Source organism: Cupriavidus yeoncheonensis (assembly GCF_905397275.1).
Taxonomy (GTDB): Bacteria; Pseudomonadota; Gammaproteobacteria; order Burkholderiales; family Burkholderiaceae; genus Cupriavidus; species Cupriavidus yeoncheonensis.
Genome location: NZ_CAJPUY010000020.1, coordinates 1 through 56,245, shown reverse-complemented (window position 1 = coordinate 56,245; position 56,245 = coordinate 1). Strand labels below are relative to the sequence as shown.

General features: G+C 63.0%; 55 protein-coding genes and 1 pseudogene (1 of these 56 cut by a window edge). 26 read left to right on the top strand and 30 right to left on the bottom strand.

Features of this window, described 5'->3' with window-relative positions:
* From KHO22_RS24345 to KHO22_RS24335, 3 genes are all read right to left on the bottom strand, one after another.
* Nucleotides 1–1,418 carry the 5' portion of an aldehyde dehydrogenase family protein gene (locus KHO22_RS24345; RefSeq protein ID WP_211949748.1) on the bottom strand. It extends 4 nt beyond the left edge of the window, so only the first 1,418 of its 1,422 coding nucleotides appear in the window; it begins with the start codon at nucleotides 1,416–1,418; its stop codon lies off the left edge, out of view.
* 144 nt (nucleotides 1,419–1,562) lie between these two features.
* Entirely contained in the window at nucleotides 1,563–3,185 is a 1,623-nt protein-coding gene (locus KHO22_RS24340) for a GMC family oxidoreductase (RefSeq protein ID WP_211949747.1), read from the bottom strand.
* Nucleotides 3,186–3,194: 9 nt separating this feature from the next.
* The gene (locus KHO22_RS24335; protein WP_211949746.1) at nucleotides 3,195–4,178 is read right to left on the bottom strand and encodes a Bug family tripartite tricarboxylate transporter substrate binding protein; all 984 of its coding nucleotides are present in this window, start codon (nucleotides 4,176–4,178) and stop codon (nucleotides 3,195–3,197) included.
* A gap of 441 nt (nucleotides 4,179–4,619) precedes the next feature.
* On the opposite strand from KHO22_RS24335, the gene KHO22_RS24330 reads away from it, so the two are divergent.
* Entirely contained in the window at nucleotides 4,620–5,477 is an 858-nt protein-coding gene (locus KHO22_RS24330; RefSeq protein ID WP_211949745.1) for a LysR family transcriptional regulator, read from the top strand.
* An 81-nt stretch (nucleotides 5,478–5,558) separates the two neighbouring features.
* Here the strand turns inward: KHO22_RS24330 and KHO22_RS24325 are convergent, their stop codons facing one another.
* Entirely contained in the window at nucleotides 5,559–6,473 is a 915-nt protein-coding gene (locus KHO22_RS24325; RefSeq protein WP_211949744.1) for a LysR family transcriptional regulator, read from the bottom strand.
* A 193-nt stretch (nucleotides 6,474–6,666) separates the two neighbouring features.
* On the opposite strand from KHO22_RS24325, the gene KHO22_RS24320 reads away from it, so the two are divergent.
* Nucleotides 6,667–7,797 carry an MFS transporter gene (locus tag KHO22_RS24320; RefSeq protein WP_211949816.1) on the top strand — a complete coding sequence of 377 codons (1,131 nt, stop codon included), beginning with the start codon at nucleotides 6,667–6,669 and terminating at the stop codon, nucleotides 7,795–7,797.
* Between the two features lie 22 nt (nucleotides 7,798–7,819).
* Complete coding sequence (locus KHO22_RS32615) at nucleotides 7,820–8,383, top strand: cyclophilin-like fold protein (protein ID WP_230426995.1); 564 nt, start codon at nucleotides 7,820–7,822, stop codon at nucleotides 8,381–8,383.
* Between the two features lie 519 nt (nucleotides 8,384–8,902).
* Here KHO22_RS32615 and KHO22_RS24310 read toward each other — a convergent pair.
* Nucleotides 8,903–10,078, bottom strand: a complete 1,176-nt coding sequence (locus KHO22_RS24310) for an SAM-dependent methyltransferase (protein ID WP_211949743.1) — start codon at nucleotides 10,076–10,078, stop codon at nucleotides 8,903–8,905.
* Nucleotides 10,079–10,240: 162 nt separating this feature from the next.
* Here KHO22_RS24310 and KHO22_RS32905 point away from each other — a divergent pair, with 162 nt between their 5' ends.
* From KHO22_RS32905 to KHO22_RS24280, 6 genes are all read left to right on the top strand, one after another.
* On the top strand, nucleotides 10,241–10,642 hold the full coding sequence (locus KHO22_RS32905) for a transposase (protein WP_211949742.1): 402 nt from the start codon (nucleotides 10,241–10,243) through the stop codon (nucleotides 10,640–10,642).
* A 918-nt stretch (nucleotides 10,643–11,560) separates the two neighbouring features.
* A complete protein-coding gene (locus KHO22_RS32900) occupies nucleotides 11,561–12,946 on the top strand; it encodes a radical SAM/SPASM domain-containing protein (protein WP_211949741.1) in 1,386 nt (461 codons plus the stop codon).
* A gap of 250 nt (nucleotides 12,947–13,196) precedes the next feature.
* Nucleotides 13,197–14,018 (top strand): aKG-HExxH-type peptide beta-hydroxylase, encoded by an 822-nt coding sequence (locus tag KHO22_RS24295; protein ID WP_211949740.1) that lies wholly within the window; start codon nucleotides 13,197–13,199, stop codon nucleotides 14,016–14,018.
* Between the two features lie 5 nt (nucleotides 14,019–14,023).
* Nucleotides 14,024–15,226: a JmjC domain-containing protein gene (locus KHO22_RS24290; RefSeq protein WP_211949739.1), complete on the top strand. Its 1,203-nt coding sequence runs from the start codon at nucleotides 14,024–14,026 to the stop codon at nucleotides 15,224–15,226.
* Between the two features lie 20 nt (nucleotides 15,227–15,246).
* A complete protein-coding gene (locus KHO22_RS24285; protein ID WP_211949738.1) occupies nucleotides 15,247–16,182 on the top strand; it encodes a hypothetical protein in 936 nt (311 codons plus the stop codon).
* A 38-nt stretch (nucleotides 16,183–16,220) separates the two neighbouring features.
* A complete protein-coding gene (locus KHO22_RS24280) occupies nucleotides 16,221–16,712 on the top strand; it encodes a GNAT family N-acetyltransferase (protein WP_211949737.1) in 492 nt (163 codons plus the stop codon).
* A 453-nt stretch (nucleotides 16,713–17,165) separates the two neighbouring features.
* Here KHO22_RS24280 and KHO22_RS24275 read toward each other — a convergent pair whose 3' ends face one another.
* From KHO22_RS24275 to KHO22_RS24250, 6 genes are all read right to left on the bottom strand, one after another.
* Entirely contained in the window at nucleotides 17,166–17,411 is a 246-nt protein-coding gene (locus tag KHO22_RS24275) for a hypothetical protein (protein WP_211949736.1), read from the bottom strand.
* Nucleotides 17,408–17,842 (bottom strand): hypothetical protein, encoded by a 435-nt coding sequence (locus tag KHO22_RS24270; protein WP_211949735.1) that lies wholly within the window; start codon nucleotides 17,840–17,842, stop codon nucleotides 17,408–17,410. The genes KHO22_RS24275 and KHO22_RS24270 overlap by 4 nt, the downstream gene beginning before the upstream one ends.
* Before the next feature lie 370 nt (nucleotides 17,843–18,212).
* Nucleotides 18,213–18,548, bottom strand: coding sequence for a hypothetical protein (locus KHO22_RS24265; RefSeq protein WP_211949734.1), 336 nt, complete (start codon nucleotides 18,546–18,548; stop codon nucleotides 18,213–18,215).
* A complete protein-coding gene (locus tag KHO22_RS24260) occupies nucleotides 18,529–19,014 on the bottom strand; it encodes a hypothetical protein (RefSeq protein WP_338031366.1) in 486 nt (161 codons plus the stop codon). Before KHO22_RS24260 ends, KHO22_RS24265 begins: the two co-directional genes overlap by 20 nt.
* 5 nt (nucleotides 19,015–19,019) lie before the next feature.
* A complete protein-coding gene (locus KHO22_RS24255; protein ID WP_211949733.1) occupies nucleotides 19,020–19,379 on the bottom strand; it encodes a hypothetical protein in 360 nt (119 codons plus the stop codon).
* A gap of 56 nt (nucleotides 19,380–19,435) precedes the next feature.
* Nucleotides 19,436–19,855: a hypothetical protein gene (locus KHO22_RS24250; RefSeq protein WP_211949732.1), complete on the bottom strand. Its 420-nt coding sequence runs from the start codon at nucleotides 19,853–19,855 to the stop codon at nucleotides 19,436–19,438.
* 224 nt (nucleotides 19,856–20,079) lie between these two features.
* On the opposite strand from KHO22_RS24250, the gene KHO22_RS32895 reads away from it, so the two are divergent.
* From KHO22_RS32895 to KHO22_RS24230, 4 genes are all read left to right on the top strand, one after another.
* Nucleotides 20,080–20,313 carry a helix-turn-helix domain-containing protein gene (locus KHO22_RS32895; protein ID WP_211949731.1) on the top strand — a complete coding sequence of 78 codons (234 nt, stop codon included), beginning with the start codon at nucleotides 20,080–20,082 and terminating at the stop codon, nucleotides 20,311–20,313.
* 74 nt (nucleotides 20,314–20,387) lie between these two features.
* A complete protein-coding gene (locus KHO22_RS24240; RefSeq protein WP_211949730.1) occupies nucleotides 20,388–20,726 on the top strand; it encodes an H-NS histone family protein in 339 nt (112 codons plus the stop codon).
* 1,073 nt (nucleotides 20,727–21,799) lie between these two features.
* Complete coding sequence (locus KHO22_RS24235) at nucleotides 21,800–22,489, top strand: ArsR/SmtB family transcription factor (RefSeq protein WP_211949729.1); 690 nt, start codon at nucleotides 21,800–21,802, stop codon at nucleotides 22,487–22,489.
* A 29-nt stretch (nucleotides 22,490–22,518) separates the two neighbouring features.
* On the top strand, nucleotides 22,519–23,025 hold the full coding sequence (locus KHO22_RS24230) for a DUF6630 family protein (RefSeq protein ID WP_211949728.1): 507 nt from the start codon (nucleotides 22,519–22,521) through the stop codon (nucleotides 23,023–23,025).
* Here KHO22_RS24230 and KHO22_RS24225 read toward each other — a convergent pair.
* From KHO22_RS24225 to KHO22_RS24215, 3 genes are read right to left on the bottom strand one after another with little or no spacing between them, the layout of a single operon-like run.
* Nucleotides 23,019–23,597: a hypothetical protein gene (locus KHO22_RS24225; RefSeq protein ID WP_230426994.1), complete on the bottom strand. Its 579-nt coding sequence runs from the start codon at nucleotides 23,595–23,597 to the stop codon at nucleotides 23,019–23,021. The two genes, KHO22_RS24230 and KHO22_RS24225, sit on opposite strands and share 7 nt — an antisense overlap.
* A gap of 31 nt (nucleotides 23,598–23,628) precedes the next feature.
* Nucleotides 23,629–25,029, bottom strand: a complete 1,401-nt coding sequence (locus tag KHO22_RS24220; protein WP_211949727.1) for a carotenoid oxygenase family protein — start codon at nucleotides 25,027–25,029, stop codon at nucleotides 23,629–23,631.
* Nucleotides 25,026–25,676: a TetR/AcrR family transcriptional regulator gene (locus KHO22_RS24215; protein WP_211949726.1), complete on the bottom strand. Its 651-nt coding sequence runs from the start codon at nucleotides 25,674–25,676 to the stop codon at nucleotides 25,026–25,028. The genes KHO22_RS24220 and KHO22_RS24215 overlap by 4 nt, the downstream gene beginning before the upstream one ends.
* 364 nt (nucleotides 25,677–26,040) lie before the next feature.
* Between KHO22_RS24215 and KHO22_RS24210 the strand changes: the two genes are divergently transcribed.
* Nucleotides 26,041–26,451 carry an EF-hand domain-containing protein gene (locus tag KHO22_RS24210; protein ID WP_211949725.1) on the top strand — a complete coding sequence of 137 codons (411 nt, stop codon included), beginning with the start codon at nucleotides 26,041–26,043 and terminating at the stop codon, nucleotides 26,449–26,451.
* A gap of 199 nt (nucleotides 26,452–26,650) precedes the next feature.
* A complete protein-coding gene (locus KHO22_RS24205; RefSeq protein WP_211949724.1) occupies nucleotides 26,651–27,589 on the top strand; it encodes a LysR family transcriptional regulator in 939 nt (312 codons plus the stop codon).
* Nucleotides 27,590–27,622: 33 nt separating this feature from the next.
* Here the strand turns inward: KHO22_RS24205 and KHO22_RS24200 are convergent, their stop codons facing one another.
* A complete protein-coding gene (locus KHO22_RS24200; RefSeq protein ID WP_420839649.1) occupies nucleotides 27,623–29,284 on the bottom strand; it encodes a phospholipase D family protein in 1,662 nt (553 codons plus the stop codon).
* A 246-nt stretch (nucleotides 29,285–29,530) separates the two neighbouring features.
* On the opposite strand from KHO22_RS24200, the gene KHO22_RS24195 reads away from it, so the two are divergent.
* The 8 genes and pseudogenes from KHO22_RS24195 (at nucleotide 29,531) to KHO22_RS24160 (ending at nucleotide 39,907) form a co-directional block, all read left to right on the top strand.
* A complete protein-coding gene (locus tag KHO22_RS24195) occupies nucleotides 29,531–31,660 on the top strand; it encodes an acetate--CoA ligase family protein (protein WP_211949723.1) in 2,130 nt (709 codons plus the stop codon).
* Nucleotides 31,661–31,676: 16 nt separating this feature from the next.
* Nucleotides 31,677–32,684, top strand: a complete 1,008-nt coding sequence (locus KHO22_RS24190) for a tripartite tricarboxylate transporter substrate binding protein (RefSeq protein WP_211949722.1) — start codon at nucleotides 31,677–31,679, stop codon at nucleotides 32,682–32,684.
* Between the two features lie 14 nt (nucleotides 32,685–32,698).
* Nucleotides 32,699–33,595 carry an SDR family oxidoreductase gene (locus tag KHO22_RS24185; RefSeq protein WP_211949721.1) on the top strand — a complete coding sequence of 299 codons (897 nt, stop codon included), beginning with the start codon at nucleotides 32,699–32,701 and terminating at the stop codon, nucleotides 33,593–33,595.
* A 19-nt stretch (nucleotides 33,596–33,614) separates the two neighbouring features.
* A complete protein-coding gene (locus KHO22_RS24180) occupies nucleotides 33,615–34,766 on the top strand; it encodes an acyl-CoA dehydrogenase family protein (protein ID WP_211949720.1) in 1,152 nt (383 codons plus the stop codon).
* Nucleotides 34,767–34,954: 188 nt separating this feature from the next.
* Nucleotides 34,955–36,447: pseudogene (locus tag KHO22_RS24175) on the top strand (amino acid permease).
* Nucleotides 36,448–36,778: 331 nt separating this feature from the next.
* Nucleotides 36,779–38,908 carry a TonB-dependent siderophore receptor gene (locus KHO22_RS24170; RefSeq protein WP_211949719.1) on the top strand — a complete coding sequence of 710 codons (2,130 nt, stop codon included), beginning with the start codon at nucleotides 36,779–36,781 and terminating at the stop codon, nucleotides 38,906–38,908.
* A 214-nt stretch (nucleotides 38,909–39,122) separates the two neighbouring features.
* Entirely contained in the window at nucleotides 39,123–39,539 is a 417-nt protein-coding gene (locus KHO22_RS24165; RefSeq protein ID WP_211949718.1) for a cupin domain-containing protein, read from the top strand.
* Nucleotides 39,540–39,550: 11 nt separating this feature from the next.
* Complete coding sequence (locus KHO22_RS24160; RefSeq protein ID WP_211949717.1) at nucleotides 39,551–39,907, top strand: hypothetical protein; 357 nt, start codon at nucleotides 39,551–39,553, stop codon at nucleotides 39,905–39,907.
* Nucleotides 39,908–39,934: 27 nt separating this feature from the next.
* Here KHO22_RS24160 and KHO22_RS24155 read toward each other — a convergent pair whose 3' ends face one another.
* Nucleotides 39,935–40,756, bottom strand: coding sequence for an alpha/beta fold hydrolase (locus KHO22_RS24155; RefSeq protein ID WP_211949716.1), 822 nt, complete (start codon nucleotides 40,754–40,756; stop codon nucleotides 39,935–39,937).
* 450 nt (nucleotides 40,757–41,206) lie between these two features.
* Here KHO22_RS24155 and trhA point away from each other — a divergent pair, with 450 nt between their 5' ends.
* Both trhA and KHO22_RS24145 read left to right on the top strand, forming a co-directional pair.
* A complete protein-coding gene (trhA, locus tag KHO22_RS24150; RefSeq protein ID WP_211949715.1) occupies nucleotides 41,207–41,824 on the top strand; it encodes a PAQR family membrane homeostasis protein TrhA in 618 nt (205 codons plus the stop codon).
* A gap of 897 nt (nucleotides 41,825–42,721) precedes the next feature.
* A complete protein-coding gene (locus tag KHO22_RS24145; protein WP_211949714.1) occupies nucleotides 42,722–43,135 on the top strand; it encodes a glycine zipper family protein in 414 nt (137 codons plus the stop codon).
* Between the two features lie 45 nt (nucleotides 43,136–43,180).
* On the opposite strand, the gene KHO22_RS24140 is transcribed toward KHO22_RS24145, so the two are convergent.
* From KHO22_RS24140 to KHO22_RS24115, 6 genes are all read right to left on the bottom strand, one after another.
* Complete coding sequence (locus KHO22_RS24140; RefSeq protein ID WP_211949713.1) at nucleotides 43,181–44,779, bottom strand: sulfite reductase subunit alpha; 1,599 nt, start codon at nucleotides 44,777–44,779, stop codon at nucleotides 43,181–43,183.
* A complete protein-coding gene (locus KHO22_RS24135) occupies nucleotides 44,776–45,783 on the bottom strand; it encodes an FAD:protein FMN transferase (RefSeq protein ID WP_211949712.1) in 1,008 nt (335 codons plus the stop codon). Before KHO22_RS24135 ends, KHO22_RS24140 begins: the two co-directional genes overlap by 4 nt.
* A 33-nt stretch (nucleotides 45,784–45,816) precedes the next feature.
* Nucleotides 45,817–46,641, bottom strand: a complete 825-nt coding sequence (locus KHO22_RS24130) for a DUF4198 domain-containing protein (protein ID WP_211949711.1) — start codon at nucleotides 46,639–46,641, stop codon at nucleotides 45,817–45,819.
* Nucleotides 46,642–46,668: 27 nt separating this feature from the next.
* A complete protein-coding gene (locus tag KHO22_RS24125; RefSeq protein ID WP_211949710.1) occupies nucleotides 46,669–47,187 on the bottom strand; it encodes a DUF2271 domain-containing protein in 519 nt (172 codons plus the stop codon).
* A 57-nt stretch (nucleotides 47,188–47,244) separates the two neighbouring features.
* Nucleotides 47,245–47,901 (bottom strand): PepSY-associated TM helix domain-containing protein, encoded by a 657-nt coding sequence (locus tag KHO22_RS24120; RefSeq protein ID WP_211949709.1) that lies wholly within the window; start codon nucleotides 47,899–47,901, stop codon nucleotides 47,245–47,247.
* Nucleotides 47,902–48,098: 197 nt separating this feature from the next.
* Nucleotides 48,099–48,770 carry an alpha/beta hydrolase gene (locus KHO22_RS24115; RefSeq protein WP_211949708.1) on the bottom strand — a complete coding sequence of 224 codons (672 nt, stop codon included), beginning with the start codon at nucleotides 48,768–48,770 and terminating at the stop codon, nucleotides 48,099–48,101.
* A gap of 242 nt (nucleotides 48,771–49,012) precedes the next feature.
* Here KHO22_RS24115 and KHO22_RS24110 point away from each other — a divergent pair, with 242 nt between their 5' ends.
* On the top strand, nucleotides 49,013–49,906 hold the full coding sequence (locus tag KHO22_RS24110; protein WP_211949707.1) for a LysR substrate-binding domain-containing protein: 894 nt from the start codon (nucleotides 49,013–49,015) through the stop codon (nucleotides 49,904–49,906).
* Nucleotides 49,907–49,932: 26 nt separating this feature from the next.
* Here KHO22_RS24110 and mhpD read toward each other — a convergent pair whose 3' ends face one another.
* The 8 genes from mhpD to KHO22_RS24070 all read right to left on the bottom strand — a co-directional run bounded on the left by mhpD (nucleotide 49,933) and on the right by KHO22_RS24070 (nucleotide 55,793).
* On the bottom strand, nucleotides 49,933–50,727 hold the full coding sequence (gene mhpD / locus KHO22_RS24105; RefSeq protein ID WP_211949706.1) for a 2-keto-4-pentenoate hydratase: 795 nt from the start codon (nucleotides 50,725–50,727) through the stop codon (nucleotides 49,933–49,935).
* A gap of 8 nt (nucleotides 50,728–50,735) precedes the next feature.
* On the bottom strand, nucleotides 50,736–51,029 hold the full coding sequence (locus KHO22_RS24100; protein WP_211949705.1) for a YciI family protein: 294 nt from the start codon (nucleotides 51,027–51,029) through the stop codon (nucleotides 50,736–50,738).
* Between the two features lie 7 nt (nucleotides 51,030–51,036).
* Complete coding sequence (locus tag KHO22_RS24095) at nucleotides 51,037–52,929, bottom strand: TRAP transporter large permease (protein WP_420839651.1); 1,893 nt, start codon at nucleotides 52,927–52,929, stop codon at nucleotides 51,037–51,039.
* A 24-nt stretch (nucleotides 52,930–52,953) separates the two neighbouring features.
* Entirely contained in the window at nucleotides 52,954–53,475 is a 522-nt protein-coding gene (locus KHO22_RS24090) for a PPC domain-containing DNA-binding protein (RefSeq protein WP_211949704.1), read from the bottom strand.
* Nucleotides 53,476–53,565: 90 nt separating this feature from the next.
* On the bottom strand, nucleotides 53,566–54,603 hold the full coding sequence (locus KHO22_RS24085) for a TRAP transporter substrate-binding protein (RefSeq protein WP_211949703.1): 1,038 nt from the start codon (nucleotides 54,601–54,603) through the stop codon (nucleotides 53,566–53,568).
* Between the two features lie 93 nt (nucleotides 54,604–54,696).
* On the bottom strand, nucleotides 54,697–55,029 hold the full coding sequence (locus tag KHO22_RS24080) for a hypothetical protein (RefSeq protein ID WP_211949702.1): 333 nt from the start codon (nucleotides 55,027–55,029) through the stop codon (nucleotides 54,697–54,699).
* A 23-nt stretch (nucleotides 55,030–55,052) separates the two neighbouring features.
* Nucleotides 55,053–55,370 (bottom strand): hypothetical protein, encoded by a 318-nt coding sequence (locus tag KHO22_RS24075; RefSeq protein ID WP_211949701.1) that lies wholly within the window; start codon nucleotides 55,368–55,370, stop codon nucleotides 55,053–55,055.
* Between the two features lie 237 nt (nucleotides 55,371–55,607).
* Nucleotides 55,608–55,793 carry a hypothetical protein gene (locus KHO22_RS24070; protein ID WP_211949700.1) on the bottom strand — a complete coding sequence of 62 codons (186 nt, stop codon included), beginning with the start codon at nucleotides 55,791–55,793 and terminating at the stop codon, nucleotides 55,608–55,610.
* Nucleotides 55,794–56,245 lie beyond the last annotated feature (452 nt).

Here is a 56,245-nt window from a genome sequence, read left to right as displayed (position 1 = left end):
GCGCAGCCGATCATTGCCTTGACTTCCAGGTATTCCTCCAGCCCGAACACCCCCATTTCGCGCCCGTTGCCGGACTGCTTGTAGCCGCCCATGGGCACCACTACGTTGCCGCCAGCCCCATTGCAAAAGATGCGGCCTGCGCGCAAGCGCTCGCCGACGGCGCGGGCCTTCTCGGGAGTGGATGCGAACACATAGCCCCCAAGACCGTACTTTGTGGCGTTCGCGATCTCGACTGCTTCGTCGATCGTGCGGTACGAGATCACCGCCAGCACCGGCCCGAAGATCTCTTCCCGCGCAATCGTCATATCAGGGCGCACATCCGCAAACACGGTCGGCCTGACGTAGTATCCGCGCTCCAGGCCCGCGGGGCGCCCGGGACCACCACAGATGAGCCGCGCCCCTTCCTCAATGCCTTTGCGAATATAGCCCTGGATGCGGTCGAACTGCGCCTTGTTCACCACGGGGCCCAGATTGGTGGCGGGCTCCTTCGGATCGCCCACCACGAGCTTCCGCGCTTCGGTCGACATCAGGTCCAGCACCTGTTCAGACTGGCTTTCGTGAACCAGTATACGTGTTGGCGCATGGCAAGACTGTCCCGAGTTGGCATAGCCACGCGCAATGGTGAAGCGCGCCGCAGCGTGCAGGTCAGCGTCGGGCATGATGATATGGGCGGACTTGCCACCCAGCTCCTGGCAGACACGCTTGACGGTCGCGGCCGCCGCCTGTGCTACCAGGATGCCGGCTCGCGTGGAGCCGGTGAACGACACCATGTCGACGTCGGAGTGGGTCGAGAGAGCGTTCCCGACAACCGCGCCGTCGCCATTCACAAGGTTGAAGACCCCACGGGGTAGCTCCGCCTCGTGCAGCACTTCCGTGATCAGAATCGCGCTCACCGACGTATATTCGCTGGGCTTCACCACGACCGTACAGCCCGCCGCGATCGCCGAGGACAACTTGGTGCAGATGGTCTGGATCGGCCAGTTCCACGGCGAAATGAGGCCGCAGACTCCGATCGGCTCGCGACGGATGACGTCGGTGCCAAGCATGCGCTCGAATTCATAATCTGCCAGGACTGCGGCGCCCTGCTTGAACTGTTCCACCGCGGCACGGGCGTGGCTCACCGCGCTGACCGGCGTTCCCATCTCCTGCGAAGCGGCCAGCATCAGATCGGCTTCGCGCCTCTGCATGACCTCGGCAATTCGGTTCAGCAGGGCGATCCGCTCCGCCTTGGTCGTGGCGGAGAAGGCCGGGAAGGCCTGGCGTGCGGCTTGCACGGCGCGATCGACATCCTGATCATCGCCGAGAGTGACGCTCGCAAAGGCTTGTTCTGTGGCGGGGTTCACCAGTTCGAACGTGCTGCGCGAGCGGATGGGATCCACCCATTCACCATCGATGTAGAGCTTGGTGTATTGCTTCATATCATGATCCTTTTCGCCTTATGCGCACGTCACCCCTTCTCCAGGCTGACTGATGGACACCGAGCTGCACATGACTGCCGTGCGTCTGAGCAGAAGGAGCTAGACCGCTGCCGACTCCCAGTCAGTCGAATCTGGGAAGCGTCGTCAGTTACCCATTGCCGAATCGTGGTCGGCCAGAATCAGATCGGCCGCCTTCTCGCCGATCATCAGACAGGTCGCGTTGATGTTCCCAGAAGTGATTCGGGGCATGATCGACGCGTCCGCGACGCGCAAGCCGGTAACACCCCGAACCCGCAACGAGGCGTCTACCACCGATTCGGCATCGCTGCCCATCCGGCATGTGCCGCACGGATGGTAGATGGTGTTCGCCTTCTGCCGAACGTAGTCCAGAATCTCATCGTCTTTGACGACTCCTGGACCCGGCTGGTACTCCTCCGCAATCACGCCATTCATGGGCGCAGTGCGCAACACCGCTCGCACTGTCCGCACGGCATCGATAAAGAACCGCTTGTCGTCCTCTGTCGCGAGATGATTCGGCCGAATGGCCGGCGGGCTTGCCGGCGCAGCGTCCCGTAACTCGACCACGCCGCGACTGCTGGGCCAGGACTGCGTCACGGAAACTGTGAATGCCGAGAAATCGTGCGGTTGCTGGCCGATGCCGGGTACGCTGAAAGGCATCATAAATGCCTGCGCATCCACGTACGGCAGCCCGTCCCTGGACCTGAAGAACATGCCGGCCTGCGCTGAAGCGAAAGCCAGCGGGCCCGTGCGCTGCACCAGGAACCGTGTTCCCATCAACCCCCGTCGCCACAGGCTGCGTAGGTCATCGTTGACGGTGATGCGCTTGCGCGTCTTGCAGATAATCCGCACTGCCAGATGGTCCTGCAAGTTTCTGCCGACCTCCTCCCGCGCGGCGACAAGGTCGATGCCATGCGCAAACAGGTGCGTTTGGGGGCCGATCCCCGACAGCATAAGCAATTGCGGTGTGTTGATCGCGCCGGCACAAAGTACCACTTCCCGGCGCGCACGCGCCTGCCTAAGCGTGGCGCCGGCCTTCCTAAAATTGATACCAACCGCCCTGCCGCTGTCGAACACAATGCGCTCAACGTGCGCCCCTACCTCGACGCGAACGTTCCCGCGGCGTCTGGCCGGTCGAAGCGCTCCGATGGCGGAATTAGACCGCAGCCCCCTTCGCACCGTGTGGTCGTACAGTCCGATACCGTCCTGCCTGATGCCATTGAAGTCATCGTTGCGTTCGAGTCCGAAGTTCACGCCAGCGGCGATGAAGTGGTCGCACAGCACCGAATGACCGCGCGGCCGCGACACGGCTACCGGCCCGCCTTTGCCGTGCAGGTCCGTATCGCCTAGGTAGTGGTCCTCGGAGCGCTTGAAGTAGGGCAGGACATCCGACCAGCCCCAGCCGTCACAGCCGGATTCGCGCCACTGCTCAAAATCTTGCAGTTGCCCGCGCACATGGACCATGCCATTGATGGCACCGCAACCTCCGACGACCTTGCCCCGCGCCATGTACAAGCGACGATCGAACAATTGCGGAACCGGTTCCGTGTGATATGTCCAGTTGACCGCCTTGTTCATGATTGTCTTGCCGACGCCCAAGGGAATATGGATCCATGGGTTGCGGTCCCAGCCACCCGCTTCCAGCACCAGCACCGTGAACCTCCCGCTCTCGCTCAAGCGGCTAGCGACAATGGAACCTGCACTACCGGCTCCAACAACGATGAAATCGAACTCCAGGAATGCTGTCATGGCGCCGCATCAAGAGTTGGTAATCTTCACGGTCTTGCCCACCTCCTTCCACCTGGGCATCTCCGACTCGATCAGGCGCCGGAAGTCCAGCGGCGAACCGAACGCGGGCCGCATGCTCACCGTCGTGAGTTTCCGCGCCATTTCAGGCGTCTGCGCGATCTTCGTAAGGGCGTCGTTCAGTTTCTTCACGACGGCTGGCGACATGCCCGCGGGCCCGACCAGGCCATAGAAGAGATAGGTTCCCAGGCCCCTGACTTCCGGCACATCACTCTCGTCAAGCGTCGGCACATCAGGCAACTCCGCAAGGCGCTGTGGACCCGTGACCGCGACTGCGCGAATCCTCCCGTCCTTGACGAATGGCGTCGAAAACGTGGTAATTGCCATGGCGAAATCCAACGTGCCTCCGGTCAGCTCACGAGCCACTTCCGCGTCGCTCTTGAACGGGACATGAACCATCTCAATCTTTGTCAGAAGCCTGAACTGCTCAGTGAGCAGGTGATTGGACGACCCGATACCGGCCGATCCATAGTTCAGCTTTCCCGGATGCTGCTTGGCGTAGTCGATCAACTCGCGCACCGAATGTACGGGCAGGCTGGGCTTGACAACATAAAGGGCCTCGACCTCGGCTACACGCGAGATGAATGTAAGTTGCTTGAGCGGGTCGTAAGGCAGGTCTGTCCGGACACCCGGCCCACGCACGAGGCTGCTGGCACTGGTCATCCAGAGTGTGTAGCCATCGGGGGCCGCACGGGTCAGAGGCAAGGCAGCAAGCAGTTCCGAGGCGCCGGGCTTGTTCTCCACAACGATGGGTACGTTGAGAAGTTCTTGCAGTTTGGCGGCATACACGCGAGCCACGGTGTCCACGCCACCGCCGGCAGCGAAGCCAACGAGGATCCGAATCGGGCGCGCGGGGTAGTCCTGGGCGTTCGCTCCCATGGCAATCGCAGAAAAACCAACAATGGCCAGGACTCGAAGAACGGTTCCAACACCCATGAATGTCTCCTTAGGTATCTTCTTTTTTTCGAAGTTCTACGCAAAACGCCCACCGCCTGGAAACGTGAAGAACACTTCGGCGCCATTTCTTAATCGGGCACTCACCCATGCGAGCGCGTGCTCAAGGTCCGTCCATGTGCCACCGTGCATGCGCTCGGCGTAGAAGGCTGGCTTTCCAAAAGCACGTCGGAAGCCGATTTTGCAGATCGTCCAAAGCCCGATCCGATGCCTCCTTGATGAAATCGTGCACAATGCGAGGACATCTTAGATTTCGGATGGCCACACACTCTGGGGCGCAAACTTGAATCTCCTTCAAGCGCAGCTTGTAAATCCGAGGATCCGTTATAACGTGTCGAGCCCTTCTCGTGATCAAGGACTCTCGTGGGAAGAGCCCGTCTGAACGGATTGACTGTCATCGGATAGCCGGATGACAATGTCCCGATGCTAAATCCAGTTTGGATTCAAACATTTGCTACTGCGGCGACGGCTCGTAGCTTCACGGACGCCGGGCGCCAACTCGGCCTTTCTCAATCGTCAGTCAGCGATCACATCCGCCGACTGGAACAGAGCGTGAACCGGCGGCTGTTCGTGCGCGACACCCATTCCGTGTCGCTGACGCCGGACGGCGAAGCGCTGCTGGTTCATGCTCGACTGATTCTCGAATCGCTGGCGCGCGCCGAGTCGCAGTTCAGCACGCCCCGGTTACAGGGCCACGTTCGGCTAGGAACATCCGAAGACCTTGCCCAGGGCCCTCTCCCCAATTTGCTGGCAGCGTTCCGGGCTACGCACCCTGACGTCGAACTCGAGATCACGATCGCCATGACCAGCAAGCTTTACGAGGGGATCGAGGCCGGCACGCTGGACCTGATCGTCGGCAAGCGCCGCGAAGGCGAGCGCCGCGGCGTGCCGCTGTTCCGGGGTCAACTCGAATGGCAGGCGCGGGCCGGTACCGTGGTGGATGTAGCACAGCCGCTGCCCCTGATTTTGGTTAACGAGCCGAGCGTGACTCGCTCGGTGGTGCTGGACGCTCTGGCCACAGCCGGCTGGCGTTGGCATATGGTCTGCACCAGCAGCAGTCATTCCGGCTGCATCGCCGCGGCCCGCGGAGGGCTCGGCATTACGGTACGGGCGAAGAATTTGACGGGCGGCGGCCTGGTGCCTCCCGTTAATCTCGATGCTTTGCCTACGCTACCGGAGATCGAGTTCATTACGTTGGCGGCGCGGCGCCTGACCAAGCCGGCCGAGACGCTCCTGCAACTGATCCGCAAGAGCGAACTGCGCGCGGCGCGCGCGGATTGAAGGTAGAGCACCGGCTTTGACTCCGAGCCTGGGCACAGATCTGAACGGCGCGATGCTAGAGAACCCAGAAAGCCGCGATAGCTATCGCCTTCTTGAGCCCGTCGGACTCGCCACACGCAAAGCATCGACAACCAGCGAAAACGCCGGCGAAGGCTGTCGGCGGCTTGGGTAATAGAGGTAATAACCTGGGAACAGCGGGCACCAGTCTTCCAGGACCCGAACCAGGCGCCCCTCCTGAAGATGCGGAGCAAACTCCTCTTCGGGAAGAAACGCAATACCCAGACCCGCCAATGCCGAGTCCACCATGCTCGGAGACGTGTTGAAGATGAGTTGCCCTTCCACCCGCACGTTCAACGGCTGGCCACGCCGCTCAAAGTCCCAGACGTAGAGTCCCCCCGCGGATTGCATGCGCTGGTTGATGCAATTGTGTTTAAGCAGGTCGTGGGGGGTCCTGGGGATCGGATGAGCCTCGAAGTACGCGGGCGAGGCTGCGACCGCCATACGCAACTGCGGCCCGATCGGGACGGCGATCATGTCCTTGTCGATGGTGCCGCCCATGCGCACACCCGCATCAAAGCGGTCGGCGACGATGTCCCTGAAGCCATAGTTGATATCGAACTCAACATGGATGTCGGGATACTCGCGCAACACTGGCGTGAGTTTGGGTAGCAGCGTTGTCCGAAGGACATGCTCGCCGCAGGTAATGCGCACCGTGCCGGCTGGCTTGTCCCGCATCTCCGTCAAGGCATCCAGTTCCGCTTCGATTTCGTCGAAGCGATGGCCGATGGCTTTCAGCAGGCGCTCGCCAGCGGCTGTTGGCGAGACACTACGCGTGGTGCGCGTCAGCAGCCGGATATCAAGCCTCGCCTCCAGTCCGCTGATGGCCTGACTGAGTGCCGATTGAGTCACACCCAGCAACGAAGCGGCGCGCGTGAAGCTCCCTTCGCGGGCGACCGTCACAAACGACAGGAGATCATTGAGGTTACGTCTGACCATGACGCAGTTTCCCATGGGGCGTTGATTAGCACATCTTATATCCCCTTTAAGCATTCATTAGCTAGTCACGATGGCATCCGTGCGCGAACATCAGGGAATGAAAAAGTTAGTAACGTTGAATATGAGCTCGCACGCCGCCCCCTCTCAACATGAGGCCGAGGCCCAGCCCGCATACTGGAGCGGCGTCTTTGCAATGTCGCTGTGCGTCTTCGCATTGATCGCTTCCGAATTCATGCCCGTGAGCCTGCTGACGCCGATGGCGGCCGACCTTCATGTCACCGAAGGGACGGCCGGGCAAGGCATCGCGATCTCCGGCGCATTCGCCGTATTGACCAGCCTGTCGATGGCATGGATTGCCGGCAACATGAACCGCAAGACGCTATTGCTAGCGCTGACGGCGTTGATGGCTCTGTCCGGCGCAGTAGTCGCGCTGGCTTCGAGCTACCTGATGTACATGATGGGTCGTGCACTCATCGGAGTGGTCATCGGAGGTTTCTGGTCCATGTCGGCGGCAACGGCCATGCGGTTAGTCCCGCCGGCTCAGGTACCGCGCGCGCTGGCAATCTTCAATGGGGGCAATGCGCTGGCGACGGTAATCGCCGCGCCGCTGGGCAGCTATCTCGGCGCGGTCATTGGTTGGCGTGGCGCCTTCTTATGTCTGGTGCCGGTGGCCGCGATCGCTCTGGCCTGGCAGTGGGCCAGCTTGCCGGCGATGACGACTCATGACCGTTCGCCGGAGTCCGGCAATGTCTTCAAGCTGTTCAAAAGCCGGTCCGTCGCCCTCGGCATGACCGCATGCGGTGCCTTTTTCATGGGCCAGTTCGCCCTGTTCACATACCTGCGTCCGTTCCTCGAAACGGTAACGCGCGCCGACATTTCCACGCTGTCCCTCGTCCTGCTCCTCATTGGCGTGGCCGGCTTCATTGGCACCGCTCTGATTGGCACGTTTTTGAGGAGAGGCCTGTATGGAACGCTGATTGCCATTCCAATTCTGATGGCCGTGATCGCCCTCATGCTGCTTCCCTTCGGAACCTGGATCATCCCCGTTGCTGCGTTGCTTAGCATATGGGGACTGGTGGCCACCGCGGCCCCGGTAGGCTGGTGGAGCTGGATCGCCCAAGCGATGCCGAAGAACGCGGAGGCCGGCGGCGGGCTCATGGTAGCGGTCATCCAACTGTCCATTGCCTTGGGCTCGACTGTCGGCGGCGTACTGTACGACCACAGCGGCTACCAAAGCACCTTCGCGGCGAGCGCGGGCGTACTAGTGTCCGCGGCCGCTTTGACCTTCCTGACCTCACGTTCGCAAGCGCCAAAGGCGGCCTAAGCGGCAGCGCAAGGAGAGCGCCATGACCGTGATCCGCGCTAGCGCCCGCACCGGCGGCCAGCGGCCTATCGCCATCAGACCTCAACGTCGCGGGATCCGAGGTCCAGGGGCGCTGAGCGGGCTGGGCTTGCTGCTAAGCTTATTGATGTTTGGTACGTGCGAAGTTGGCCAGCCTTCGACGTCAAGTACTACCGCCGCTGCCTCCCATACCGCCGCAGCAGCGAGAAAACCGGAGGAATCACGCGTGTGGATGACCGTGGGTGAACATCGCTTCGCCATCACCTTGGCGGACAACGCTGCCGCCCGTGCGTTCGCTGCACTCTTGCCGCTAACGCTCGACATGACCGAGCTCAACGGCAACGAGAAGTACGCCCAATTGCCCAACACGCTACCCACCAAGGTGAGCCGCCCGGGAACGATACGCAACGGCGACCTCCTGCTGTACGGCTCGGACACCGTAGTCGTTTTCTATTTGACATTCAACTCGACGTATTCATATACGCCCCTCGGTCGCGTAGACAACCCCGTCGGCCTGGCCCAAGCGCTCGGCCCGCGCGGTGTTCGGGTTGTGTTCTCCGCAAATTAGAGCCGGGACTTAGCGCAGTTACGCCGACCGTTGGTGCAACGACCACGAGCTTCCGTGGGAAAGACGGCAACATGTCCGGGTCTTATCACTAATTGTTTCGCTAGCCGGTCAGTGCGGGCCCTTTGTCCTGCCGAACCACCCGCCTCTGCGAGCGATGCCGCCGCAAGCTGCCCTTGCGGTCTTGCTCCTTCCTCCGCCTGAGGAATCCAGGTCCAACCTTTTTTCACCTTCCTCACGCCAGGTATTGTGATAAGTTTTCTTATCACAATGCCTGCGCAGCGGATTCAAACTGGACGCCGTCGAGTCGCGTCCATCCCGACTTGGTCATAGACCTCTGGTTTCTCAGTCACACTGAGGAGGCCCGCTGTACAAAGGGCTGCGCGGAGCGTGATCGCCGCCCTCCCCCCCGTTGGCCGGGTTCGGCCACATTGAGTCAGTCGCCCGCGCATTCTCGGTGACCGAGCTGGCACCGAAAAACGGCCACCCCCTTTCCAAAGACCAATGACCGCAATAAATCAGTCAACCGTCATTCGCGTTCTGGGAGGCCACAAAAATATTAAGAAGCTCTTCGTTTAAAGGTGCTACATTGATTGGCGGAACATACATGGTTGTAATCCCGTTGATTTTCACAGAATGAAGATCACTCAATTTAACAACATCCACCCGCGGTGCACATATAGAAAATTGAGAGGCCTCATAAAGCACCACGTAATGTTCAGCCGGATAGAACTCAATGAGTCGATTCAGTAGACGCGGATAATGTCGCCCATCGAATCCTTTAAAGCTAAAAGAGGAATCTCCAACGCACCCAATCTGAAGCAAAATTAACCCAGCGGTTGTATCTGGGCATTTATTTCTAACCATAAAATGAGTGGCCTCATAGATTTGGCAGCCATCCCAAGAAAGATCAATACCAAGGTCTGCGATGAGACAATCTACACACGATGGCCCCGGACACATCCAAGCCTCGTACCCTTCTCTTCGGGCCTGCCTGATAGCGAGATGTGCAGGCTTCACGAGAAATCCAGCATGGCCATAGAACGCGGCGCCGACTCTTTTTCCGGCGCGCAGTTCCTCCATTATTGTTTCCGCCATCTCATTGTACGTGATACCGCGAAGTTTTCCGTCACCATAAAATCGATAGAGATTATCAACATTATCATTGAGTCTGCGGATTGCGACCTCGGTAGCCGGGTCCGCCACGCAATAAAGAACGACATCTGCCATTCGAAGATAACGCGACGCCTCATCCGTTAGATGTGAAGCTTTGATTCCGGTCCCGACAATGACCAATGAGTTCGCCTTTTTATCAGAACAATCTATATTTCCTGCTATGAGGCCGTCACTACCTATATGATTTGTTGAGGGACCAAATTCTCGCATCCCTGACGTCGTCATGAAAAGTCCGCCAGGCCCCTCTTCATCGGTCGCGCCATATTCATGCTCTGGACCAATCTCTACATGCGCATGCTCAACATCAGGAGACTCGATAGAAATTTCGTCTATTTGCTGATTCGTAAGTCCGCCAAAATGTGCTTGATATTTTATGACCGCTCTTTTTCGAGTAAGAATAGCCTTTTTATCTGCCGCAGACAACTCTAGATCATTCATATAAGCGACAGGATTACTTTCGAATGCGGCGAGCCGCTCAGGATCAAGAAGCTTCAGAAGCTCGTTGGCTAGTCTTTCATTCATGTCACCGACCTCCAAATTAGAATTGTCGATTCGTTTGAACAAACCTATTTCACATTTCGGCTGCAAGATACAGAATTATTAACAACGCTTCGCAATATTATTAGTTCGTGGTGACCAGAACTTCAAGCAACCGCGACAGATATGGTGTGAACACGGTGAGCGTTGCGGACCCGCCCAGCTCTACTTTTCGTCAGCATTGATGGCGATGGCACGTCTCTCAAAGGCTGCACAGCCCCGCCCAATGAAGTCACTGAAGGCCTCCGCTACGATCCCTCGAACGGCCCAATCCGCGAACTAGTCCGCGATCTGGACGAATCCCCCAGGGTAAGGGCGTACAAACGCAGAGGCGCCAGGAAAGTTGCCGCCGCCTTCGACGAAGGCTATGACCTATTCCACGTAGTGGCCAAGTGCGGCCGGGAAGTCATCTACCGGGTGCGGCTGGTCGAAGCCAGCCGGCTGCGCGGCGATCGCGCTGCGCGCAAGGTCGTAAAGTCCTCACACTGGTTGCTGCTGCGGAATCGGGAGAACATCACCCGAGAGGCCGACCAGATGCGCTTGAAGTAATCGTGGCGGCCAACCAGGCGCTGAAACCGTCTAAGTGCTCTAGGATGACATCAAGGCGCCGTGGAGCTACCGGCATCGCGCTACGCCCACCGGTTCTGGCAAGGCTGGTACGAGCGAGCCCTGAGCAGCGGGATCGCACCGCTATGCCATTTTTCCCGCAAGCTCAAGCCTATTTCGCAGGCATCCTCGCCCATACCCGCTAGCCGTTGGGCAATCTGTTCGAGGGCATCCACGCCCGGATCAAGGTCATCAAGCGCATGGCCTACGGCTTTCGTGACGACACCACTTCCTCCCCAAGATCCGGGCCGCAGCTCCCGCAAGGAAACCTAATAATAGACCCGTTGGGAGGTGATTCTTTACCTTCGCACTCGATCCAACAACCCAAACGGGTTATAACTTCTGTAAGAATATTTACTTCTGATCTAGACAATTCTTGTCACGACATTGAAGCAATTCGGAGAACTTTGTGACGGATCAGCAACCAGTAAAAATAATCTACGACGCGACCCTAGACATGTTTAACGAACCCGCCTACAAATAGTTCCACAACAAGCAATTCACCCGCGTCGGGTGATTTTATGGAGTGAAAAAATGCCAGGCGACGATCGTGCACACGTAAAAGCGGCTCTTGTAGCTGCACATGCAGAATTGGCAAAGGCAATCGCAAGGGTGGACACGGCTAGTCCGGCTCAACTTGCGGAATTGAGGGTCGGAGCTCGCCAAGCTGCAGCTTTCGTAGACTTTAACAGTGGATGTGGAGCAGCAGCGCATGCGCCGGAAGATTTGATGAAAAATCTAAAAGGATAGTCTTCTTCAAAATTTCCACAACATCAGGGCTTGCGTCAGGCCCTGATTATAATAACTCTAAAAAAAACATAACTAAATTCATATTTCTCACCATTTATCCGGATTAAAGAAATGCTGCCACAAATAACTAACCGGACAAATGGCCAGGAAACCAGGTACATTTTATCGCGTTACATAGTTGCCACCGACCCGGTACTGGATAAAAATACCAATACAACGCATATCATTATTTTCTCTACACGCTCTCTACGTGCGCTGTTGGTGTCCCCTTCGGTTTGGAATTCTATTAGCTCTACGAATATAGAAACTTTAGACAAAAATATACTCGAGGTACTTCTAGCAGCAAAAATTATTGTTTCGCCCGAGGATAACGAACTCGAAATAATCCTGCAAAGGAATCGAGCTGCAATCGCATCAAGCCAAACACTGTATGAATGTCTGCAGCCAACGGCCCTTTGCCAACTCGGTTGCGATTACTGTGGCCAATCACATCGACCAGATACTTTATCGCACAACGATCAAGACACAGTAGTTGAGCGGATAGCAGGGCGCTTACGACAGGGGTCCTACACTACGTTGGAAATCGGCTGGTTTGGGGGGGAACCACTGTTGGGGATGAATGCAATTAGACGACTTACCCCTTTACTTCAGAACGCCTCTTCGTTGCAACAATGCAAATATCGGGCTCGTGTTGTCACGAATGGTTTGAGACTATCCAAGGACATAGCAACGGAATTGGTTTGCGATCTTGGAGTGGACGAAATTGAAGTCACTCTCGATGGGCCCGCCGACAGTCACGACGCCAGGCGGCATACCAAGGGAGGCAAGCCAACATTCGCGCGAATCTTTGAAAATGTCGAATGGATAGTAAAATCGAGTCAACTACCGGTTAATGTAACGATCAGATGCAACGTTGATCGGAGAAACGCCGATTCCGTTTCGCGACTAATCGATCAGTTAGCGGATCTTGAGTCTCAGGATCGCATGAGTCTGTATTTCGCTCCGATTCATTCATGGGGCAATGATGCAGATGCACTTTGCCTCTCACGTGAAGAATATGCGCACCTTGAAATGGAATGGTTGTCACACGCGTACTTTCGTCGATTCTCCCCGCCATTGATGCCGGGTCCAAAGCCAATAGTTTGTATGGCTGTAAATCCCCATGCCGAACTTATCGATCCGTTCGGGAACGTTTTCAATTGCACGGAAGCTCCCATGGTGCCAGCGTATGGTGAGATTAATTTTTATTCTCGAGGAACCGTGCGTATTCCCGAAGAATCGCCCCATGCGGTCCGCCTCGGCGCATTTCTCGATGACATTGCAAAAGGCCGATTTGACTGCGCGAGTTGCCCAATGCTTCCCGTTTGCGGGGGGGCATGTCCAAAGCAATGGAACGACGGACACATTCCCTGCCCCTCTGCCAAACTAAATATCAAAGATCGCCTTATTCTCGCGTGGGCCTTCAGTCGCATTGACCATGATACGCACTCCACGTAGCGGTCACGAGGAGACTTCATTAGCTCTCCTAAGCTGGTCGCCCCGATCGCTCCAAGTTCTACGGAGACTACGCCATGTACGCCTTACGTATGTGGCCCAGCAAATCTCAGTACGTCTTATCACCTATGGCGACTCAGAGCTCCAGCGCTGTTGGGAAAATCTACCACTTTGCGCAGTCGAGCGCATACTACGTTCACCCGCCGTCTGCCAAATACTACGCAACGAGGGAAGTAACATTGAACTTGAGAAATTGATTCGCGCCGAATTCATTCTCGCGAGCGCCCCGGAATATCGGGTCGCCAGGTGGTGCGCACTCGGAGAAACGTGGCTGGACATTGAATATCCACCGGGCGATGAGAAAATATTTCTATGCCCAGTTAATGGTCGATTGAAAGGTCCTTCAATTAGGCTCGGGATCCCAATTGACCTTTCGCTTCCTCAGAGAATTTCTTATCCCAAAGCTGGACTTCACCGCCCACAAAATCCTAACTGCGCGGACATGGCGCTCATAGTAAATCGTTTAAATCAAGCAGTTGAAATTGTAGAAAATATTTCAAAGGTATGCGTTTTATCGGTCAAAGAACTCGTCAGCAATATCGTATTGAGAACAGATAGGTTACATCCTTTCGCGATGCGTAGCGCGAGTTCAGCCGCGGCACTTGGCAGGACAGTCATAGTAAATGCGCAATGCGGCAATGTCGCATCATTGGCAGAAGCATTAGTTCACGAGGCAATCCATACCGCCGTAAGCATCGTCGAACTTAACTGCCCATTGTTGAGCGACCCAACCGCTGGCGAAAAGGCGATTATAAAGTCGCCCTGGACCGGAAGTGAGTTGCCCCTTCACGCGTTTTTGCACGCGTGTATGGTCTGGTTCGGGTTACTCAATTTCTGGAGATTGTCTCAGCGAGGGACGACCATATTTCCCCACGCTCGTTCCCGTGTTCAAGAAATCGAAACTGGTTTTGCTCGATTGGAACTAAAATCATGCGTTAATTCCTACGCGAGTATTGTCAGTATTAGTGGGGTGAAAGCAATCGAACGCATCTCCGAGTCAGTTTTTCTAGGGTGATTGGAATGGACAGATCTTCTGGTATCGATGCAATTTCCAGGCTTATCGCTCCGTGCTCGCTTGCAGAATTTTCAGAGCGTTACTGGCAACGTGACGTCCTCGTTTTGCACAGAGAAAATCAGTCATATTACGATGAGATAATCACCATTAATGACATAGATGATCTTATTTCTTCGCTTTCAATTCCTACGTCACACATAGACGTTGGTAAAGATGCCGTGGGAGCCGCGAAAGACTCCTATAGTAGAGGGTCCTATATTCGACCGTCGGATGTTCTTCGACTACATCGTCAAGGCCAAACTATCATCTTGCGGGCACTTCATTTATGGAATTTGCCAGTGCGGCGGCTTTGTGATTCTGCTGAAGCTTTCTTTCATAATACATCGCAAGCAAATCTATATATGACGCCACAAGACACCAGAAGTTCATATCCTCACTGGGATGCGCATGACATCTTTGTTCTTCAAGTCGCTGGAAGTAAGCGATGGGTTCTGTATGAATCACCTCTTCAACGCCCGCTATACACGTATGAGTTCGATGCGGAACGGCACGAAGTTGGCCCGGAGATCGGCGAATTCACTCTTCACGCTGGAGACATCGCTTATGTTCCCCGTGGGGTTATTCATAACCCAATTGCGACCGGCTATTCGGTCCATATCGCACTTGGAGTGCTAGTCAAAACATGGGCTGACGTTTTCGCTGCAATGTACGAGGATATCACGAAAGGAAATCCAAATATTCGCGCAAGCTTACCAATAAAATTTGGCAATCACGAATATGATATGGAAAAATGCATGTCGGAATTCAGTGGCTTGGCGGCGGCATTTACTGATCCTTCCACTATGCATTCGGCAGTGAACAAAATTTCCGCGCGAGTCGAAGCGAATAGATGGGTAGATACGAAGGGTATGTTTATAGACTTCGCCACACCACAAACTATCACGCGGGATTCTATTGTGGAACTTCCCGCGTTCGCCTCGGCAGCTTTATCGATAAAGGAGGATAAGTGCTATGTTACGTTAAACGGGGTCGATCTCGTCGTGCCGTCGGTGCTCGCTTCTGCGCTCGACTTCATTAAAAAAGTACGACGATTTTCAGTGCACGAGATACCGGACATGAGCCTCGCAGATAAGATATCGCTCGTTACCCGCCTCGTCGAAGAAGGTTGCCTGCGCTTATATCGAGACGATCATTCTCCGTCAAACTAAGAACGAGAGCGAGAGTGACTATGATCGAGCTTGAAAGCCTGTATGGGTTGACGACAATATGCCAAAGTGTCGACGTCGCATATCCGCATCAAATTTTCAGAGATCGATTTGCCGATTTGATTTCAAAAATTAAGGAAGCGCGATTCGACACGCATGATCGCGTTGCCGCTGATCTGGTCTACGAAAAGGGGTACCGCGGACTTTTGGCTGCGAAGTCGAGCCAATTGGATGAGGCGGTAATTTGCTTTTCTGAAGCGGAATCTCTAGGTATTTGCGTGAGGGGGCGGGAAGCCAGCCTCCTAGTGCAATCGCTACTTTTGGCACAACGATCTTATTATTTATATCGCCAAAATGAATTTCGAAATGCAATACGCGATCTTAAATATTCTTTTTCTAACGATCTCGCTCTTGAAAATGACGCTGCTTACTCATTTTTGAAAATTCACAGAATCCAACTGCTGCACAACCTCATCAGAATCGCCGCGAGATCTGGAAATTGGAATTATTCTATAGCTTTAGGTAAAGCGTTACTTGACTATCTTGAAATGCCTAATGAAGAATTTCTGAATGAGCTTGATCCGCCGTGGAATCGCGGATGGAACGGAGGGTTCTACGACTTGTCTGTCGAGCTTATTAGTTCTATGCACGCTCAAATCGCAGAGGAAGTTCTTAAAATCCTGGAATGTGTCGCATCCGAGCCTGAAAGGAATGCTGAGATCATATCAGTCCTTTCGACACTCGCTCCGTCACGGGATAGAAATATCGGCAGTCAGGCCGATTTGTGGACTATCTTCGAGACCGCATGGACGAACGGTGGCGCTCCCGATGCAATAGTTTCAGCGGCGACACCCATTCTCCAACATGGCCCCTCTCCAAGTGCGCCACTTTGGCGTTCGGTAGCAGTCCGCACACTAGGGATGCTGGAGGTAATGGCAGGCGAGTTTCCCAGTCCATAAAGCGTGCCGACTGAGTGTTCTGATATCCGGATCGAGCCGTGATTACAACCAATTTTAATCGTTTTGGAATCATCGTCAACCAGGCAAGTCGTAAAAAGCACGCGAGTTTTATTAGTTCCGCGCAACGCGAGACGTCGACGATTAGCTTCGCTCGACGGCTAACACGACCGGAGTGGGAAACCCTCAGAAAGCGGCTTTTGGCTGCCATTGATGATCCGAATAATTCAGTATGCGTTCTAAGTAGAGACGGAAAACTCGTTGGTTATTATTGGATAGAGATTCGTGATAGTGCCATCGCATTTTTATTAGATTTTTATTGCTGCCCAAGTGTACGTGGAAAAGGCGTTTCGAATTATATGTTTGATGTGATGTGCGAAGACGCTCGATCCCGAGGGTCGACAGAACTTAGACTTGCCGTTTCTGAGCAAAATGTTCCAGCACGACGGCTGTTCGTCAGCAAGGGAATGCTACAAAACGATGTCGAAGAACGGGAAGGTCGCCGTTGGTTTGAATTTCTACTTTCATTATAGAAATTGTGTCGACATAGAATTTCACGCTATCGATTAAAGCAGTCAACAAGAATTTACAACTAGAGCTGCGATGGAGTCCGGTATTCCCCAGAATGTTAGTATGGATCAAATCAAACACCGTTTCAAAACAGCGGTTTATCGTGCCGGCGCGCGGACTCCTCAATTGAACAGGAGTTCATTAACGTTCCTTCAACTAAGGGGAGGCACGAGCTGTTCTTAGATGGAAGACAGCAAGAAGGAGAATTTGTGTAGAAGTGCAATGGCGTAGGTCCGTTGTTAGCCTAGCAGCCGTCGTAGCCGAACTCGGGCCGAACGGCAGAACATCGGCCAGCTCGGCCCATCGACCAGAGTAGACGAATGACTCAGAAGGGTCGGTCAGAGACGGCCACAGTTCGGCAGTGGTCGACCAGCAGAGACTGGCCATTAAGGTAGCCGTCGCGAAAAGTCCATGCGTTAGTCCATCCGCAGGATCAGTTGCGCAACAAAGTCGACCTCGGCGAGATTGGCGTTGTCCACAATGCGCTGAGCGGTCTGCGGCCGCTGCGCTTTGAGCGCGAGCCACGCCGAGTGGGAATTTCGATCGCCGGTCAGTGCAGCCCCTTGGTCCAGCCAAACCGCCCGCTTCTCATCGGTGAGGCAGTGATACCAGGCAAGACCGGCAACCATCTCGCGCGCGGCGGCTGCCAAGCGATCGTTCATCGCTGGCCAGCCAGGAAGTCGTCCCAATCCCAAGCAAACGCCATCCCTGCTCCGGGGGTGCCTGAGCCACGCAGGTTTTGCTCAAAGAAGGTCCGGGTCGGTTCTGGGATTTCATCCAGGTGAACAATCCGCATTCCGCCATCGAAGGTATGAACTGGCACCTGCGGCAGTTGCGGCCGTGGGGGCAACTCCTCCTTTCCCGTCAGCGCGACCGCGATGCTGCGGGCAACCAGGTCCCACACGCTGGCGGACCAGCGCGGATAGTCCTGCAGCGCGCCGCTCCAAACTTGATCAGGAAACAGCCCTTCTTCCATCTCGACCTGGTAGTCCGCCAGAGCGCCAGAACGAATCCGACCAATGTCGGCCGTGGCCAGCGTCTGGCGGCCCTGCACGCGGCCACCTGGAAGCAATTCGACGGTTACACGCAGCATTTGCGTCCTCTCCCGTGTTGGTTACTGCCAGGTAATCTGATCCGGACAAATAGGCCCGCATCGCCGGCTCGTACTCTTCCGTGACCTCGCGCCACCACAACACTGTATTGCCGCGACACCATAGACCCCATGCCAGACGAGCTTCCGTTGCGACGCTTCCGATTCCTCGAAGCCGGTTAGACACGACCGCTCTGAGTGGTAACCTGCATGGTGCTCGCGTCGAGCGTCTCGATCACTCTGCTGACCCGAGCCGTTCCTCTGGACACGTTGATACCCGCCAAGTGTCGCTCGCCGCGCTCCGTCTCCATCACCAACCAGCCGGCCAGCTCAACGGACGGCTCCGTGGGCACGTCAGGGGCTTGTCGGAGCATCAATCCTTCCTAAGATAGGCTTCCATGGCTGGCTTGTACTCGGTGGTCACGTCCCGCCATGACTGCACCCCATTAAACGTCGCCCAGCGATCCCATGCATAACGGGCATCGTCCGCCAAGTTACTGGCGTCGCGCATCCGATAGAGCCGGCCACTGACCGTTCGGAACTCCATGGTGCTCGCATCGAAGACCGCAATGGCACTGCTGACCTGCCCCGCTCCTGTCGCCGGATCGATTCCAACCAGGTGCCGTTCATCCTTATCGGTCTCGACTACCGCCCAGCAAGCCAGATCGATCTCGGGCTTTACCGCCACGTCAGGTGTTTGCCAGAACATCAATTTCTCCTCCAGCGAGAAAATCGTTCCAGTCCCAGGAATAGGCACATCCGAGCGGATCTGGTGCCTCGTCGATAATGGGTCGTGTGGAACCTCGAATGTTGTGGGCGAAGTAGCTGCGCGTCGGTTCAGGAATCTCTTCCAGTCTGACGTGGGAAGTCCGACCCGCCGAAAGGTGAACTGGAACCTGTGGCTGATCCGGTCGTGGGGGCAACTCTTCTTTCCCAGCGAGCGCTACCGCAATACTGCGCGCCACCAGATCCCACACGCTGGCAGACCAGCGGGGATAGTCCTGAAGCGTCCCGCCCCAAGGGTTCGGCAACAGATCCTCCTCCATATCGATCTCGTAGTCCGCCAGAGCGCCGGAGCGAATCCGACCGATATCGGCCGTCGCCAGTGTGCGCCGGCCCTGCACTCTGCCGCCGGGCATCAGTTCAACGGTTACGCGTAGCATGGCTTCGTTCACTCCTTCTAGCTTTCCCGACCATCGATCTCATCGGAGTTCAATTTGTAAGACCTGCGCATTTGAGCAACGATCCAGTCGACCTCCGGCCCACCGAGTTGCCAGACCGCCTGCTTGTTGCGCACGCCACGTTCCACCCAGCCGAGCAGTTCATTCGGGCTCCGGGTTGGTTGCTCAAGCGATTTGCGTCGGCAGTACGCGACGAGCTGCTCGACCAGATCCAGGCACATTGCGTAGCGCTCGGCGCGCTCGTCGTCGGTCAGTCCGACGACGCATCTGCCGTTGATCATGCGGGCAGCAAACTTGGCCTGTGTGCCGGCGAGGCTCGCTGGGAACGGGTTGCGCGGAAAATCGTCGGGGACTTGCATCGTAGAGTCAGAAATAGGATTTAGCCCGTGGCAAGATGGCAGTCTGCTTCGGCAACTCACGCGGCTTGCGCACACAGCTCGCCATCGCTATCCGCGTGTGTACCGAGTGTGTACAGGCGCCGAAGCCGGGTCATGCCCCGTGGTTGCTCCCGATGGCAGGGTTCCAAGCGGCCGTCCCGCCCCAGGTAGGCGTAGTACAGGCCAGGTTCCTGCGCACTCTCATAGCTCCAAAGCTCGCACACCGGCTGAACGCCCCGGGTCGCGGTAAGAATATCGACCGCAAGCTGCCCATCCGGCTGTTCAGGCTGCATGCTCGCGAGTACCTCGATCAGTTCGTCGATGGAATGAATGAGAGCCACCTCCCGCTCCCCCTCGGCATCGGAAAGCGGGGGGTAGAGGAAAAAGGCAGGCGGGGTAATAGCGAGCCCCTTCCATGAGGCGAACAGGGAGTTGTCTGCATCCGCGAACACGCCCAAGTGCCATTCGAACTTCGTTAGTAGCATCGTGGAAAAGAGTCTTAATGGGTCCTGCGATGAGCACACCAACGGACTAACGTCGCTTGTCCATTGCCGCCTCGCGGGACCGCGCTACGGAATGTTAAGTATTTTAGCGTAAACACTAAAAATTTAGCTATAGAGTTCTGTACCCGGCACACGACTATGGGTAGAAGAGAGGTGCTCCAAGATCACTATCGGATAGGATGGACCTTCTTCACGCATTCGGACAGGCAGTCCGAATCGCTCGCGAACAAGCCGGACTCACTCAGCAAGAGCTCAGCGAGAGGTCCGGCGTTCATTCCGTTTCGTTGAGTAAGGTGGAGCGTGGTGCGGCAGAGGCTCGTCTGCTGACAATGGAAGCCCTTGCACAAGCGCTGTCACTCACGCTGTCGGAACTGCTACGCCGAGCTGAGGGGTTGCAGAGCACTCAAAAATAGCGACCAGCCGCATCTGTTCAGCCAAACGGTTCGCCTCACCGCGGCACTCACTCTATGGGGTGGGAGGAAAATGCATGGACCTTCAGTACCCGGCCTTGAAGACCCGCCTGCTGCTGCTGGACGCCGCGATTCAAAGGGCGTGGTTGCGCGAGCGAAAGCGCGCGATTGAGGAGATTCTGCACTTGCTGGCCAGCGTTGGACTAGAGCCCCGAGACATGCCGCAGCTCTTGCAGGAGAACGCAGGGTCCATCAAGCATCCTTTGATGCTCGACGCTCGGAAGCAAACCGCGCTCAGGATTAAGCGCTCTCCGCAGTTCATCGATCCAGCAACAGGACGAAGTTGGAACGGATTAGGCAAACGTCCCAAATGGCTGACGGGCAACATTGAACGCTTCCGCGTTGTTGGCTTCTAATGCAAGCCGACAAATCCGACCTAATATGTTCGTATTGGGCAGGCAGAAGTCAGTGACGATACAGGCCGCGATTGCAAGTTGTGGTCTGCGAGCTCCAAGTCGCACACGGGTGCGATGAGCTGCCGGAACAGCAAGATCCACAAGATCCCATAAAGTTGGGAAGCCTTATCTGGCTTGGGATTCCAGCAATCTTTGCCGCTTTCCCAACCTTTCAGGAAGTTGCTTCCCAACTTTTATTCCGCGCACACATTCGCCCTTCGCCCTTCGCCCTTCGCCCTTCGCCCTTCGCCCTTCGCCCTTCGCCCTTCGCCCTTCGCCCTTCGCCCTTCGCCCTTCGCCCTTCGCCCTTCGCCCTTCGCCCTTCAGCATAGATACTCGAACAGATTCATTCCTTGAATCTGCATGACAACCGGCGAAGCAAACTCCACAGCGGTCAAACACTGAACGGACAACGTAATCGTAGGCGCATAGTCTCGCACCATAGGTGCCGGCGCCGAGCGCAACGCCACCTACCGGCGCGCTGCGATCCCGAAGAACCACACTTGATGATCGTGCGTGTTGCAAGATGTAGTGCTTGACGCGAGTTTCATGCTGCCGACAATTCTGGGCGCAGATTCTGCTATGGAGATTGTGGAATTCACCCAGGCCCGCAATCGAAACGTCGGGAGGCATTGCGGACGAAGCAAGTCGTCGCAATTGATTCATGTTGGCGGCGGCTTCGACGTGATCACGTCAGGTCTGGGTCGGTTAGGCCCCGTAGTTTTGACGACAGACCGATCACGGACTGGGGCGTCTGGTGTGCATGCCCTAACCGGCGGGGACATCATTATCTGCAGTGACTCCGTAAGGAATGAGCAGATAAAGGGAACTCCCAGTCGTTGAAACGGAGGTAATGGCCCTCAGACTCGAGCCATCCGCGGACCGTTAATACATTTGTAAGCCCACTTTTGTTTCAGGTAAGCCAACTTTTGTTTAGTAAGGCAAGTTTTGTTTAGTAAGCGAACTTTTGTCCGACACCATGATACACACGATCCCGCCTATACTCCATCCCATCCTTCACCCCCCAATGAACCATGGAATACACCCCAGGCATCAGCCAGCTGGCCGGCCTGCTGGCCGACCCCGGCCGTGCGGCCATGCTGTGGGCGCTGATGGACGGCAGCGCACGGCCCGCCGGCGAACTCGCGCTGATCGCGGGACTGTCCGCGTCGTCTGCCAGCGGGCACCTGACCCGCCTCAGCGAAGGCGGGTTGCTGGCGGTGGAGACGCGCGGGCGCAATCGCTACTACCGGCTGGCCGCGCCCGAGATCGGTGTTGCCATCGAGGCGCTGGCCTCGGCCTCGCTGGCGAGCCGTCCGCCGCGGCTGCGTGACGTGCCGGTGTCGCGTGCGGCGCCGCCTGCGCTCAGGCAGGCGCGCACCTGCTACGATCATCTGGCCGGCGAGCTCGCGGTCGGGTTGTTTGACCGCATGACGCGCGCGGGGTGGCTGCTGGTCGACGGCAATGCCGTGGACCTGAGCGGCGATGGCGCGCAGGCGATGTCGCGATTAGGCATCGACGTGGACGCCGCGCGCCGCAAGCGGCGCCAGTTCGCCTGCACCTGCCCCGACTGGAGCGAGCGCAAGCCGCATCTTGGCGGCGCGCTGGGCGCGGCGCTGCTCGGCAGCCTGCTGCAGCGCGGCTGGGTAGAGGCCACGCCGGCATCGCGCGCGCTGCGGGTCACGCCGCGCGGACAGCGCGAGATCGTCGGCATTGCTGCCTGAATGGCAAGAATCAGACAAGGAAACAGATCATGGTCACACCACTGGACGACGATAAACAGGACGCCATCCACCGCTTGTTCGCGCTGATCAACCTGGGCGACATCGCGCAGACCGAGGCGCAGACCGCGCTGTTCTCGGACGCGCTGCTGGACGCCGAGGACGACGACACCGAGGGGCAGGAACTGCTGTGGGTGATCCGCGAGGTGATCGACTGGCAGTCGGGCTTCTACGTGGACTGGAAGGACTGCGAGTCCTTTATCGGCTGCATGAACCAGCTTTGCGAGCGCATGGACCTGGAGATCGACTGGGGCAGCGACGACCCCGAGGACGAGAGCTTCCTGGAAAGCACCAGCGTGCCCGAACTGATGGAACTGGCCCACCAGCAACTGCGCGTGGCCGGCTACACGCTGTGGAATTGGGACACCGATGGCGATGCCTACGGCGGCTGGATCACGCGCAGCGAGGACGACGAAGACATGACGGATATCGCCGAAACGCTCGGCCTCGCCATCCGTCCCGGCGACCAGCCCTACTGAAGCGGTTGTCCGGCGCCCGCGCCGGGCAAGCCGGCCGCGCGGCGCACCGCCTGCGGGTAGCGGATCGTGAAGGCGACCGCGCCCGCAAACGCGGCCAGCGTCGCCGCCACATCGATCCACAGCGGCACGGCGGGCAGGTACTCCGCGGCGGCATCCGCCGCGACCATCACGGCCAGCGCCGCGGCCCACGCCAGCGTGATGTGCCGGTTCACGGCCAGGAAGCGCGGCGACTGCCAAAGCTCCGCGGGCACGCGTTCCCTTGCGTACTGCAGCGTGAACGGCTTGTTGATCAGCAGCGACGCCACGACGATGGCAAGCAGCCCGCTGTCCACGGCCAGCCGCACGGTGGCCACGGTCCAGTGCGGCGCGGCCAGCACCGTATAGGCAAGCAGCCCCGCAAACAGCAGCAGGCTGCCGGCTTCCAGCACCTTGAGCGATTCACGTCGCCGCCACATGCGCAGGCAGAGGTATAGCGAGACCGCGCAGGCCGCCGCGAGTCCCGCTACGGGAGACAAGGTACGCATGCCGATGAAGAAGGCGATGAACGGCAGCAGGCCAGTCAGCAGGCCCATGTCAGTCTCCGGTCTCGTGGATATCGGTCCCTCATTGCGCCGGGCGCCAGTTGCCGTGGAAGCCGAACGGCACGCGGTGCGACAAATGCGCGGCGGCAATCGGGCCGCGGCTGATATCTCCCGCTTCGTACACCACCAGGTCGCTGCGCTGCTCGTTGCCACGGAAGACGGTGGCGAGCAGCCAGCCGTCGCCTTCGGGGCCGTCCGGCGTGCGCGGCACGAACACCGGTTCGGAAATGGCATCGCCTTGCGGCAAGGCGTGCACGCTGCGCCGGCCGGTGCCAAGGTCGAGGTGGACCAGCGTGTCGTAGCTGCCGGGGAGCGCCTCTTCCTGCTGGCGCGAGGCAAAGTAGCCATGGCGATAGGGCAGCGTGGCGAAGCGATCGTCGATACGCGGAAACTCGCCCGGCATGTCGTCCAGCCAGGTGCGCTGGAACGTGTCGGTGCCGGCATCGAGGTCGAAGGTCCAGCGGCACAGCCGCGCGCGGCTGCCCGGGCCACTGGCGTTCGGGTTGAACAGCGGCGGCGCATCGTACTGCATGACGTCCGCGAGGATCCGGCTGCCGTCTTCCCAGGCGTTCATCACGTGGAAGACGTAGCATGCCTCGCCGCGGAACCAGCGTATCTGTGCGGCATCGCCATGGTGCGGCATGATGCCGATATGCGCGCCAAGCTGCGGCTCCCACGAATAGGCCGGCTCGCCGCGCGTGGCCCGCGCCATGCTGCCGGTGAGCGGCAGGACGGGGAACAGCACATGCCGCGAAGTCACCATGAAGTCGTGGATCATGCTGCTGAACGGGGCTTCGAAATGTTCCAGGCGTGTCAGGCGGCCTTCGCCGTTGACCACGCCGTAGCGGATGCCTGGTGTGAAGCGACCATCCGCCGCGTAGGCGAAGAACACCATCTCGCCAGTGACAGGGTCGGTCTTCGGGTGCGCGGTCATGGCGCCGGACAGCTTGCCGCCAAACGTGCAGTCACCGCGCGTCGACAAGTTGCCGGCATCGAGCTCCACCGGCAGATCGGCCTCTTCCAGCGCGAGCAGGCGGCCGGCGTGCCAGACGATGTTCGTATTGGCGACGCCATTCTCTTCTCCCGCCACGCTGGCATCGGTCGTAGCCGGGTTGCCCCAGCTGCCGAACAGTGCGCGGCCGGCGGCGCGTTCGCGCTTGAACTTGTTGGTGCGCACCCAGCGGTTGCGGTAGCGCACGCGGCCGTCCTCGATATGGAAGGCATGCACCATGCCGTCGCCGATGAACCAGTGGTAGTACGGGTCGCGCGGCGCGAACTGCGGGTTCGGCCCGTTGCGGTACAGCGTGCCATGCAGGGCGCGCGGCAGTACGCCGGTGACGGGCAGGTCATGGGCATCGCACTCCATGAGGATGGGCGCGAAGTTGCCGCTGAGGTAGGGCGAGGCGGGGAACGGCAGGCTCATGATGCGAGGCTCCGTGGCATTGGCGGTGTCGCGGCTGCGGCATCAGGCGGTGTACGCAGGCCGACGGCGAGCAGGCGCATCATTTCGGCATGCACGGTATCGAAGTCGGGCTGCTCCGGCAGCTTGCCCGCCAGGCGCAGCACGACCAGGCCGTGGATGGCGGCCCAGATCACGTAGCTGAGCACTTCGGGATCGCCATAGACCTGTCCGGCCTGCGCCAGCATCTGGATGCCGGCGCCCATGGTGCGGCGCGCGCGTTCGCCCGCCCTGGCCAGTTCCGGATAGCGGTCCTGACCGGGCTGGGACATATCGAACATCAGCTGGTACGCATCGGGCTGCGAGAACGCGAATTCCAGGTAGGCGCGCCCCGTGGCGTGTGCGCGCTCGCGTGGGTCGGCCACGCCTTGCCCGGCCGACTCCAGGGCCAAGGCAAAGCGATCGAAAGCCGCGGCACGCACCGCCGCGAGGATCTCGTCCTTGTCGCGGAAATAGCGGTACGGCGTCATCGCGCTGCAGCCAAGCTCGGCGGCAAGCTGCCGCATGCTGACGCTCTCCACGCCGCCTTCCGCGAAGCGACGTTCGGCCACCTCGCACAGGCGCGCCTTGAAGGCGTCGATATCGGACTGGGACAGGTTCTTCTTGGCCATCTGGTGATCGGGAATTCAGGAATGCGGGTGCGGTCCTCCGCAGATTGATTTACATCGTATATTTACCGCGTAAATTGTCAAGGCGAAAAGGAGGAACAACACGGCTGGCGAGGCCGGGGACGATCAGTACTGCGGAGTTGTCAGATTGGGACTGATTTGTCCATCGTTTCAGGCCGACCTAGACTGAACCGCGGGTCGCTCCTTCGGAGGGTAGGGAGTCGAGGGTCCGTGGGCGCAGAAAGGAGGCGATGCGCAAAGGCAGGCACAGCCCATCGAAGCGACTACTGGAAGTACGCTCATGCACTGCCCGTTACCGGCGCTCCCCCGGGGCGCAACACAAATGAAAATGAGAGAGGAGAAGAATATGATCCGGTTCAAATCCCTTGCCAGTGCCCTGGTAATCGCCGCAGGCCTCGCCAGCGCGGGCGTCGGTGCACAACCCGCACAACCAGCACAACCCGCACAACCGCAGACACCGGCGGCCGCTCCGGCCTCTCCACCCACCACGGATGTCAACGAAGTACCGCAGCCGCCGCAGGGAATGACGCCGGCCGACCGGAAGAAGTGGTTCTCCGAGCGTTTCAAGGCAGCTGACACCAATCATGACGGCAAGCTGACCCGCGAAGAGGCTCAGGCCGGCATGCCCGAGGTCTACAAGCGCTTTGACAAGCTCGACACCCGCAAGCGCGGTTACTTGACGGAGCGGCAGGTCGGCGCGGCCTGGGCGAAAATGATCAAGGACGACATGCAGAAGAAGAACCCGATCATCAACTGAATGTCAGTGCAGGTTGGGAATCCCGACCCGGTGATTCCCGACCGGCGAGCATGAGGACATCATGCCCGCCGGTCGGCGCGGTTTCCATACCGCGCCATTGTCCACACTGTGGGACAATCGGGCAGCAAATGCCCCCCGTCACCTCAGCCAGAGACTGACCGCAATCGCCCCGGGGCGGCGCTGACGCCGGAGCCCCCGCATGAAGACAATCGAATGGAAGGACTGGGAGATCTTCTGCCGCGTGGTGGAAGGCGGCGGCTTTACCCAGGGTGCCGAACTGGCCGAAGTGCCGAAGTCATCGGCCAGTGCCGCGGTGGCGCGGCTGGAGAGCCAGCTTGGCGTGCGGCTGTTCGAGCGGACCACGCGGCGCGTGCGCGTGACCGAGCGCGGCCAGCGGCTCTATGACCGCGTGGCGCCGCTGTTTGCCGAACTGCATGAGATCAGCGCGGAAGCGGCGTCCGTCAGCGACGAGGTCAGCGGCGTGCTGCGCATCTCCACGCCGTACGAAGTCGGGTCGCAGCACCTGTCCGAGGGGCTGAGCCGCCTGATGCGGCTGCATCCGCGCCTGCGCATCCATGTGGATGTGAGCTGGGACCAGCCCGACCTGATCCGCCACGGCTACGACCTGGCCTTTGTCATGACCAACACGCGGCTGCAGGACACCTCGTTCGCCAGCAAGCGCGTCGTGCTGATCGAGCGCGGTTTCTATGCCGCGCCTTCCCTGATCCGCGACCGCGGCCTGCCGCGCACGCCGCAGGACCTGGCCGGCTGGCCCACGCTCGGCAACGCCGACGACCATTTCTGGGAATTCCTGCGCGACGACGTCGAAACCGCGCGCCTGGATGTCGAGCCGCGCATCTGCACGCACAACGCCGAACTGCGCCTGAAGGCCGCCATCGACGGCCTGGGCGTGGCGCGGCTGTCACCGCGCTTCGTGCTGGAGCAGGTCCGGCAAGGGCAGCTCGTGCGCGTGCTGCCGGCCTACTCCTCATCGCCGCTGAAAGTCTACGTGCTGATGCCCGCGCGCAAGCTGATGCCGGCCAGCGTGCGCGTGTTTCTGGATATGCTGGAACAGACGCTGGGGGTGCCTGAAACGAGGCGACCGATGGCCAGAAAGCGGGAGGCGGTGCAGGCCTGAGAATCAGGTCGCTGCGCAGCATCCGCCCGCGCCTTACAACTCTTCCCTGATCGGGAGCACGCGCAGCAAGCCAACGCCGAGCTGCTGCAAGGGGCCCATGTCCGGCTCGCTGTCGTAGGTCTTCAATTCACCCTGCTCGCGGGTCGTCCAGGTCAGGTGGCGCGAGCTGCCGTCCGGGCTCTGGCGCAGTTCGAGCCGGTAGGCGATGTCGGGCAGGCGGTCGTTCATGCCCTTCAGGATGCGCTGGGCCAGCGCCGCGCTGTCCAGCACCACGCCCATCTCGGTATTGAGCTTGGCCGAGCGCGGATCCATGTTGAGCGAGCCGATGAACACCAGGTGCTGGTCGACGATGTAGTTCTTGGCATGCAGGCTCGCGCGGCTCGAAGCCAGCCACGTGCGCGAACGGGAGCCCGAGCCCGCCCCTTTGCCCTGCTGCGCGAGTTCGGCATAGGCGCCCGGCTTGAGTTCGTACAGCTCGATGCCGGCCGCCACCAGCGCCTCGCGATGGGGCGCGTAGCCGGCGTGCACGGCGCTCACGTCGGTCGCCGCGAAGGAATTGGTCAGGATACGCACGTGGACACCCCGGTTCGCCATGGCGATGAGCCATGCCTCGCCGTCAGCGTCCGGCACGAAATACGGCGACACCAGCACCACCTCGTTCTGCGCGGCGCTGATCAGGCGTTCGAGGCGCACCGTGGCATAGCCGTCGCCCGGGGTCTGCTCGGTGATCTTGGCGGCCTTGTCGGACACCACGGTGGCCTTGCCGCTATAGGCCGGCATGTGGCCGCTTTCGATGCCCTTCGCGAGGCCCGAATCGAGCAGCTCCTGGACATAGGCGCTGGCCTTGGCCTGGTCGCCCCGCGCTTCGAGCCGCTTGCGCAAGGCGCGCGTCTCCCCGGGCGCATCCTTGCCTTCGGGAATCAGCGCCGCCACCGGGTACGACGAGGCATCGTTCCAGTACTCGTCGAACACCGCCGATACCTGCGGCACCACCGGCCCCGCGACGAGCACGTCGAGGTCGCTGAAGTCCATGTCGGCACGCGCGGAGAAATAGGCATCGCCCACGTTGCGCCCGCCGACCAGCGATATCTGGTTGTCCACCGTCATCGACTTGTTGTGCATGCGGCGGTCCAGCCGGCTGAAGCTCCACAGCATCTCCAGCCAGCGCGCGCCGCGGTTGGCGAAAGGGTTGAACAGCCTGACCTCGATATTGGGATGCGAGTCGATCGCGGCCAGCACCTTGTCCAGGCCGCCGGTATGCATGTCGTCCAGCAGCAGGCGCACGCGCACACCGCGGTCGGCGGCGTCGATGATGTCGCCAAGCACGGCGGCGCCGGTGCCCGTGGGCTCGAAGATATAGGTCTGCAGGTCCAGGCTGCGCTGCGCCGCGCGCGCCATGGCAAGGCGCGCGGCGAGCGCGTCGGGGCCGGTCGATAGCGGGTAGAGCAGCGACTCGCCCGGATGCTGCGCCAGGCGCGGCGCCAGCGCCTTGCCCAGCGGCGTGTCCGTGGTCACAGCCAGGGCGCTTGAAGGCGTGCGCTCGGCAGAGGCCGGCAAGCTCGCGCAGCCGGCCAGCACACCGGCGCAGGCGACTGCGGTGGCAACAGAGGCCAGGCGCCGCCAGCACGCTTGCCAGCTGCGGGCCGGACCGGTCATGGGTGGCAACAGGCTGGACGTATTGCAGTTCAGGTGCACTGGGTTGTCTCCGCTGCGCCGCGCAGGCGCCGGCTGGCCGCATGGGCGCGTCCGATATCTCACAAGATACACCGCCGCGCGTGGGCAAAGGTAGCCGTGAGGCCACATTGCGGCGCAGCATGCCTCCACGGTGCCCGCGCCGGTTCCGTTCACAATGTGCACAGTCTGGGCTGCTTCGCTTGCCGCCGTACGTCCCCATGGGCTTGAATCGCTCCACCTTCCGGCACAGGAAGGATGGAGATGATGATGACCTTTACCGCTACGGCGCCGCGGCCAGACCGCGCCGCCCTGTCCCGGCTGCTTGAACCCGCTTCCATTGCCATCATCGGCGCCTCGCGCGATACCAGCCGCATCGGCGGCGTGGCGCTGGACCACCTGCAGCGCCTTGGTTACCGGGGCACGGTCTACCCGGTCAACCCGCGCTACGCGGAGATCGCCGGGCTGGCCTGCTACCCGGATGTCGAGTCGCTGCCGGCGGCGCCCGATGTGGCCGTGCTCGCGCTCGGCGCCGAAGAAGTCCTGCCGCAGTTGCGGCGCTGCCACGCGGTGGGTATCCGCGCGGCCATCCTCTATGCCTCGGGCTTTGCCGAAGCCGGCGAGGCCGGCGTGGCCCGGCAAGCCGAACTGACGGCCTTCGCGCGCGAAACCGGCATGGCCATTGCAGGCCCCAACTGCATGGGCCTGGCCAACCTGACCACGCGCGCCATCACCGCGTTCGCCACCACCTTCCGCGCCTTCCCGCCGCAGGACGGCCCGGGCCATGTCAGCCTGCTGACGCAGAGCGGCAACGTCTGCGCCATCGTCTATGCCACCGGCCGCCAGACGGACGTGGGCTTCCACCAGTTCATCAACACCGGCAACGAAGCCTGCCTGGACTATGCCGATTACCTGGACTACCTGGCCGATGACGCGCAGACCGGCGCCGTGGTCGGCTACCTGGAGGGCCTGCGCAATGGCCCCCGGTTCATCGAGGCCGCCGCGCGCCTGCGCGCCGCCGGCAAGCCGCTGATCGTGCTCAAGGCCGGCGAAAGCGAGGCCGGCTCCGGCGCCACGCAATCGCACACGGCCGTGCTGGCCGGCAACAAGGCCATCTACCGCGCGGCCTTCGCGCAGCTGGGCGCCATGCAGGCGCGCGACCCGGCGCACCTGACCGACCTGGCCTATCTGTCGGGCTTCCGCCAGCGCAGCGCCGGGCGCCGCGTGGTGGTGGCGTCGGTGTCCGGCGCCATGGGCGCGCTGTCGGCTGACCTGCTCAGCGCCGCGGGCCTGGAAGTCCCGCGCCTGTCGGATGCGGTGCAGCAGCGCCTGCGGGCCGCGGTGCCCGAGATCGGCGGCGTGGCCAACCCGGTCGACATGACCGGCCAGCTTTTCAACCGCAATGGCCTGGCCTTTGCGGTGCTGGACAACCTGGCCGCCGACGACGGCACCGATGTGATTTTCATCTACGCCACCGCCTACCTGCTCGACCGCGTCGCCGACGAGCTGATCGAGGTGGCCGCGAAGACCAAGCGCCTGATCGTGGTCGCCACCACCGGCGAGCCCGCCAGCCGGCCACGGCTGGCGGCCGCCGGCGTGGCACTGTTCCCGGATGTCGCGCGCGCCGCGCAGGCGCTGGGCACCTACGTGGGCTGGCTCGACACGGCCGCGCCGACCGCGCGCTGGATGGACCTGCGCGCCCAGGCATCGACCCGCTCGGGCGGCTATCTGCCAGGCGCCGCCACGGACGAGCACCAGGCCAAGCAGTGGCTCTCCGGCTTTGGCGTGCCGATCGGCGCCGAAGCGGTCGCCGCCACGCCGGAAGAGGCCGCCCGCGCCGCCGACAGCATCGGCTACCCGGTCGTGGTCAAGGTGCTGAGCCCGGACATCGCGCACAAGACCGAAGTCGGCGGCGTGCGCCTGGGCCTGGCTGATGCGCAGCAGGTACGCACGGCCGCGGCGGAGGTCGTTGCCAATGCGGTGCAGGCGATGCCGCAGGCCGGGCAGCGCGGCGTGCTGGTGCAGCAGATGGCCAGCGGCGTGTGCGAGCTGATCGTCGGCGTCACGCGCGACCCGGTGTTCGGCCCGGCCATGACGGTGGGCCTGGGCGGCATCTTCACCGAGATCTTCCACGACGTCGCGCACCGCCTGCTGCCGGTGGATCGCACCATGGCGCGCGAGATGCTGTCCAGCCTGCGCGGCTACCGCCTGATGACCGGCTTTCGCGGCAAGCCCGCGGCCGACGTCGAAGCCGCCGCGGCCGCCATCGCCGCGCTGTCCGATGCCGCCATGGCGCTGGGCGAGCGCCTGCGCGAAATGGAAGTGAACCCGCTGCTGGTGCGCCAGGAGGGACAAGGCGCGGTGGCACTGGACGCCCTGATTCTTTCTAACGAGCAATAGCCTTGGGGAGCGCGCCATGCAGGCCGAGAAGACTGAAGTCATCGACGACCGGCGCCGTACCAGCCTCGCGCTGGCGGCGTTCGGCATCCTGGCGCCGCTGGGCACGCTGGCCTGCGGCCACGCGCGGGCGGCGGGATTCCCGGCGCGGCCGGTAACGCTGGTGGTGCCGTTCGCGGCCGGCGGCGCCACCGATACGCTGGTGCGCACGCTCGCCGATGGCGCGAGCAAGCACCTGGGCCAGCCGGTCGTGGTCGAGAACCGCCCCGGCGCCGCGGGCGTGCTGGGCGCCAATGTCGTCGCACGCGCCAAACCCGACGGCTACACGCTGACGATCATGCCCGAGCCCGTGTTCCGCCTGCCTCACCTGCAGAAGACGCAGTTCGACCCGATGCAGGACTTCACCTATGTCATCCACCTCACGGGCTACTCGCTTGGCGTGGCCGTGCGCGCCGACGCGCCGTGGAAGTCTTGGCAGGACATGGTGGAGGACGCGCGGCGCAACCCGGGCAAGATCAGCTACGGCACCACGGGCACCAACAGCACCATGCACGTGACCATGGAAGAGATCGGCCAGAAACTCGGCATCCGCCTCAACCACGTGCCATACAAGGGCGAGTCCGAGATCATCGCGGCGATGATCGGCGGGCATATCGACCTGGGCGTGACCGCGGGCGGCATCGGCCCGTATGTCGACAGTGGCAAGGCCCGCTGGCTGGTGCTGTGGACGGCCGGGCATTCGCGCCGCTGGCCGGCCGTGCCCACGCTGCGCGACGTGGGGCTGGATATGGTCTCGACCTCGCCGTTCGGCATCGCCGGGCCGCGCGGCATGGACGCGCCAACCGTGCAGGTGCTGCATGACGCGTTCCGCAAGGCCCTGTACGAGCCGGCCATGCAGCAGATGCTGGACCGGCTCGACCAGGAGATGGCCTACCTCGACAGCAGCGGCTATGCCGCGTTCGCGCGCCAGCGCTATGACAGCCAGGGCAAGCTCGTGAAACGGCTCGGCCTGAGCGCCAATCCCTGAACCCGGAGCCACGCATGACATATCGTTCCGTCTTCCACCGCGAGCTGTTCGCCGGACGTACCGTGCTGGTCACGGGCGGCGGCAGCGGCATCGGCCGCTGCACCGCGCATGAACTGGCCAGCCTGGGCAGCGGCCTGGCGCTGGCCGGCCGCAAGCTCGAGAAGCTCGAACAGGTCCGCGCCGAAATCATCGCCGCCGAGCCCGGCGCCGCGTCGCGCATCTCGCTGCACGTGTGCGACATCCGCGACGAGGCCCAGGTGCGCCAGACCGTTGCCGGCGTGCTGGCCGCGCATGGCCGCATCGACGGGCTTTTCAACAATGCCGGCGGGCAGTTCCCGTCGCCGCTGCGCGATATCAGCCTGAAGGGCTGGGAAGCCGTGGTGCGCAACAACCTGACCGGCGGCTTCCTGGTCGCGCGCGAGTGCTATACGCAATGGATGGAAGCCAACGGCGGCGCCATCGTCAACATCATCGCCGACATGTGGAACGGCATGCCGGGCATGGGTCATTCGGGTGCGGCGCGCGCGGGCATGCTGTCGTTTACCGAGACCGCGGCGTGCGAATGGGCCGCGTCGGGCGTGCGCGTCAACGCGGTGGCGCCGGGCTGGATTGCCTCGAGCGGCTTCGACACCTATCCGCCGGACTTCCAGGAAAAGATCCGCCAGCTCGCGCGCAAGGTGCCGCTGCAGCGGCTCGGCACCGAGGCCGAGGTCTCGGCGGCGGTGGTCTTCCTGCTTTCTCCGGCGGCGGCATTCATCACGGGATCCACCTTGCGCGTCGACGGCGGCGTGCCCAACGCCAAGCACACCTGGGCCCTGCCTGCGCACCAGCGCTCCGAGCCATTCAACGGCTTCCCGCTGTACCAGTTGCCCGGTTGCCTGGCACCCGCGGCCGAACCCTCCGCCGAGTGAGCCGACGATGCCCGAGAACATGGCCCTGCAACCACCGAATCCGCGCTACTACACCGCCGAACACGAAGCGTTCCGCGCGTCGGTGCGCCGCTTCTTCGAGAAGGAAGTCGCTCCGCATGCCGAAGCGTGGGACGAAGCCGGCAGCTTTCCGCGCGAGCTGTACCGCAAGGCCGCCGAAGCCGGACTGCTGCAGCCGGGTTTTCCGGAAGCCTATGGCGGTGCGCCTTGCGACGCGTTCTATCGCATGATCCTGTTCGAGGAGCGCGCCTGGGGTGGCTCCGGCGGCATTGCCTCGGGCCTGTTCTCGCACACCATCGGCGCGCCGCCGATCGCCGCCGTCGGCAGCGATGCCCTGAAGGCGCGCGTGCTGCCGCAGATCCTGTCCGGCGAGAAGATCTCCGCGCTGGCCATCACCGAGCCCGGCGCGGGTTCCGACGTGGCGCACCTGAGCACCACGGCGCGACGCGACGGCGATCAATACGTGGTCAACGGCACCAAGCTGTACATCACCTCCGGCATGCGGGCGGACTACTTCACGGTGGCGGTGCGCACCGGCGGCCCTGGCTCGGGCGGTGTGTCGCTGCTGCTGATCGAAGGCGATACGCCGGGCCTGTCGCGCACGGAGCTGAAGAAGATGGGCTGGTGGGCGTCCGACACCGCACAGCTCTTCTTCGACCATTGCCGCGTGCCGGCCGGGAGCCTGATCGGAGAGGAAGGCAAGGGATTCGCCGCGATCACGAAGAACTTCAACCACGAGCGCCTGGCGTTGGCGGCCGCGGCCTGCGGCTATGCGCAGGTGTGCTTCCACGACGCCCTGGCATGGGCGCGCGAGCGCCACACCTTCGGCAAGCGACTGGCCGACCACCAGGTGGTACGCCATCAGCTCGTCGACATGGCCACTCGCATCGAGGCCACGCGGGCGATGCTGGACGACCTGGCGAGCCGCCTTGACGATGGCGCCGCGCCGGTCGCGCAGATCGCCATGGCCAAGAACATGGCCACGCGCACGTTCCAGTTCTGCGCCGACCGGGCGGTGCAATTGCTGGGCGGCATGGGCTATATGCGCGGCAGCCGCGTGGAGCGGCTGTATCGCGAGGTCAAGGTGATGATGATCGGCGGCGGGGCGGAAGAGATCATGAAGGACCTGGCCGCGCGACAGCTCGGGCTGTAGCGGCGAAACTTTCCCTCCCAACGGTTTTCTCTTATGATCGCGCCCTCTTTGCCGTCCGGCATGACCGGTGCGGGCTTGGGGCGGATACCGGCGTAAAGCGACGTAAGGCGACATAAAGCGGCGTAGAGCGGCCACGGGCGCCCCGGGGTCCGGCACTCCCCTGCCGGCGCCCTGACCTCATTCGCCTTATGACCACCCAGCCACCTTCCGTGGGCGCGCACGCGCCCGGCCTGCGGCGCACGCTGCGCGCGCGCCATCTCACCATGATCGCCATTGGCGGCTCGATCGGCACGGGCTTGTTCGTGGCCTCGGGCGCCACCATCGCGCAGGCCGGCCCCGGCGGCGCGCTGGCGGCCTATGTGCTGATCGGCGCCATGGTCTATTTCCTGATGACGAGCCTCGGCGAGCTGGCTGCCTACATGCCGGTTTCCGGATCGTTCGCCACCTATGGCGCGCGCTATGTCGACGAGGGCTTCGGCTTCGCGCTCGGCTGGAACTACTGGTACAACTGGGCCGTGACCATCGCCGTGGAACTCGCGGCGGCGCAACTCGTGATGCAGTACTGGTTTCCCGACACGCCGGGCATTCTCTGGAGCGCGCTGTTCCTCGGCCTGATGTTTGCGCTCAATGCCATCTCGGTGCGCGGCTTCGGCGAAGCGGAGTACTGGTGCGCGCTGGTGAAAGTAATCACGGTCATCGCATTCATCATCACGGGCACGCTGATGATCTTCGGCATCCTGCGCGGCGATTTCCCGCAGACGCAGGGCCTGGCCAACCTGACGGCGGGCGATGCGCCCTTCGTCGGCGGCCTGCCCGCCATGATCGGCGTGGCCATGATCGCGGGCTTCTCGTTCCAGGGCACCGAGCTGATCGGCGTGGCCGCCGGCGAATCGGAGGATCCGGCCAGGAATATCCCGCGCGCGGTGCGCCAGGTGTTCTGGCGCATCGTGCTGTTCTATGTGCTGGCGATCCTGATCATCGGCATCCTGATTCCGTACGCCGATCCCAGCCTGCTCAAGAACGATGTCGCCACCGTCGGCGTCAGCCCGTTCACGCTGGTGTTCCGCCACGCCGGCCTGGCCTTCGCCGCGGGCGTGATGAATGCGGTGATCCTGACGGCGGTGTTGTCCGCCGGCAATTCCGGGATGTACGCATCGACCCGCATGCTCTACAACCTGGCTACCGAAGGCCGCGCGCCGCGCTCTTCGCCCGGCTCACGCGCAATGGCGTGCCGCTGGTGGCGCTGCTGGCCACGACCGCGGTTGGCGCGCTGTGCTTCCTGACCTCGCTGTTCGAAAGCAAGGCGGTCTACCTGTGGCTGCTGAACCTGTCGGGCATGACGGGCTTCATCGCATGGCTGGGCATTGCCGTCAGCCACTACCGCTTCCGCAAGGGCTACGTGGCGCAAGGCCGGGACCTGGACGCCTTGCCATACCGTTCGCCGTTCTTTCCCTATGGGCCGGTATTCGCGTTCGCGCTGTGCCTGGCCGTGACGCTCGGGCAGAACTACCAGGCCTTTGTGGACGGCAAGATCGACTGGATTGCCGTGACGGCCACCTATATCGGCATTCCCATCTTCCTGCTCATCTGGCTGGGCTATCGCGCCGTGCGCAAGTCGCATTTCGTGCGCTATGAGGCGATGACTTTCCCCGAGCCTGCGCTGGCCTCGGCAGAACGGTAGCCGCTGCGATAGCACACGATGGCGCCGGGCGCTGCTTCGCTGCAGCGCCATGGCCCGCAGGACGGACACCACGTCGCGCAACGCGGCTGGGCGCGCGCCAATGCCGCGTCAATGCGGCGGTTTGCCCCAGATCACCCTCCAGGCAAAAACAGCGCATGCGGCACATGACCCGTTGTTGCGGCCTTGAGTAAGCCCCTTTTCCCTTGACGCATGACCCGTAGGGTAGGCATTATTCGCATCTTACGTAATGCGAATCACTCGCATTTGTATTGACATTATCGTCTGATCCATGCGCTGCCTGCCCTCCCCTGTCCGAACCAGTCCCTCCTCAATGCCCCGTCGCCACCAGCTTGCCGCGCTGGCCCAGCTTGCCGTCCTGACAGGCTTTCCCGTCGGCACGGCCCTGGCACAGGATGGGGCGCCGGCCACCGGCAGTGCCCAGTCGCTGCCGACCGTGACGGTCAGCGCCGCCGCGGTCGACGACGCCGGGCTGCAGCTCGACAGGAAGGCAAGCACCGGTGCGCTCGGCTCGCGCGCGCAGCTCGATACACCGTACTCCACCACCATCGTCACCGGCGAGGACCTGGCCGACCGCCAGGTCAGCAAGCTCGGCGACGTGTTCGCGATGGACGCGTCCGTCACCGACAACAGCAATGGCTACAACAGCTGGTCCAGCTACCTGTCCGTGCGCGGCCTGCAGATCGACTGGCAGAACGGCTACAAGATCAACGGCCTGCCGTTCATCGCCTACGGCATCACGCTGCCGTACGAGCACATGGAACAGGTGGAACTGCTCAAGGGCTTGCCGGGCTTCATGTACGGCTTTGCCACGCCGGGCGGCATCGTCAACTATGTCACCAAAAAGCCGACCGAGACCTTCACCGCCGCGTTCGAGCTCGGCTATCGCGCCGCCAATGTCTGGAGCGAACACGTCGACCTCGGTGGCCGCGCGGGCCCGGACAATATGTTCGGCTACCGGCTCAACTACACGCATGAGGAAGGCACGCCGTACAACGCACGCAACATCAACCGCGACACCGTCTCGCTGGGCCTCGATGCGCGCCTGACCAGGGACCTGACCTGGACCTTTGACTCGATCTACCAGGACCGCCGCTCGACCGGCCAGATGCCATCGTTCAGCTTGTGGTCCTACGGCGACACCGCACTGCCCGCCAACGTGTCCGGGCGTATCGGCAATTTCGCCGGCAACGACCAGCACCTGAACACCACCCTGCAGCTCTACACCACGGGACTGCGCTACCAGATCAACCCCGACTGGGCAGTCAGCACCAACTACAGCTTCAACAAGGTCAACCGCAGCCGCAACGAGAGCACCTACAACCTACTGAACCAGGCCGGCGACTACAACGACCAGCGCTATGACACCGCGCAGAACCAGCAGGTGGGCCAGTGGCAGGCGATGCTCGAGGGCAGGTTCCGCACCGGCCAGTTCGGCCACCAGGTCGTCGCGGGCCTCTCGTGGCAAAAGCAGATCGACCGCTACGACAACAACGGCTTTGGCGGCCAGATCGGCACCGGCAATCTCTACGCGCCGAACACCAATACCTACTTCAGCTCGACGGCGTTCAACAAGGTGCGCAACAGCGACATCACGCAGAAATCGGCTTTCGCCAGCGACACCGTACAGCTCACCGAACGCTGGTCGGTGCTGGCGGGCTTGCGGGTGACCAATTTCGAGCAGAACGGGTACGTGCCCGTGACTTCCAGCTACACGAAGAACGGCGTGATCACGCCGACCCTGGCGCTGATGTTCAAGCCGGTGCCGGCCGCCACGGTCTACGCCAGCTACGTGGAAGCACTGGAGCCCGGCTCGATCGTGCCGGACGGCTTTACCAACGCGCGCCAGCTGCTCAGCCCGATCCGCAGCAAGCAGTACGAACTTGGCGTCAAGGCTGACCAGCAGAAGTGGAGCGCCACCGCCGCGCTGTTCCGCATCGAGCGCGGCGCGGAGTACGACAGCGTCAGCGGCGGCGTGCCGACGCGCCGGCAGGATGGCACCTCGATCTACCAGGGCGTGGAGCTGGCCGGCGTGTACCGTCTGGGCCCGCAGTGGGAATTCGGCGGCAGCGCGATGGTTCTCGACACCTACTATGACAAGGGCAATCCGAACGCCGACAACCGCGTGGCGGGCGCGCCGAACCTGGTGCTGGCCGGCCGCGTGAGCTACCGCGTACCGTTCGTGCCGGGCCTGCGCATTGGCGTCGATGGCAAATACACCGGCAACATCAAGGTCAACGCCACCAATACGCTGCAGGCGGGGGGCTATACGGTGTTCAACCTCGGGGCTACCTACAGCACGCGCCTGGCGGGCAAGGATGTGACGCTGCGGGCGGCGTTGAACAACCTGACGAACAGGCAGTATTGGGGGTTCCAGTACGAGAACTATCTGCAGCCGGGAGATCCGCGGAGCGTAAGTCTGACGGCGCGGGTGGCGTTTTGACAGGAGTGATCGGGTAGCCAGCGGATCTTATCGGCCGTCCGCCGACGAAAGTTAACGGCCTCTTGTCGCCCGGACCAAAAGTGACTCGCCGGCTACGCCGGCGAATCAATCGCGCGTCCAGCACCCGAACACAAAACTCCCCGATCCCCCACTTCCGGCAGACTAGACTGGTTACCGTAACGACGGGGCCACCGCCCCATGCCGGAGGCGCCCGATGCCTGACCCCGCAACTCCCACCGCCCATCATTCCACGCTGGCATTCGGCCGCCTTTATGCCGACGAATCCGGCGAATCGCATTTCGGCGCGCTGTCGACGGAAATGTCGGAGCGCAACTTCGCACCACCCGCCCCACCGTTCTGGGTATCGCCGATGACGCCCGCTCTGCGCCAGGGCTTCCTGGTGGTGCCAACCGGCTGGGTGGGCAATCTGCATCCATCCCCGCTCAGGATGTGGATGTTCATGCTGGACGGCGAAATGGAATTCGAAGCCTCCGACGGCGAGCGCCGTTCGCTGGTCGCCGGCAGCGCGCTGCTACTGGAGGACACGACAGGCAAAGGCCACCGCAGCCGCGTGATAGGCGGCCTGGTCGCAACACTGGCTGTAGTGGAACTGCCCGCGACGCAACCATAAGCCTGCCGGACATGGCCCCGCCAGATATCCCGCCCCGGAACGCCGAGCCGCAGATGGTGCCCGCGGGCTATCGCCAGGGCATCATCACGGCCATCACCGTGCTGCTGGGTTTCTCCCTCGCCTTCTGGCGCTTCTGGGGCTTCGAGAGTCCCGGGCACTGGAGCGCGCGCTCGCTTTTTGCCGCGCTGTCACTGGTCTGCGCGGTGGTATTGCAGATCATCGCGCTGTTCCGCGCATTGCGCATCGAGGACGATGCCGTTGCCGAATACCGGCAGACCGTGCGCTGGTTCATCGCGTCGGCGGTTGCCCTGCTGGTCGGCCTCGCGATTGCGATGCTGGACGCCGCGCTCGGCGCGCCGGCGGACTGAGCGCCGCCGGCAAACCCCGATGCAACGTCACTGCTTCAGGAAGTCGAGCAGGTCAGCGTTCACCTGGTCCGCATTGACCGTGCACATGCCATGCGACGCGCCCGGATAGATCTTGAGCGTGGCGTTCCTGACGATCTTCGCGGTCAACCTGGCTGACGCATCGATCGGCACGATCTGATCGTCATCCCCGTGCAGCACGAGCGTGGGCACATCGATCTTCTTCAGGTCCTCGGTATAGTCCACTTCCGAAAACTGCCGGATGCATTCGTACTGGCCCAGCACGCCACCTGCCATGCCCTGGCGCCAGAACTCCTGGATCACGCCTGGCGAGGGCTTGGCGCCCGAGCGGTTGTAGCCGTAGAACGGCGTGGCCAGGTCGAGATAGAACTGCGAGCGGTTGTCCACCACGCCCTTGCGGATGCCGTCGAATACCTCCAGCGGCAGCCCGCCCGGATTGGCGTCGGTCTTCAGCATCAATGGCGGCACGGCGCCGATCAGCACCGCCTGCGCCACGCGCGCGGTGCCATGCCGGCCGATGTAGTGCGCCACCTCGCCGCCGCCGGTCGAGTGTCCCACCATGGTGGCGTCCTTGACATCGAGCTTGTCCAGCAGCGTCGCGAGGTCGTCGGCATAGGTGTCCATCTCATTGCCGGCCGAGGTCTGCGTCGAGCGTCCGTGGCTGCGGCGGTCATGCGCAATCACGCGAAAGCCTTTCTGCACGAGAAAGAGCATCTGCGGATCCCAGGCATCCGCGGTGAGCGGCCAGCCGTGTGAGAACACCACGGGGCGGCCTTTGCCCCAGTCCTTGTAGAAAATTTGCGTGCCGTCCCTGGTGGTCACGTTGCTCATGATCGACGCTCCTCGTGAATGGCAGCCGCGCAAGGCAGCGCGGCAAGATGGGGCTGGCAGGGGCGACACAAGGCTGATTGCGCCCGTGCATGACGACGTCCCGCTCGCGGAGAACGCTTCATGTAAGGCGATAGGACAGCGAATTGCAAGGCAGTCCCGAAGGCGCCAGGCGATGCGCCATTGCGGCGCAGCCCGCCATCATGCACGTCATGCCTGCAACGACACTTGACGCGCGTCATGCATCGCCAGCAACGGCGTACGCAACGCTCGGGGAACGAATGCCTTCACAGAGGGAGATGCCGCGACAGCGTCGCCGCGCAGCAACGAAGCCATGACTCGCGTCAGGGCCTTGCGGAGGAAAGCTGCCGCCGCCGTGCGAAAATACGGCTTCGTGCATCCGCGGTTGCACCGCGGATTGCGCACCGACTGAGTTTCTCCGGAGGACGGCGCATGTATCGCGGCGAACGATTCAACGGTTACAGCCACCTGGCCGGTGCCATCCTGGCGGCCGCCGGCATGGCGGTGCTGGTGACATCCTCGGCCCTCAACCACGACGCGTGGAAGGTGGTCAGTTCAGTGGTCTACGGCACCACGCTGGTTCTGCTCTACACCATCTCCACGCTGTACCACAGCCTGCGCGGCCCGGCCAAGGACGTGTTCCAGCGGCTGGATCATTGCGCCATCTATCTGCTGATTGCGGGCAGCTATACGCCGTTCGCACTGGTCACGCTGCGCGGGCCATGGGGGTGGGCACTGTTCGGCATCAACTGGGGGCTCGCCGTCATCGGCATCGTGCAGGAGCTCTGGATCGGGCGGCGGACGCGGGTGTTTTCCTTGTCGATCTATGTGGTGATGGGGTGGCTGGTGCTGATCGCGTTCCAGCCGCTGGCGGCTGCCCTGCCCGCGCCGGGGCTCTGGTGGCTGGTGGCCGGCGGGGCACTCTACACGGCGGGGATCGGGTTCTTCCTGTTTGACGAGAAGGTCCGGCACTTTCATGGCATCTGGCATTTGTTCGTGCTGGCGGGAAGTGGGTGCCAGTTCGTGAGTGTCCTTTGGTATGTGGGGTGATGGGGGAGCGATAACCTTCTACCGATTGATGCCGTCAACGACCGTAGCAATCCCCCTTTGGAGCGGGGACCCGTCCATACCATGACGATCGCGCAGTAGCCACGTGCGCTCATGGCATTGGCCAATTCGGTGGTCGTGCCGATTTCAGACGGGCGCAGGCCGCGCATCGCGGCGGAGACAAGCTCCGGAAGCATCATTCAAGATACTTTCTTCGCCCGTTGATTTCTCGCGTAAGCGTCACAGAGGATTGACGGGAATAAATCCGACCTCTCAGCCGTTTACACGATAGCGGCGCAGATCCCCTCAAACCAGGCGCCGCAGGGTCTGGGTAGCTGGATGAGATATCCAGGCGAACCGAACGCTACAAGGGGGGACGGTCCGACGCGGGTCTCCAAAGTGACCTGGCCGTCAGGCACCAAGGCAGGGACACATCATGAACGGGCGCGGGTTTTGCAAGATCACCCTGGCATTCGTAGCAGGGGCGGTGATGGCCGCCGGCGGTCCGGCGCTGGCCGGCAGTCGTGGCGGCGGCGGGGGCGGGGGTATGCACGGCGGCGGCATGCACGGCGGCGGCTTTCATGGCGGCGGCTTTCACGGTCACGATGGCTTTCATCATGGACATGGGCACGCGGTCTTCGTGGCAGGCGGCGGCTGGTGGGGCTGGCCGGGCTGGTGGGGATATCCATACGGTGGATGGCCATACCCCTATGCTTACCCCGCTTCTTACTACACGCCCCCAACGCAGTACATCGAGCAGGGCGATGGATCGGACGACGCGTCGGCGAACGCATGGTGGTACCACTGCGACCAGCCTAGCGGCTATTACCCATACGTCAAGGCCTGTCCGGGCGGCTGGCAAACGGTGCCGGCCCGGCCGTCGCAATAATGCCGATCCTGATGAAACCGCGCTCCGTTCCCCTGCTGATGGCGGCTGCGCTTATCGCGGGTGCGTGCGCGGCTGTGCCGTCGGGCCCCAGCGTGGTAGCACTGCCGGGCAGTCAGAAAACGCTCGACCAGTTTCTCGGTGATGACCACAACTGCCGCCAGTTCGCGCAGGGCCGAATCGGCGGCGCGAGTTCGCAAGGGGCGTCCAACGCGGCGGCGAGCAGTCCGGCGGCCGGTGCCGGCAATGTCAGTGACTCGGGATACGGTGCGCAGGACCAGTATGACGCCGCCTACATTCAGTGCATGTACGCCAGCGGACACCGGGTCCCGGTCTATGGCCAGATGCTTGCCGCGCCACCCGTGACGCCACCTGCCAATTACAAGCCCAACTCCCCGCCGCCGGCTCCGCCAGGAGCAGCCCACTGAGCGCTTTGGCGAATGAAGGCCCGGACATCCGTGCCCAGCAAGAACCTAATACACATCCCGCCGATAACGCCCCGACTCACCGAGCCGCCGCAACCCTTCTACTCCGAGCACCTCGGCAAGCGCCTCGTTGACGCCACCAGCCATCCCCTGCAGGCTGCCGCAGACATAGATCGCCGCGCCGGCATCCACCCATTCACGCAATGCCGACGCGCGCTCGCGCAATGCATCCTGCACGTAGCGCAAGGCATTGCCGTCGCGCGAATAGACCAGGTCAACCCGTTCCAGCACGCCATCGGCCTGCCAGCCGGCGAGTTCGTCAGCGAAGAAGTTGTCATGGCGCGCTGAACGCTCGCCAAAGAGCAGCCAGTTGCGATGCCGCCCGGCCAGCGCGCGAGCCTTCAGGTGGCCGCGCAGGCCGGCCAGGCCGGTGCCATTGCCGACGAGCACCAGAGGCCGCTCATCGACCGGCGGATGGAAGCTGCGATTGCTGCGGATACGCAACGCGACGCGCGCACCCACGGGCGCATGGCTGGTCAGCCACCCGGACGCCAAACCGAGCCGCCCATCGGCATGACGGGTCTGGCGCACCAGCAGTTCAAGTTGCCCATCCTGCGGCAGCGAGGCAATCGAATACTCGCGATGCGGCAGCGGCGACAGCGCGTCGACCAGCTGTTGCGGCGGCACGGCCCGCAGCGTGGCCAGGTGCACTTCCGGCAGCAACAAGCGCGTGGCGAGCGCTGCGGCCAGCGTCATCGCCTGGCCATCGCAGCGCACGGGCGTGGCACCGTCCATCGCCAGCTTGTCGAGCAAGTTGCCGATGTCCGCCGGACCATGGCAGGGACCGATCTCGGCGATGTCGCCGGGCTGCCAGTCCGGCACGGCGCCGTCCGGCCGGAGCACGAGGTGGAACGCCGGCGCGCCCTGGCTGCCGGGATTCAGGTGATGGCGCGCCGAAAGCTGCCAGTGGCCATAGCGCGGCCGCTCCCAGTCGGCGATCTCCGCGCCACCGCTGAGCGCGGACAGGTGGTTCTGCCAGTGGCGCAGCGCGCCGGCGTCGCCGGCGTCCACTTCGATCAGGTCGAACAGCGGCCGCGCATGGTGGCGCTGCAGCCAGTCGGACAGGATGTGGCCAAACGCGCAGAAGCGCGCGTAGCTGCTGTCGCCGAGTGCCAGCACGCCATAGCGAAGCTGTCGCAGTGCATCCTGGCCGCCGCTGGCCAGCAGGCGGCGCGCAAACCCCGAGGCGCAGTCGGGCGCGTCGCCCTCCCCGGTGGTGCTGACCACGAACAGCGCCTGCCGGAAGCTGGCCAGGCGGCGCGCGTCCAGATCGGCGAAGGAGAGCAGGTGCACCGGCATGCCGGCTCCCTGCAGCGCCGTGGCGGTCTGCATGGCCAGTTGCTCGGCGAAGCCGGTCTGGCTGGCGTAGGCCACCAGCGTGGCATCGTCCCGGTCCGTAACGCCGGCAAGCGCCGAGACGCGTGCGCGGCGACGGCGGTGATGATCGCGGTGGCGATCAAACACGGCGCCGCAGAAGCCCGCATAGGCGAGCAATACGCCGGCCGCCATGCCGGCGCGCGATGCGCTCAGCATGGCCAGGCAGACGCCGGCCACGGCGACCAGCCAGCCTATGACAAAGCGGTTCATGCCAGCATCGCGGCAAAGGCCGGGGAAAGATGTTCGTCAAAGCCGCCCGGCGTGCGCACCAGGAAGCGCGCCGCAATGCCATGCCGGCGCGCGTGCTCCACGCCGGCCTGCGGGCCGAGCACGGTCAGGGCCGTGGAAAGCGCATCGGCCATCATGCATTCGGCGTGCAACACCGTCACCGAAGCCAGCGCATGGCTGGCCGGATAACCGGTACGCGGGTCGATGGTGTGCGCATAGCGGCGGCCTTCACTATTGAAGAAGCGCCGGTAGTCGCCCGAGGTGGCGACGGACAGGCCGTGCAGCGCGACCAGCGTCTGTTCCTGCGTGGCGGGGCCGCCATCGGGCGGCGTTTCCAGCGCCACCCACCACGGCATGCCGTCCGGCTTGACGCCGTGGCCGCGCAGTTCGCCGCCGATCTCGGTCAGGTGGTGCGCCACGCCCCGGGCCTCCAGATATTGCGCGACAGCGTCCACCGCGAAGCCCTTGGCAATGGCGCAGAAGTCGAGCGACACGCCACCGGGCTGCAGCGCGCGGCCGCCGGCGGCATCCAGCTCGACGCGGTTCCAGCCGCATTGCAGCCGGGCCTGTGCGACCTCATCGGGCGCCGGCGGCGCACCGCGCCGCGGCGCGGGACCGAAGCCCCACAGGTCCACCAGCGGCCCGGCGCTGGGGTCGTAGGCACCGCCGCTGTCGCGCGCCACCTGCAGCGCGCAGGCGAGCACGCGCAGGCAGTCGGCCGGCAGCGCGACCCACGTGCCGGCGGCGGCGCGGTTGAACCGGCTCACGTCCGAGTCCGGCGCCCAGTTGCTCATCTGCGCGATCACGCCGTCAAGCACGGTGCGGATGCCTTGCTCCAGCACGCCGGCATCGGCCTGCAGCGGCAGCATGGCCACCACCGACCACGTGGTGCCCATGGTCTCGCCAGCCCAGCGCTGCGCGCGCGCCTGCGCGCCGGGTGGTACCGGCGGCGCGGACAGCGATAGCGGGATCAGAACGCGGTTCAAGTGGGCAAACCCTTCAGGCGGCTTTCTGGCGGCTTATTGCGGCAGCACTTCCACCGTCACCGCATAGGTGGCGCGGCGGGTCTTGGCGGCCTTGACCGAGGTCTTCTCGTCGCGAACCTCGGCTTCCATCCAGTACATGCCCGGGGCCGGCCACTTGACGCTGAACTTGCCGTCGGCGTCGGTGGTGGCGCTGAACTCCTGGAGCTGGTCGCGATAGCGGATGCCACCCGGCACCACGGCCACCTTCAGGTTGGACGCCGGCTTGCCGTCGAGCAACAGGCGGAAGCTGGCCGTGTCCCCCGCCACGAGGTCGTTCGGGTGCGTGATCGGGGCCAGTTCCAGGCCGCGGCCGCTGGCGGCCAGGCCTTTGCTGCTCGGCTTGCCGTTCGTGACGAAGGACTCCACGCGGCCTTCGGCCTGCGTGACCTGCAGGTCCTGCGCGTTAGCGGGTACTTCCTTCGCGAATGCCTCAGCCGTGCCGCGCCAGCGCCGGGTCTGGCCGTTTTCCTTGTAGCTCGCGAACAGGCCTTGGTTGAGCACCGCCACGCGGTAGGTGCCGGGCTGGGTCAGGTGCACGTCGAAGGTGCTGCGGTAGCGGCCGGTGGAGGCGTTCTCCGGCTTCAGGGCGCTGCCGTCCGGGCCGGTCACGACCAGGTTGTCCAGGCGCAGCGGCACGTGTTCGAAGTAGAACAGGTCATTGGAGACCGCGGCATCCACGGTCACCCAGGTGTCGTTGCCGGACAGCACGGTGGCCGAGGGCAGCAGCCACTGGCGGTGCGCATGGGCGGCCAGCGGGGCCAGCGTCGCCAGGGCCAGCACGGCCAGGCGGGTGGACAGGCGCGATTGGAAGGTCTTCATCGTCGGTCTCCGGTTGGAATCAGTGCATCAGGGCTTCAGTTCGACGGTCACGCCGCCCAGTTCATGCTCGCCCCTGGCGCGGGCGGTCTGGGCCGATTGCGGCGGCCAGGTGAACGGCACGCGCACCAGTTCGCGGCCACCCACTTCACGCGCCGCTTCGACCACGAGCTGGTAGTCGCCGGCCGGCAGCTTGCCCAGCGGCGCCTTGCCATCCGTGAAAGTGAGCGTGTGCTCGCCTGGTGCGCGCGTGGCCCCCGAAATGCCGTCGGCGGGCATCTGCGTGTCGCGCCCGGCCTTGCGCCACCACTGGCGCATGTCCTTGAGCCACTTGGTGCCTTCCTTGTTCTTGAGGTCGTACCAGAGCGCCAGCGTCGACACCGGGCTCTGGTCGGCGCGCTCCACCCAGACCGCGACATAGGGGCGGTGATACTCCGCCACGTTCAGTCGCGGAATATCCACCTTCACGTTCATGTCGGCCGCAAAGGCCGGGCCGGCCAGTGGGACGGCGGCCATGCCGGTGAGGGTGACGGAGAGCAGTCGGCGCATATCGGAGAACCTCGTCAGGAAGATGCAGGAAGATCGGTGCGGATCGGGTCGATCCGGTCAGTGGATGAACAGGATGGCCAGCAGCAGCGGCACCACCAGCCCCAGCCCCACCAGCGGCCACGTGGCCACGCGGCCGGCGGCATGCAGCTTGAGCAGGAACAGGCCGGTCACGCTGAAGACCAGGCAGGCCAGCGCGAATACATCCAGGAACAGGCTCCACGCGCGGCCGGTGTTGCGGCCCTTGTGCAGGTCGTTCAGGTAAGAGATGGCGCCACGCGTGGTCTTCTCGTACTGGGTCTCGCCGGTATCCAGTGCCAGGCTGACCCAGGCGTCGCCGCCCGGACGCGGCAGCGATACGTAGACTTCATCGGCGGACCATTCCGCCTCGCGTCCGCTGGCGTCGATACCCAGTTCGTGCGACAGCCAGTCGGCCAGCGCCGGCGGCACCGCGCTCCTGGCGTCGCGCCCGCTGCCCGAGGCAGCCGGCATGGCGGATTTCAGCGCCGAAAGCAGGCTGGCCGGCGCCGTGGCCTGGCGCGTCACCACGCTTGGCGAAGCCTCGATCCGGGCCGCATGGTTGAGCGTGAAGCCGGTCGCGGCGAACAGCAGCATCCCGATCAGGCAGATCGCGGAACTGATCCAGTGCCACTGATGGAGATGCTTGAGCCAGAAGGCACGTCGCTGCTGGCCGGACGCCGGCTCGGTTTCGGTCATTGCTATGGGCGGGCGGTGCAGGCCGCGGAGATGTTGTGACATTTTCGTCACAAATTAAATCGCAAGCAAAAAGGATAATCGTTCTCATTTGAAATCGCAACGAGACGACGCCCGCGACCGTTTACAGCCCGTTACAGCCAGTGACCGTTGGTGGTTGTTGCTGGGCGGCCGGTGCCGCCCTCGCCCGATGCGTCGGGTCAGTGGCTCGCTTCCGGCTGGGGAAGATGATCGAGGTAGCCGCCGACCACGCGCTCCAGCGCGCCGAGCTTTCCGGTGAAGAAGTGATTGGCGCCCGGCACCACCACGACCGGCAGGTCCTGTGGCCTGGCCCAGTCGAGCACGGCACCGAGGGGCACGCGTTCGTCCTTCTCGCCATGCACGACCAGCGTCGTCGATGGCACGGCCGGCGTTTCGTAGCTCCGGTGCCCGGGGATGGTTCCCCACGGCATGCCGGCGAGGATCAGGTGCGGGCACGGCAGCCCCTGGCCGCGCAGCACCTCCACCGTGCGCGCCATGACATAGGCACCGAACGAAAACCCTGCGAGGACCAGCGGCAGTCCGGGGTACTCCTGGCGGAGGGAGTGGATGACGCCCACCGTGTCGGTAGTCTCGCCGTCTCCGGCATCGTGCTCGCCCTCGGAGTCGCCCACGCCGCGGAAATTGGGCCGCACGGCGACATAGCCTCTTGCGGCCAGGGCCTTCGCCAGCACGTGCGGAACCTTGTGCGTGGCCGTGCCGCCCTGCAGCGGATGCGGGTGCCCGATGACGGCTATCCCGCGAGCCTCCGTGCGCGGCGTATCGACGATCAGCTCGATCCTGCCCGCCTCTCCCGCCACGAACATCTTTCCGGTCCCTGCCTGCAATGCCATTCCCTTCCTCACGAATTGCCACGTCTGTCTGTTGCTGCTGCCGGGCCACGCGACCCAGACGCGATGGTACAGGCTGCTGCCTGTCCCCGCTTCTCGCGCCACGCACGCGAAAAGCGCAGTGAAGCGACGTTGCACCACGGGCCCTTTCGCTACAATCGTCGCGACCGCGCGGCCACGGTCCATGGCATCAGCAGGTCTTCCGGTCCGCTCCCCGGACACGACTTCACAGACGCAGACAGGCGATGGACATCAAGCACCTACAACTGTTATCCGACATCGTCGAAGCCGGCAGTCTGAGCAAGGTCTGCGCGTCGCGTGGCATTGCGCAGTCCGCGCTCAGCAAGCACATTGCCGCGCTGGAGAGCGAGTTCGGCGCGAAGCTGTTCTACCGCACCGGGCGCGGCGTGGTCCTGACGGAGTTCGGGCAGTCCATCATGCCGCGCGTGAAAACCCTGCTCGGCGAATTCGAGCTGCTCAGGAACGATATCCGGGACCGGGCGGATGTCCCGAGCGGACCTGTCAGGCTCGCCCTGCAGGCATCGATCACGCAGCAGATCGTCGGCCCGCTGTTCCAGAGCGTGCGCGCGGATTTCCCGAAGATCGAGCTGCGCCTGATGGAAGGGTTCGCGGGCAATATCGAAGAGGCGCTGGCCAGCGGCCGCACCGACGTGGGCGTGTTCTCGCGCTATGGCGGGCGCATCCACAAGACCGACGAGCAACTCGCCACCGACGAGCTGTACCTGATCGCGCGGGCGGGCGATCCGAATGTGGCCAGGCCGAGTTGCCGGTTCGCCGATGCCGCGGCGCTGCCGCTGGTGCTGCCCGGCGCGCCTGACGGCTTCCACATGATGCTCTTGGACGAGGCGAAGAAGGCGGGCGTCCACCTGAACACCCAGATCGAAGTCGATTCGCTGACCGCCATGCGCGAGATCGTCGCGAACGGTGCCGCGTACACGATCCTGACGCGGCAGGCCGTGGCCGTCGAGATGCAGCTCGGGCGCATTGCCGTGAGCCGCATCACGGACCCCGTACTGACGCGCACGCTGGTGCTGGCCACCAGCACGCAGCGGCCGCTGACCTACGCCAGCCGGACCGTCATCGACCTGATCCGGAAGCTCACGCAGGCCAGGGGCTGAGCCGCAGCGTGGCGGCGTCGCCCTGATCAGTCCGATGCAAAGGCCGTGCGGACGACGCCGAGGCCTGCGATGGTGGTATCGATGACGTCGCCCGGCGCGACGGTCACCATGGGCCCGAGCGCGCCGGTCATGATGACGTCGCCTGCGTGCAGCGGACGGCCGACTTCGGCCATCTTGCGGGCCAGCCACAACGCGGCGTTGAGCGGATGGCCAAGGCAGGCCGCGCCCACGCCGAGCGAGACGACCTCGCCCTTGCGCTCCATGAGCATGCCGCAAGTGCGCAGGTCCACTTCCGACAGCTTCTTCGGCTGCGTCCCGAGTGCGTACAGCCCCGACGACGCGTTGTCCGCCACCGTGTCCAGCAGGCGGATGTCCCAGTCGCGGATGCGGCTGCCGACGATCTCGACGGCCGGCAGCACATAGCCAATGGCCGACATGAGCTGCGACAGCGTCACCTGTTCGTGCTTCAGGTCGCGCTCCAGCACCACGGCGACTTCGGCCTCGACCTTCGGCTGCAGCACGCGGCCCAGTGCCACCTCTTCATCGGGCGCGAGTTCCATGTCGGCGAACAGCATGCCGAAATCGGGCGCGTCGACGCCAAGCTGCAGCTGTACGGACTTCGAGGTCAGGCCGATCTTGCGGCCCGTCAGCCGCCGCCCGGCATCGAGGTAGTAAGCGGTGTTGATGTCCTGGACCGCATAGGCGCCTGCCACGCCCATGCGGGCCAGTGCTTCACGCACCGGCGCGATCGGCCGGCGCTCCCGCGCCGCGTCGCGCAGCGATGTGGCCAGTCCTTGCAGGATGGCGGTATCCATGGTCATGTGGTGTCTCACAGTGCAATGGTCAGGTTGTCGGTGCTCGCGAACACGAGCTTCCAGGGCTTCATGACGATGCCCTTGAACAGCGACGCTTGCGCGAACGGGTCGTTAGCCGCGAGCCTGGCGGCCTCGCTTTCATTGGCGGCCTCGTACACGAACAGGGCGCCGCTGCCGTCGGCGAACGGGCCGGCAATGACCAGCCGTCCACGTTGCAACAGGTCCTGCAGATAGGCGCGGTGGGCGGGCCGGAACTGCGCGATGCGCTCGGGCTCGTTGGCGTACTCGACGAAGGCTGCGAATTTCATGGGGCGGTCAGTGATGGAGGAAACCGGTGGAAATCCAGGGCACGGCCGCGACCACGACGGTGCCGATGAACAGGAAAGCCATATAGCGCCAGATATGGCGCACGCCCTCGCTCGGCTTCGTGCGGCTGATGGCGCAGGCGGCGTAGTAGCCGACCCCGAACGGCGGCGCGAACAGGCCGATGCCCATGGCCAGCACGACCACCATCGAATAGTGCACGTCGTGGATGCCAAGCTGGCGCGCGATCGGGAACAGCAGCGGTCCGAACAGGACGATGGCGGGAATGCCCTCGAGCACGCTGCCCAGCAGCACGAAGGCGATGATGGAGACCGCCATGAACGCGGGCGCCCCGCCGGGCAACTGCGCCATGGCCGCGGCCAGGTCGCCGGAGAAGCCGGACTGCGTGAGCGACCACGCCATGCCGGTGGCGGTGCCGATGATCAGCAGGATCGCGCCCGACAGCGCGGCCGTGTCCACCAGTGCCGGCCAGAGCTGCCGCAGGTCCAGCTTGCGGTACACCAGCAGGCCGACGATGAGCGCGTAGACGATGCCGATGGTGGAGACCTCGGTGGCCGTCGCCACGCCCTCCACCACCGCGGCCCGCACGACGAACGGGAGCGCCAGCGCGGGCAGCGCCACCACCAGGCTCTTGCCGATCATGGCCCGCGTGGCCCTCGCGCTGCACGCAGCCCCCGATTTGCGGGCCTGCCACCAGACCACGAGGCCGAGCACAAGCGCCAGGACGATGCCCGGCATCAGCCCGGCCGTGAACAGGTCGGCAATCGAAATGCCCGTGACGGACCCGATGGTGATCAGCACCAGGCTTGGCGGCACCGTCTCGGTCTGCGCGCCGGTGGCTGCGAGCAGCGCCACCATGTCGCCGTCATCGGCGCCGCGCTTCTTCATCTCCGGGAACAGCGCCGGCGCCACCGCCGCCATGTCCGCCGCCTTGGAGCCCGAGATGCCGGAGACCAGGTACATCGCGCCGATCAGCACATAGGACAGGCCACCGCGGATATGGCCGAGCAGGTTGGCCAGGAACTGCACCATGGCGCGCGCCATCGACGTCATCTCGATCAGCACGCCGAGGAACACGAACATCGGCACCGCGAGCAGGATCAGGTGCGACATGCCTTCGTCCATGCGGCCGATGACGACGATGGTCGGCGTGGACGTGGTCAGCGACAGGTAGCCGAACGTCGCCAGGCCGAACGAGAACGCGATGGGCACGCCGGTGAAGACCAGCAAGCCCACGATGCCGACGAAGAACACCAGCAGGTTGGCATTGCCCAGCCCTTGCAGCACGGGCTGCAGCATCACCAGGCCACCGACCACCGCGCCGCATGCCAGCAGCGCCAGCAGCGCCACGCGCAGGGTCGACGTGGCAAGCAGCCGCACCACGCTCATCAGCAGGATCAGCGCGATGCCAAGCGGCAGCGCGGCGGCGCGCCAGGCGTTGGAAATGTCCAGCGCCGGCATGGTCACCGCGGCTTCCTCGCTCGCGAATTCCCAGGCCGGATGCGCAACCAGGGTGAGCCACGTCAGCGCGGCCACGGTTGCCACGAGTTCGAACACGCCGCGCCACTTCGGTGTCGCCGCGTCGACGAGCGCCGTCATGCGCATGTGGCTGCCGCGCCGGAACGCCACCGCGGCGCCGAGCATGATGAGCCAGATGAACAGCAGCGAAGCCAGTTCATCGACCCACACCAGCGGCGTGTGCAGGACATAGCGGCTGAGCACGCCGCTGAACAGCACGCCGATCTCGGCCACCACGAGCAGCGCGGCCGGCACTTCGGACATCACGCCCAAAGCCTTGTCGGCGAGCCGCAGCAGGCGCGCGGGCTTGCCGTCCGGCAGCGCTCCGGCATGGGACTCCATGCGCGGGGCATTGATATCGACCATATGCGTGGACATGTCCCGCCTCCGTCATTGCTGCGGCAAGCCGAGTACATTGGCCTGGATTTCAGGATCGACGAACCGTTCCAGGCGCTGCGGGTAGACCGTGACCGTGATCTCGCACGAGCCGGTGCCAACGGTCAGTCCGAGCAGGTGGCCGCCGGCGCCCTGGAAGGTGCCATCGGTCACCGTGCCGTGCGCGTGGATCGAAGGCTTGCCCTCCTTCCATGCGATGGAGCCGGTCATATTGGCCATCTCGACATTGCGGTACGTCTTCGGGTCGAACTGCTTGCGGCCGAAGTCGTAGAAGCCGAACGTCGCCTCCGACATGAAGCCGATGCCGACGAAACTGGCGCTCGGGATCTTCTCCTCCCGCGCCAGTTGCTCCAGGTTCTGCAGCACGTTGTCGCCGTGCCGCAGCACCATCAGGTAGCCGGTCGGCGTCTTCATATACTTGCCTTTGGCCTCCTGCGCCGCGGCACTGTGCGTGCCCATGCAGGAAAGGGTAAGGCCCAGCGTGATTAGCGATGCCACGCGCGCGATGAATGCCATGATGTCTCCAGGATCTTGAGTGTGAGCGCCGCCATGGCGGTGGCGGAAGGCCACCGGCCAGCGGATGCCGATTGAGGAAGAGAGTCGCGGCTAGACCAGCTTGCCGGAATATTTTTCGAGCAGGGCCCAGGTCTCGGCCGGGAACTTCTTCTGCCAGTCGCGGTAGAAGCCGGCCTTGCTCAGGTAGTCGCGGAAGGCCTTCACGTCGGGCTGGTTGAAGACCATGCCGCGGCCCTTCAGTTCATCGCGCAGACGGGTATTGAGCGCATCCACGGCCTGGCGCTGTTTGACCGCATACGTGTCGAACGTGGTGGCGGCGAGCTGGCGCAGGTCCTCGGGCAACGCGTTCCATGTACGCAGGTTCGCGACCAGCCAGAAGCCGTCCCAGACGTGCGAGGTGAGAGAGCAGTACTTCTGCACTTCATAGAGCCGCTGCGTGCCCAGGATCGTGAGCGGGTTCTCCTGGCCGTCGACGATCTTCGTCTGCAGCGCGGTATAGGTTTCCGCCATGTTGATGCCAGCCGGCGCCGCACCGAAAGCCTTGAACATCGACGTCAGGGCCGGGCTCAGCGGCACGCGGATCTTGAAGCCGCTCAGGTCCTGCGGCGTGTTGATCTGCCGGTTGCTGCTGGTAACCTGGCGGAAGCCGTGGTCCCAGATCTTCGGCAGCGGCATCAGGTTGACCTTGGCGAACGCACCGCGGATATGCGCGCCGAGTTCGCCGTCCATGGCCTTCCAGACGTGCTCGTAGCCTGGGAACGCGAAGCCGATGCCGCTGACAGACGCCGCCGGCACCAGCGTGCCCCAGATCAGGCCGGCGGTACTGACGAGGTCGATGGCGCCCGAGCGCACCTGCGACACCATGTCGGTGTCGCTGCCGAGCTGGCTGTTCGGAAACACGCGGATGTTCAGCCGGCCGCTGGAGGCGCGCGCAATCTCGGCCGCGGCGGCGGTCAGGTTGACGGTGGTCGGGTGGGTAGCGTCCAGCGCGATACCGAGCTTGTAGTTGAAGGTCTGCCCCGCCGCGCGCGCCGGGGTGCCGATCATCAGGCCAGAGGCGGCAGAGGCCGCCGCCAGGGCAATACCCTGCTTGAGCGCCAGGCGGCGCCCGCTGTTGATACCGCTCATTGTTTGTCTCCTGCGGTCTGGTCTTGTAGTGTGCCGCGCTGTCGCGCGGCGGCGGCCGCCGGGGCCGCCCGTGGCACGTGGTGCCCGCCTTGCCTATGCCGCCTTCAGCTGCCGGCCGCTGAGGTATTTCGAGAAGCTGCGCGCGCCGTCCCAGTCCTGGATCAGGGTCAGGCGGCGCTTCAGGAACAGCCCGTCGGCTACGCGCTCGGCAAAGGCCTCGAAGGTCTCGGTCGGGTCGTCGATCTCGAACACGAAGCAGACCTTCGCCTCCTCGTTGGACAGCCACGGCCCGGCCAGCAGCTTCAGGTCGCCGGGAAGGTTGTGCGGGCGCACGCCGTTGCGCAGGTTTCCGAGGAAGTCCACGACCCCCTGCATGGTCTTGGGCGACATATCGCGCAGCCACACTTCATTGAAAAACTTCGGCATGTTCGTTCTCCTTGTTGTCGGGGTCAGGCGCTTGCCACGCGGTCGGTATAGGCCTTCATCTGGTCCCAGCCAGACAGCAGCGTCAGCTTGCGCCGCGCGAACAGGCCGCTGACCACGCGCTCGGCGTAGGCATCGAACATCGTCGACGGGTCGTCGATCTCGAAGATGAACATCACCTTGGCCTCCTCGGCCGACAGCCAGGGGCCGGCGATCATGCGCAGGTCGGGCGGGAGGTTGTCGGGCTTGGTGCCGACGCTCAGGTTGCCGAAGAAGGTCACGGCCTCTTCGATCAGTCCGGGCTTGATGTCGCCAAGCCAGACTTCGTTAAGGAACAAGGGCATGGATGTCTCCTGGTCTACGTTCTCGCCGCGAGTGGGAGGGTGCGGCGCGATGACCGAAGCATATGAAAACGCGTGACCGCGTCCTATGCACAAAGCGAGATATCAGCCTTTCCTGACGAAGGGATCGTTGTCGGTGCAAGTCGCTCGCATGCCATACGCGTGCGTGGCCGCGACCTGCCGGGGAACGGTGTGTTGGATGGGACGGCGCCCGGCAACATGCATCGGGCGCCACATGGGCTACGCAAAGTCTGCGTAGCGGTCCGGATCATCGGGCATCGTCCACTTGGTGAACTCCGCCGGGGGCTGCGGTGCGTCGGGCGCATGTTGCGCGGTGGCCTGCGCGACCTGCGCGGCCAGCGTGGCCCCGGGAACGTCGATGACTTCTTCGCCATCGTCCGACCAGCACCTGAGTTTGACCGACATGGTCCCTCCTGCAGGTGATTCCGGACCCAGCTTCACGGTGCGAAGCTGGGTCCGAAGCGCCAAATTTTGACAATAGGGCAGTTTCTTTACGATTTGCTGACACGCATGGCGGCAGCGGTACATCGCATCGCGAACCAAGGCCCGGCCCCTGGTTTTGTAGAGACCGCTACAGCATTGAAGACGAGCCTGTAGGGCTCCTATCATCGGACCATGAACGCCCGCCAAGACTCCCGGACCCTGCTGATCGCGAACCTGGCTTCGGGCGCAACGGCCCGCATGCGGATCCGGCGTGCCGTCCGCGCGCCCGGTTGCGCCACCCTGCGCGACACTCCCCGGCTCCGCCGTTAGGGCAACGCTGAACAAGCCTCTGAATTGACGCTTGGCCGGTTGATCAAAGGGTATTTCGCTGGGGAAGCGACTGTTATTCGCGTCTTCCTGCCCTTGCGGGCTAT

Excerpts from the sequence above, each read along its gene's own strand:
- KHO22_RS24340 (WP_211949747.1), bottom strand. The coding sequence starts at position 3,185 with ATGACAGCATTCCTGGAGTTCGATTTCATCGTTGTTGGAGCCGGTAGT.
- KHO22_RS24335 (WP_211949746.1), bottom strand. The coding sequence starts at position 4,178 with ATGGGTGTTGGAACCGTTCTTCGAGTCCTGGCCATTGTTGGTTTTTCT.
- KHO22_RS24330 (WP_211949745.1), top strand. The coding sequence starts at position 4,620 with ATGCTAAATCCAGTTTGGATTCAAACATTTGCTACTGCGGCGACGGCT.
- KHO22_RS24325 (WP_211949744.1), bottom strand. The coding sequence starts at position 6,473 with ATGGTCAGACGTAACCTCAATGATCTCCTGTCGTTTGTGACGGTCGCC.
- KHO22_RS24320 (WP_211949816.1), top strand. The coding sequence starts at position 6,667 with ATGTCGCTGTGCGTCTTCGCATTGATCGCTTCCGAATTCATGCCCGTG.
- KHO22_RS32615 (WP_230426995.1), top strand. The coding sequence starts at position 7,820 with ATGACCGTGATCCGCGCTAGCGCCCGCACCGGCGGCCAGCGGCCTATC.
- KHO22_RS24310 (WP_211949743.1), bottom strand. The coding sequence starts at position 10,078 with ATGAATGAAAGACTAGCCAACGAGCTTCTGAAGCTTCTTGATCCTGAG.
- KHO22_RS32900 (WP_211949741.1), top strand. The coding sequence starts at position 11,561 with ATGCTGCCACAAATAACTAACCGGACAAATGGCCAGGAAACCAGGTAC.
- KHO22_RS24290 (WP_211949739.1), top strand. The coding sequence starts at position 14,024 with ATGGACAGATCTTCTGGTATCGATGCAATTTCCAGGCTTATCGCTCCG.
- KHO22_RS24285 (WP_211949738.1), top strand. The coding sequence starts at position 15,247 with ATGATCGAGCTTGAAAGCCTGTATGGGTTGACGACAATATGCCAAAGT.
- KHO22_RS24275 (WP_211949736.1), bottom strand. The coding sequence starts at position 17,411 with ATGAACGATCGCTTGGCAGCCGCCGCGCGCGAGATGGTTGCCGGTCTT.
- KHO22_RS24270 (WP_211949735.1), bottom strand. The coding sequence starts at position 17,842 with ATGCTGCGTGTAACCGTCGAATTGCTTCCAGGTGGCCGCGTGCAGGGC.
- KHO22_RS24265 (WP_211949734.1), bottom strand. The coding sequence starts at position 18,548 with ATGTTCTGGCAAACACCTGACGTGGCGGTAAAGCCCGAGATCGATCTG.
- KHO22_RS24255 (WP_211949733.1), bottom strand. The coding sequence starts at position 19,379 with ATGCAAGTCCCCGACGATTTTCCGCGCAACCCGTTCCCAGCGAGCCTC.
- KHO22_RS32895 (WP_211949731.1), top strand. The coding sequence starts at position 20,080 with ATGGACCTTCTTCACGCATTCGGACAGGCAGTCCGAATCGCTCGCGAA.
- KHO22_RS24240 (WP_211949730.1), top strand. The coding sequence starts at position 20,388 with ATGGACCTTCAGTACCCGGCCTTGAAGACCCGCCTGCTGCTGCTGGAC.
- KHO22_RS24235 (WP_211949729.1), top strand. The coding sequence starts at position 21,800 with ATGGAATACACCCCAGGCATCAGCCAGCTGGCCGGCCTGCTGGCCGAC.
- KHO22_RS24230 (WP_211949728.1), top strand. The coding sequence starts at position 22,519 with ATGGTCACACCACTGGACGACGATAAACAGGACGCCATCCACCGCTTG.
- KHO22_RS24225 (WP_230426994.1), bottom strand. The coding sequence starts at position 23,597 with ATGGGCCTGCTGACTGGCCTGCTGCCGTTCATCGCCTTCTTCATCGGC.
- KHO22_RS24220 (WP_211949727.1), bottom strand. The coding sequence starts at position 25,029 with ATGAGCCTGCCGTTCCCCGCCTCGCCCTACCTCAGCGGCAACTTCGCG.
- KHO22_RS24215 (WP_211949726.1), bottom strand. The coding sequence starts at position 25,676 with ATGGCCAAGAAGAACCTGTCCCAGTCCGATATCGACGCCTTCAAGGCG.
- KHO22_RS24210 (WP_211949725.1), top strand. The coding sequence starts at position 26,041 with ATGATCCGGTTCAAATCCCTTGCCAGTGCCCTGGTAATCGCCGCAGGC.
- KHO22_RS24205 (WP_211949724.1), top strand. The coding sequence starts at position 26,651 with ATGAAGACAATCGAATGGAAGGACTGGGAGATCTTCTGCCGCGTGGTG.
- KHO22_RS24195 (WP_211949723.1), top strand. The coding sequence starts at position 29,531 with ATGACCTTTACCGCTACGGCGCCGCGGCCAGACCGCGCCGCCCTGTCC.
- KHO22_RS24190 (WP_211949722.1), top strand. The coding sequence starts at position 31,677 with ATGCAGGCCGAGAAGACTGAAGTCATCGACGACCGGCGCCGTACCAGC.
- KHO22_RS24185 (WP_211949721.1), top strand. The coding sequence starts at position 32,699 with ATGACATATCGTTCCGTCTTCCACCGCGAGCTGTTCGCCGGACGTACC.
- KHO22_RS24180 (WP_211949720.1), top strand. The coding sequence starts at position 33,615 with ATGGCCCTGCAACCACCGAATCCGCGCTACTACACCGCCGAACACGAA.
- KHO22_RS24170 (WP_211949719.1), top strand. The coding sequence starts at position 36,779 with ATGCCCCGTCGCCACCAGCTTGCCGCGCTGGCCCAGCTTGCCGTCCTG.
- KHO22_RS24165 (WP_211949718.1), top strand. The coding sequence starts at position 39,123 with ATGCCTGACCCCGCAACTCCCACCGCCCATCATTCCACGCTGGCATTC.
- KHO22_RS24160 (WP_211949717.1), top strand. The coding sequence starts at position 39,551 with ATGGCCCCGCCAGATATCCCGCCCCGGAACGCCGAGCCGCAGATGGTG.
- KHO22_RS24155 (WP_211949716.1), bottom strand. The coding sequence starts at position 40,756 with ATGAGCAACGTGACCACCAGGGACGGCACGCAAATTTTCTACAAGGAC.
- trhA (WP_211949715.1), top strand. The coding sequence starts at position 41,207 with ATGTATCGCGGCGAACGATTCAACGGTTACAGCCACCTGGCCGGTGCC.
- KHO22_RS24145 (WP_211949714.1), top strand. The coding sequence starts at position 42,722 with ATGAAACCGCGCTCCGTTCCCCTGCTGATGGCGGCTGCGCTTATCGCG.
- KHO22_RS24140 (WP_211949713.1), bottom strand. The coding sequence starts at position 44,779 with ATGAACCGCTTTGTCATAGGCTGGCTGGTCGCCGTGGCCGGCGTCTGC.
- KHO22_RS24130 (WP_211949711.1), bottom strand. The coding sequence starts at position 46,641 with ATGAAGACCTTCCAATCGCGCCTGTCCACCCGCCTGGCCGTGCTGGCC.
- KHO22_RS24125 (WP_211949710.1), bottom strand. The coding sequence starts at position 47,187 with ATGCGCCGACTGCTCTCCGTCACCCTCACCGGCATGGCCGCCGTCCCA.
- KHO22_RS24120 (WP_211949709.1), bottom strand. The coding sequence starts at position 47,901 with ATGACCGAAACCGAGCCGGCGTCCGGCCAGCAGCGACGTGCCTTCTGG.
- KHO22_RS24115 (WP_211949708.1), bottom strand. The coding sequence starts at position 48,770 with ATGGCATTGCAGGCAGGGACCGGAAAGATGTTCGTGGCGGGAGAGGCG.
- KHO22_RS24110 (WP_211949707.1), top strand. The coding sequence starts at position 49,013 with ATGGACATCAAGCACCTACAACTGTTATCCGACATCGTCGAAGCCGGC.
- mhpD (WP_211949706.1), bottom strand. The coding sequence starts at position 50,727 with ATGACCATGGATACCGCCATCCTGCAAGGACTGGCCACATCGCTGCGC.
- KHO22_RS24100 (WP_211949705.1), bottom strand. The coding sequence starts at position 51,029 with ATGAAATTCGCAGCCTTCGTCGAGTACGCCAACGAGCCCGAGCGCATC.
- KHO22_RS24095 (WP_420839651.1), bottom strand. The coding sequence starts at position 52,929 with ATGGTCGATATCAATGCCCCGCGCATGGAGTCCCATGCCGGAGCGCTG.
- KHO22_RS24090 (WP_211949704.1), bottom strand. The coding sequence starts at position 53,475 with ATGGCATTCATCGCGCGCGTGGCATCGCTAATCACGCTGGGCCTTACC.
- KHO22_RS24085 (WP_211949703.1), bottom strand. The coding sequence starts at position 54,603 with ATGAGCGGTATCAACAGCGGGCGCCGCCTGGCGCTCAAGCAGGGTATT.
- KHO22_RS24080 (WP_211949702.1), bottom strand. The coding sequence starts at position 55,029 with ATGCCGAAGTTTTTCAATGAAGTGTGGCTGCGCGATATGTCGCCCAAG.
- KHO22_RS24075 (WP_211949701.1), bottom strand. The coding sequence starts at position 55,370 with ATGCCCTTGTTCCTTAACGAAGTCTGGCTTGGCGACATCAAGCCCGGA.
- KHO22_RS24070 (WP_211949700.1), bottom strand. The coding sequence starts at position 55,793 with ATGTCGGTCAAACTCAGGTGCTGGTCGGACGATGGCGAAGAAGTCATC.